The 57,671-nt window shown below is 47.1% G+C and carries 42 protein-coding genes (2 of these 42 only partly in view); 18 read left to right on the forward strand and 24 right to left on the reverse strand.

Going from position 1 to position 57,671, the window contains the following annotated elements:
* Positions 1 to 2,147: the 5' portion of a GAF domain-containing protein gene (locus tag J7623_RS01995; protein WP_291916607.1), read on the reverse strand. 184 nt of this gene lie to the left of the window's left edge; only the first 2,147 of its 2,331 coding nucleotides appear in the window; the start codon lies at positions 2,145 to 2,147; the stop codon falls past the left edge of the window.
* 240 nt (positions 2,148 to 2,387) lie between these two features.
* Between J7623_RS01995 and J7623_RS02000 the strand changes: the two genes are divergently transcribed.
* On the forward strand, positions 2,388 to 2,960 hold the full coding sequence (locus J7623_RS02000) for a DUF1579 domain-containing protein (protein WP_291916609.1): 573 nt from the start codon (positions 2,388 to 2,390) through the stop codon (positions 2,958 to 2,960).
* Positions 2,961 to 3,085: 125 nt separating this feature from the next.
* Here J7623_RS02000 and J7623_RS02005 read toward each other — a convergent pair whose 3' ends face one another.
* Positions 3,086 to 4,045: an AraC family transcriptional regulator gene (locus J7623_RS02005; RefSeq protein WP_291916611.1), complete on the reverse strand. Its 960-nt coding sequence runs from the start codon at positions 4,043 to 4,045 to the stop codon at positions 3,086 to 3,088.
* A gap of 101 nt (positions 4,046 to 4,146) precedes the next feature.
* On the opposite strand from J7623_RS02005, the gene J7623_RS02010 reads away from it, so the two are divergent.
* Positions 4,147 to 5,799, forward strand: coding sequence for an FAD-dependent monooxygenase (locus J7623_RS02010; protein ID WP_291916613.1), 1,653 nt, complete (start codon positions 4,147 to 4,149; stop codon positions 5,797 to 5,799).
* Positions 5,800 to 5,890: 91 nt separating this feature from the next.
* On the opposite strand, the gene J7623_RS02015 is transcribed toward J7623_RS02010, so the two are convergent.
* Positions 5,891 to 6,781: a carbohydrate kinase gene (locus J7623_RS02015; protein ID WP_291916615.1), complete on the reverse strand. Its 891-nt coding sequence runs from the start codon at positions 6,779 to 6,781 to the stop codon at positions 5,891 to 5,893.
* Positions 6,782 to 6,897: 116 nt separating this feature from the next.
* Between J7623_RS02015 and J7623_RS02020 the strand changes: the two genes are divergently transcribed.
* The 3 genes from J7623_RS02020 to J7623_RS02030 all read left to right on the forward strand — a co-directional run bounded on the left by J7623_RS02020 (position 6,898) and on the right by J7623_RS02030 (position 13,709).
* Positions 6,898 to 7,581, forward strand: coding sequence for a VIT1/CCC1 transporter family protein (locus J7623_RS02020; protein WP_291916617.1), 684 nt, complete (start codon positions 6,898 to 6,900; stop codon positions 7,579 to 7,581).
* 56 nt (positions 7,582 to 7,637) lie between these two features.
* Positions 7,638 to 11,420, forward strand: coding sequence for a hypothetical protein (locus tag J7623_RS02025; RefSeq protein ID WP_291916619.1), 3,783 nt, complete (start codon positions 7,638 to 7,640; stop codon positions 11,418 to 11,420).
* 168 nt (positions 11,421 to 11,588) lie between these two features.
* Positions 11,589 to 13,709, forward strand: a complete 2,121-nt coding sequence (locus tag J7623_RS02030) for a DNA topoisomerase 3 (RefSeq protein ID WP_291916620.1) — start codon at positions 11,589 to 11,591, stop codon at positions 13,707 to 13,709.
* A 39-nt stretch (positions 13,710 to 13,748) separates the two neighbouring features.
* Here J7623_RS02030 and J7623_RS02035 read toward each other — a convergent pair whose 3' ends face one another.
* The 10 genes from J7623_RS02035 to J7623_RS02080 all read right to left on the reverse strand — a co-directional run bounded on the left by J7623_RS02035 (position 13,749) and on the right by J7623_RS02080 (position 22,666).
* Entirely contained in the window at positions 13,749 to 14,588 is an 840-nt protein-coding gene (locus J7623_RS02035) for an oxidoreductase (protein WP_291916622.1), read from the reverse strand.
* Positions 14,589 to 14,675: 87 nt separating this feature from the next.
* Positions 14,676 to 15,584 (reverse strand): AraC family transcriptional regulator, encoded by a 909-nt coding sequence (locus tag J7623_RS02040; RefSeq protein ID WP_291916624.1) that lies wholly within the window; start codon positions 15,582 to 15,584, stop codon positions 14,676 to 14,678.
* Positions 15,585 to 15,676: 92 nt separating this feature from the next.
* Complete coding sequence (locus J7623_RS02045) at positions 15,677 to 16,117, reverse strand: nuclear transport factor 2 family protein (RefSeq protein WP_291916626.1); 441 nt, start codon at positions 16,115 to 16,117, stop codon at positions 15,677 to 15,679.
* Between the two features lie 85 nt (positions 16,118 to 16,202).
* Positions 16,203 to 16,745 carry a TetR/AcrR family transcriptional regulator gene (locus J7623_RS02050; RefSeq protein WP_291916628.1) on the reverse strand — a complete coding sequence of 181 codons (543 nt, stop codon included), beginning with the start codon at positions 16,743 to 16,745 and terminating at the stop codon, positions 16,203 to 16,205.
* A gap of 53 nt (positions 16,746 to 16,798) precedes the next feature.
* Positions 16,799 to 17,500, reverse strand: a complete 702-nt coding sequence (gene rpiA, locus J7623_RS02055; RefSeq protein WP_291916629.1) for a ribose-5-phosphate isomerase RpiA — start codon at positions 17,498 to 17,500, stop codon at positions 16,799 to 16,801.
* A gap of 38 nt (positions 17,501 to 17,538) precedes the next feature.
* The gene (locus J7623_RS02060; RefSeq protein WP_291916631.1) at positions 17,539 to 19,989 is read right to left on the reverse strand and encodes a glycoside hydrolase N-terminal domain-containing protein; all 2,451 of its coding nucleotides are present in this window, start codon (positions 19,987 to 19,989) and stop codon (positions 17,539 to 17,541) included.
* A gap of 148 nt (positions 19,990 to 20,137) precedes the next feature.
* On the reverse strand, positions 20,138 to 21,064 hold the full coding sequence (locus tag J7623_RS02065; protein ID WP_291916632.1) for a YihY/virulence factor BrkB family protein: 927 nt from the start codon (positions 21,062 to 21,064) through the stop codon (positions 20,138 to 20,140).
* A 119-nt stretch (positions 21,065 to 21,183) separates the two neighbouring features.
* A complete protein-coding gene (locus J7623_RS02070) occupies positions 21,184 to 21,531 on the reverse strand; it encodes a hypothetical protein (RefSeq protein ID WP_291916633.1) in 348 nt (115 codons plus the stop codon).
* A 361-nt stretch (positions 21,532 to 21,892) separates the two neighbouring features.
* Positions 21,893 to 22,276 carry a tautomerase family protein gene (locus tag J7623_RS02075; protein WP_291916634.1) on the reverse strand — a complete coding sequence of 128 codons (384 nt, stop codon included), beginning with the start codon at positions 22,274 to 22,276 and terminating at the stop codon, positions 21,893 to 21,895.
* A gap of 3 nt (positions 22,277 to 22,279) precedes the next feature.
* Complete coding sequence (locus J7623_RS02080) at positions 22,280 to 22,666, reverse strand: cupin domain-containing protein (RefSeq protein WP_291916635.1); 387 nt, start codon at positions 22,664 to 22,666, stop codon at positions 22,280 to 22,282.
* Positions 22,667 to 22,755: 89 nt separating this feature from the next.
* Between J7623_RS02080 and J7623_RS02085 the strand changes: the two genes are divergently transcribed.
* Positions 22,756 to 23,655, forward strand: coding sequence for a LysR substrate-binding domain-containing protein (locus J7623_RS02085; protein ID WP_291916636.1), 900 nt, complete (start codon positions 22,756 to 22,758; stop codon positions 23,653 to 23,655).
* Positions 23,656 to 23,705: 50 nt separating this feature from the next.
* On the opposite strand, the gene J7623_RS02090 is transcribed toward J7623_RS02085, so the two are convergent.
* The 6 genes from J7623_RS02090 to J7623_RS02115 all read right to left on the reverse strand — a co-directional run bounded on the left by J7623_RS02090 (position 23,706) and on the right by J7623_RS02115 (position 34,559).
* Complete coding sequence (locus J7623_RS02090; RefSeq protein ID WP_291916638.1) at positions 23,706 to 24,407, reverse strand: DUF3823 domain-containing protein; 702 nt, start codon at positions 24,405 to 24,407, stop codon at positions 23,706 to 23,708.
* Positions 24,408 to 24,418: 11 nt separating this feature from the next.
* The gene (locus J7623_RS02095; protein WP_291916640.1) at positions 24,419 to 26,368 is read right to left on the reverse strand and encodes a RagB/SusD family nutrient uptake outer membrane protein; all 1,950 of its coding nucleotides are present in this window, start codon (positions 26,366 to 26,368) and stop codon (positions 24,419 to 24,421) included.
* An 18-nt stretch (positions 26,369 to 26,386) separates the two neighbouring features.
* Positions 26,387 to 29,545 carry a TonB-dependent receptor gene (locus tag J7623_RS02100; RefSeq protein WP_291916641.1) on the reverse strand — a complete coding sequence of 1,053 codons (3,159 nt, stop codon included), beginning with the start codon at positions 29,543 to 29,545 and terminating at the stop codon, positions 26,387 to 26,389.
* A gap of 70 nt (positions 29,546 to 29,615) precedes the next feature.
* Positions 29,616 to 31,670: a beta-L-arabinofuranosidase domain-containing protein gene (locus J7623_RS02105; RefSeq protein WP_291916642.1), complete on the reverse strand. Its 2,055-nt coding sequence runs from the start codon at positions 31,668 to 31,670 to the stop codon at positions 29,616 to 29,618.
* A gap of 2 nt (positions 31,671 to 31,672) precedes the next feature.
* Positions 31,673 to 33,517 carry a sugar-binding domain-containing protein gene (locus J7623_RS02110; RefSeq protein ID WP_291916644.1) on the reverse strand — a complete coding sequence of 615 codons (1,845 nt, stop codon included), beginning with the start codon at positions 33,515 to 33,517 and terminating at the stop codon, positions 31,673 to 31,675.
* A 19-nt stretch (positions 33,518 to 33,536) separates the two neighbouring features.
* Complete coding sequence (locus J7623_RS02115; RefSeq protein ID WP_291916646.1) at positions 33,537 to 34,559, reverse strand: glycoside hydrolase family 43 protein; 1,023 nt, start codon at positions 34,557 to 34,559, stop codon at positions 33,537 to 33,539.
* 410 nt (positions 34,560 to 34,969) lie between these two features.
* On the opposite strand from J7623_RS02115, the gene J7623_RS02120 reads away from it, so the two are divergent.
* The 5 genes from J7623_RS02120 (at position 34,970) to J7623_RS02140 (ending at position 42,436) form a co-directional block, all read left to right on the forward strand.
* Positions 34,970 to 38,143 (forward strand): two-component regulator propeller domain-containing protein, encoded by a 3,174-nt coding sequence (locus J7623_RS02120; RefSeq protein ID WP_291916649.1) that lies wholly within the window; start codon positions 34,970 to 34,972, stop codon positions 38,141 to 38,143.
* On the forward strand, positions 38,125 to 38,904 hold the full coding sequence (locus tag J7623_RS02125) for a response regulator (RefSeq protein ID WP_291916651.1): 780 nt from the start codon (positions 38,125 to 38,127) through the stop codon (positions 38,902 to 38,904). The genes J7623_RS02120 and J7623_RS02125 overlap by 19 nt, the downstream gene beginning before the upstream one ends.
* A gap of 141 nt (positions 38,905 to 39,045) precedes the next feature.
* Positions 39,046 to 39,594: a hypothetical protein gene (locus J7623_RS02130; protein WP_291916652.1), complete on the forward strand. Its 549-nt coding sequence runs from the start codon at positions 39,046 to 39,048 to the stop codon at positions 39,592 to 39,594.
* The gene (locus tag J7623_RS02135) at positions 39,591 to 39,986 is read left to right on the forward strand and encodes a hypothetical protein (protein WP_291916654.1); all 396 of its coding nucleotides are present in this window, start codon (positions 39,591 to 39,593) and stop codon (positions 39,984 to 39,986) included. Before J7623_RS02130 ends, J7623_RS02135 begins: the two co-directional genes overlap by 4 nt.
* A 206-nt stretch (positions 39,987 to 40,192) precedes the next feature.
* Positions 40,193 to 42,436: a cation:proton antiporter gene (locus J7623_RS02140; RefSeq protein ID WP_291916656.1), complete on the forward strand. Its 2,244-nt coding sequence runs from the start codon at positions 40,193 to 40,195 to the stop codon at positions 42,434 to 42,436.
* Positions 42,437 to 42,575: 139 nt separating this feature from the next.
* Here the strand turns inward: J7623_RS02140 and acnA are convergent, their stop codons facing one another.
* Positions 42,576 to 45,302 carry an aconitate hydratase AcnA gene (gene acnA, locus J7623_RS02145; RefSeq protein WP_291916658.1) on the reverse strand — a complete coding sequence of 909 codons (2,727 nt, stop codon included), beginning with the start codon at positions 45,300 to 45,302 and terminating at the stop codon, positions 42,576 to 42,578.
* 159 nt (positions 45,303 to 45,461) lie between these two features.
* Here acnA and J7623_RS02150 point away from each other — a divergent pair, with 159 nt between their 5' ends.
* On the forward strand, positions 45,462 to 46,298 hold the full coding sequence (locus J7623_RS02150) for a class I SAM-dependent methyltransferase (protein ID WP_291916660.1): 837 nt from the start codon (positions 45,462 to 45,464) through the stop codon (positions 46,296 to 46,298).
* Between the two features lie 22 nt (positions 46,299 to 46,320).
* Here the strand turns inward: J7623_RS02150 and J7623_RS02155 are convergent, their stop codons facing one another.
* Together J7623_RS02155 and J7623_RS02160 are read right to left on the reverse strand one after the other, a co-directional pair.
* Entirely contained in the window at positions 46,321 to 47,337 is a 1,017-nt protein-coding gene (locus tag J7623_RS02155) for an MBL fold metallo-hydrolase (protein ID WP_291916662.1), read from the reverse strand.
* A 137-nt stretch (positions 47,338 to 47,474) separates the two neighbouring features.
* Positions 47,475 to 49,277, reverse strand: a complete 1,803-nt coding sequence (locus J7623_RS02160; protein WP_291916664.1) for a chloride channel protein — start codon at positions 49,275 to 49,277, stop codon at positions 47,475 to 47,477.
* A 110-nt stretch (positions 49,278 to 49,387) separates the two neighbouring features.
* Here J7623_RS02160 and J7623_RS02165 point away from each other — a divergent pair, with 110 nt between their 5' ends.
* On the forward strand, positions 49,388 to 50,056 hold the full coding sequence (locus tag J7623_RS02165; protein WP_291916666.1) for a Crp/Fnr family transcriptional regulator: 669 nt from the start codon (positions 49,388 to 49,390) through the stop codon (positions 50,054 to 50,056).
* 12 nt (positions 50,057 to 50,068) lie between these two features.
* On the opposite strand, the gene J7623_RS02170 is transcribed toward J7623_RS02165, so the two are convergent.
* Positions 50,069 to 50,761: a Crp/Fnr family transcriptional regulator gene (locus tag J7623_RS02170; protein ID WP_291916667.1), complete on the reverse strand. Its 693-nt coding sequence runs from the start codon at positions 50,759 to 50,761 to the stop codon at positions 50,069 to 50,071.
* Positions 50,748 to 51,530 (reverse strand): uroporphyrinogen-III C-methyltransferase, encoded by a 783-nt coding sequence (gene cobA, locus J7623_RS02175; RefSeq protein WP_291916669.1) that lies wholly within the window; start codon positions 51,528 to 51,530, stop codon positions 50,748 to 50,750. Before cobA ends, J7623_RS02170 begins: the two co-directional genes overlap by 14 nt.
* Before the next feature lie 185 nt (positions 51,531 to 51,715).
* On the opposite strand from cobA, the gene nirB reads away from it, so the two are divergent.
* From nirB to J7623_RS02200, 5 genes are all read left to right on the forward strand, one after another.
* Complete coding sequence (gene nirB / locus J7623_RS02180; protein ID WP_291916671.1) at positions 51,716 to 54,214, forward strand: nitrite reductase large subunit NirB; 2,499 nt, start codon at positions 51,716 to 51,718, stop codon at positions 54,212 to 54,214.
* A 24-nt stretch (positions 54,215 to 54,238) separates the two neighbouring features.
* On the forward strand, positions 54,239 to 54,610 hold the full coding sequence (nirD, locus tag J7623_RS02185; protein ID WP_291916673.1) for a nitrite reductase small subunit NirD: 372 nt from the start codon (positions 54,239 to 54,241) through the stop codon (positions 54,608 to 54,610).
* Positions 54,611 to 54,683: 73 nt separating this feature from the next.
* Positions 54,684 to 56,012: an alginate export family protein gene (locus J7623_RS02190; RefSeq protein WP_291916675.1), complete on the forward strand. Its 1,329-nt coding sequence runs from the start codon at positions 54,684 to 54,686 to the stop codon at positions 56,010 to 56,012.
* 17 nt (positions 56,013 to 56,029) lie between these two features.
* Complete coding sequence (locus J7623_RS02195) at positions 56,030 to 57,322, forward strand: MFS transporter (protein ID WP_291916677.1); 1,293 nt, start codon at positions 56,030 to 56,032, stop codon at positions 57,320 to 57,322.
* A gap of 24 nt (positions 57,323 to 57,346) precedes the next feature.
* Positions 57,347 to 57,671, forward strand: the start of a protein-coding gene (locus J7623_RS02200; protein WP_291916679.1) for a nitrate reductase. The gene runs 3,173 nt beyond the window's last position; 325 of the gene's 3,498 nt are visible here — the first part of the coding sequence; it begins with the start codon at positions 57,347 to 57,349; the stop codon falls past the right edge of the window.

Consider the following 57,671-nt stretch of genomic DNA (forward strand, 5'->3'; position numbering starts at 1 on the left):
GTTAACCGTTCTTCTGTATCCCGGATATGCACTTTATCAATCCGCTTTTTGATCATCTGGTAGCGGATATTATAAGCACCCTCCACATCAAACTTGCGCTCATCGGCCCGGAAACTGATATCTATCGGATGATTATGCACAAAAATCAATTGCGTAGTGTGCAACTTCGTCGCCATCTTCGATAATAATCCGTGTGTAAGGCCGGCAATTGTCACCATAGACGACAACTGCCATAGCCGGAGGTTTTTCAGATGGAAATGATCAAAAGGTTTATCCGGCGCAATAGACTGTCCAATGTAAATATCATACTCTACCCCATCTGTTCTGAACTTCTCAAAATAGCAGGGATAAGAGTCCTGTAACTTGTTTTTCTCAGATTCAAAAAAATCATTGATCGTTAAATTGATCAACTGCATGGCGCTTTCCAGCGCCGCTTTGTTAGCATCACCGGAGAGGCTTTGCAGGCACGCTTCAATAGTTGCTTTTGTTTTTGGAAACTGCAGCGCAATATGTCGTAAATACTGCACGGCTTCTTCGTTCAGGAAACGGTTCAATTCATTTTCCTGGGAAGGGCTCAGCCGTTCTTCTACCAACTCTTGCTGCCATTGCTGGCAATGATAAATCATTTGTTTTAGCAGGTCATTTTCCTGCACGGCGCGCAGGCTGTCCAGCGTAGCAGCCAGTACACCCAACTGCGTTACGAGGTCGGCCACAATCGCTTTATTTCTTTCTACGGTAGAATTGCGGATGTCAATAGCACCGTATAAAGGATATACCTGTTCAAAAAGAATGTTTTGAATAGTAGCCGGCAGATTTTTTTTGGTATGATACAGGTACTGCCATGCAGCTTCATTAAACTTCCATTGTACAGCAGGTTGTATAGAAGTGAACTTCTCTTTGATCACCGATTCTATCTCCAGGTTAAATTCCTCTATATAAATCCGGAACAACTGGGCAATAGCGCCCCTGGCAGGTTCCAGTAGTGCCAGGCTTTTATCGTCAAAAGTATCTTCACCCCAGGTATGTACTGCCACAATGCCTACCAGCTCCTGTAAATGAAACACTGGCATCAGTCCCAGCGACTTCACCCCCTGCTTGCGGAAATATTCCAGGAACGCATATTCCTTGCGGGTTTCGCGAAAAATGTCAGCAGAGAAAAAGTAGATGGGTCTATATGCAAACGCCTGGGCCTGGCGCGCAAATTCTTCCGGCGAAAGCCGGTCTTCTCCCCATACCTCAAACAAAATACCGGTACCTCCTTTCTCCAGGCTGTATACCGGTACCCCATTTACCCGCATGAAAGGAAACAGGTCGAATTCAATCTTACTGTTACGCACCAACGATTTAAGCGCCTGTATCACCTCGTGAAAATTCTTTTCCGCTACCAGCGAGGTACGGGAAAGTCTTACTTTCTCTATATTTTCTATCGCCTGCTGTGCAGTAACATCCGTGACAGTAATCACACAAAATCCGCGGCAACGGAACAGGTTCAGTGGCAGCAGTTCTTCCAGTATTTCAAAACCTCCGCCTTCGCTTAAATGGGCATATAACTGCACCACATCCAGCTCCGGTAAAGGCCCGGTGGCAGTAACGTCTATAAAGTCTGTATTGATATTAACCGCGTAGTGCTGCAACAGCCCCGTGGCTTTGTTGATGCCCGAATGATGTTGCTCCCGGGTAACCGGTACAAAAAAATTATACAACCGTTGCAGTATAAAAGAATAAAACAGCTCCAGCCAGTCGCGCCGGTAATCCGCTGCCGTGCGGGTTACTTCGTACTTGCTGTATTCCAGCCGTACTTCCAGTAATTCATATAGAGGTTCCGTTCCATAAAACGTACCCGGGGAAAAAGGGAAGCTGAGGCCCCAGGCTACTTCATCTTCTGCTTTCATGGAAGGCGACAGGCAGGCATACACGTATTCCAGTAGTTCTGTATACTGTTGCGTATCTGCCAGGCTCATATCACATCGACAGATATTAGATGCTTCGAAACGACTCAGCGTTTCTGAATAAATACGACCTTTTACAGTATGTTCCTCACTGATCCGCTTCTTCAGCCACGATATAAAGGGTTCAAAGGAAATGGCGGCATCAATAGCCGGCGGCGGTCCTTTTTCTGCCGACGCATCCAATATGGTTGCTCGCATAACGACTGGGATTATTCTTTCGTTATCAAAGGTATGGAATTTGGAAGGTGTAACACGCATACCATGGCTCGTTTATAGAAATAACTTACCTTGTTGAGCGGAAAGCATAAAGCAGAAAGCAAAAAGCTATTGTAGCGAATGACTAAAGCGTATGCTATCCGCTACAATAGCTTTTTGCTTTCTGCTTTATGCTTTCTGCTTCACACCCCTGTAATAACAACGTTTAAACAATCTCGCATCATGAAAACGATCTACTTATTAACGGCTGCTTTATGCCTGTTAATCACCTCCAACACTTATGCACAGCAGGATTCTGCTGCTATGATGAAGGCCTGGATGGACTATATGACCCCGGGGCCCATACATCAGAAAATGGCTATCGGCGATGGCGAGTGGACAGCCGACATGACCATGTGGGATAAGCCGGATGGTCCTCCTACCAAAACCACCGGCGCCTGCGTGAACAAAATGATCCTGGGCGGCCGCTATTGCGAAAGCCGCTATACCGCCAATATGATGGGAATGCCGTTTGAAGGCATTGGCACCATGGCGTATGATAACCAGCGTAAAGTATTTATTGATACCTGGATCGATAATATGGGTACAGGTATCACCATCATGGAAGGCAACTGGAATGATGCCACTCACTCCCTGGAATTAAAAGGCAAAGTAGTAGATCCTCTTACGGGAAAAGACTGCTGGCTGCGACAGGTAACCACGTGGAAAGACAAAGACCACCAGGTGATGGAAATGTTCCGTAGCCAGGATGGGAACGAGCGCAAAGAAATGGAAATAGCGCTGACGAGGAAATAGCTTAGGAGCAGAAAGCGGAAAGCAAAAAGCAAAAAGCTATTGTAGTGGATGATTAAAGCGAATGTTATATTCACATTAGTTCATTCGCTACAATAGCTTTTTGCTTTCCGCTTTCCGCTTTCTGCTTACTGCAATAAACTTCCCGGTGTAATCCCGAACTGCTTTTTAAAGGCCCGTTGAAAATGTTGCGGATGGCTATACCCCAGTTGATACGCTATCTCAGAGATATTGCCCTGCCGGTCGCGGATCATTTGCTCCGCGCGGGTAAGCCGGCTGGTTTGTATGAAGCCATGCACGGTGGTATGAAATAACTCCCGGAATCCACTCTTCAGGCGAAACTCATTGAGCTGGCATAATTTTGCCAATTCCGTCAGCGTAGGTGGTTGTTCCAGTCGCTGTTCCAGTAATAATCTCGCGGCGTATAATTTATCAATATCTCCGCCTGACAAGGTGGCTTTTTTAGGAGGTGCTTCCAACAGTGCTTCACATTGCAGGGCAAACAGGTCCAGTACTTTTGACTCGAGATATAATTGCTTTAATCCATCTGGCTGAGGTCCCTGCCAGATGGTATCAAAAATATACTTCATTTTTGCGGTGACCCGTTGGCCAGGTGCAGCCAGCAGGAAGGGCTTACCCATATATAATTTCTCTGCAAACGGTTCCAGGGCGGGAACATAGGCTACGAATAACTCCGACATTTTCTCCGGCTTCATGTGCACGCCAAAAGAGCGATAGTGGCCTTGTCCGAGTACCTCGTTTGTTTCTACGCCAAGGGGATTATACAGGATATTATGCGATCCCCTGGTACATAGCTGCCTGCTGGTAAAACCATCCTGCGTTTGATAAAAGTCGCCCTCCAGGATGAATCCCATCTCCACAAATGTGTTGTTAACATGTTTCCATGCAGCAGTAGGCTGGCTGGTATGAAAGCGGCTGTCTACCAGTCCCATATCCTTCAGCAGGGCCACGGTGAGCCTACCTGGTTTATCTTCAAAAGGCAATGCACGTTCCTGCACGATGCCCTTGCCCGGAGAAAAGATTTTATGATAGTCGGCCGCCGTGGAGGGTAACGCAAATATATCCATGCCGGTATATTTAAATTTTCAGAGATGGTACAAATTTATCCGTTTTATGCCATCGGCCCCGCGGGCAAAAAGTCAATTTTATGCCCATAAAATCAATGGCTATGTCCAACAAAATTAAAGAGAATAACAAACAAATACCGGTACTCATTGCAGGCGGCGGATTAACCGGATTATCGGCAGCGCTGTTCCTGCTGCAGCAAGGCATACACCCCGTATTGATTGAACGCCGCAGCGGCACTTCCATACATCCCCGCGCCCGTGGCTTTGATGTGCGTACCATGGAGCTGTTCCGGGAGCTACAACTGGACCACGCCATCCGGGAAGCCGGCCAGTCGCTGTCCGCCGCCTGGGGCATTTATGCCGGCGCTGATCTCCCAGCTATTGTGGACCAGGTGCCCACTGACCGGGCCAAAATAAAGCATCCCATCGAAATACCCGGCCTGGAAAAAATAGCGGCTCTCAGCCCGGTAAGCGGCGCCCGCTGTACGCAGGACCTGGGCGAACCTATTCTGTTGCAGGCAGCCATCGACCGGGGAGCGGATATCCGCTTCGATACCGAGCTGGTTTCTTTCACACAAGACACGGAAGGCATCACCGCGTATATCCGTGATCGTAATACCAACGAAACCACCATCGTTCACTGCCAGTATTTAATTGCAGCAGACGGTGGCAACAGCCCCATTCGCCGGCATCTCGGCGCTGAAACCACCGGCAACGGCGCACTGGGCAACCTGCTCAATATTTACTTCGAAGCACCGCTGGGAGATTATGTAAAAGGCCGGGAATTCAGCATAGGACTGATTAACCGCCCTGGTATCACAGGGATGTTTACCGCTATCAACAACAGCGACAGGTGGGTGCTTCACCTGCATTACGACCCAAAGACGGAACGACCGGAAGACTTTACCACCGCACGCCTGGAAAGCATTCTTCACGACATCATCCGGTTGCCAGAGGTACCGGTACGTATCATCAGCATGCTACCCTGGCAACCGACCGTAAAAGTGGTGAACAACATGCAATACGGCCGCCTCTTCCTGGCTGGCGATGCTGCCCACCAAATGACACCCTACGGCGGGAAAGGCGCTGCCTCCGGCGTACAGGACGTGCATAACCTGGCCTGGAAACTGGCACTGGTATTGAAACAACAGGCACATCCAACGTTACTGGATACCTACTCTCCCGAAAGGCAGCCCGTAGGATTAAAAAACGCGCTCACTTCCGGCGAAATGGCCGATGAAAAAGGATTACTCAAAGCCGACGCCCTGACAGCTTTCAAGAATAACCCCGACAAAGAAAAAGCCTTTGCCTGGTTACTAAGTATGCTGGGCATCCCCGACTATCGCTACACCTCCAATGCCATAGCCGGCGCCACACACATTGCTGACACCGGCCTGGTAAAAGCAGGCGGGCACCCGGGCACACGTGTACCACATCACTGGCTACACGAAAACGATACCCAAATCTCCACACTCGACCTTGCAGTAACGCACTTCACCCTGGTAACAGATGAAGCCGGCGCCCACTGGCACTCCGCTGTTACTGCTATGGCAGATAATTTTCGTATGCCCATTTCTGTTAAAGTAATTACAGCTCCCGAATGGAAAACAGCCGCTAACCTGGCAACAGGAGACGCATTGCTGATCCGCCCGGATGGATTTGTAGCATGGCACTCGGCAGATGGCACGTATACGCTGGAGCAAGCGCTCTCTAAAATACTCGGGGTAGCTATACACGAAGAGCAGAAAGCATAAAGCAGAAAGCAAAAAGCTATTGAGTAGGATAATCAGTGCGAGTAATTAATCCGCTCTAATCAATCGCTTCAATAGCTTTTTGCTTTCTGCTTTATGCTTTCTGCTCCCCTATAGATATTTGTTCCGGGTTATAATCCGGGCACCCGCCCGCATAAGATGCCACCAGCGCTCCCAGCGCATTGGCGAAGCGCAAACACTCCCTTGCCGGCTGTTCGTGGATATAACTATGCAGGAATCCTGCTAAAAAAGCATCCCCGCTACCAATGGTATCCACCACTTTTACGGGAATACCGGGTTCCACATAGCAGGTGTCGTTCATAAATAACAACGCTCCTTCTGCCCCCATGGTAACTACTATCACGGGAATGTTGAAACGGGCAGACAATGCCCGCACCGCCCACTCTTTATCTTCATAAGGATGATACCAGCTGCTGATCAGCTCTAACTCTGCTATGTTCAGTTTCAGCAGATCACATTGCTGCAACAGCCATTCCACGTGATCGCGCGTATAATGTGGTTCTCGCAGGTTGATGTCCAGCACCTTTACCAGGTTTTCCAGCAACGCCTGTTGCAGGGTATGGCGGCTCACCACATCGCGGGAACAAAGGCTGCCAAACACCAGGTAACGGGTACCCGCGCTTTTCAGTAATTGCGCCAGGGCCGGCTCCCACTGGATGAAATCCCACGCTGCCGGATATACGATATCATAATGCACATCCGTAGGATTGGTCATGTCTGCATATACCTTACCTGTTTCCTGTTTTTCATCTACCTGGACAAAAGCCGTATTCAGATGAAAACCCTGTAGCATATCCAATAACCCCTGGCCTCGTGCATCGCGTCCAATGCGGGATACCAGCGATACCTTTTCTCCCAGTTGCTGCAGATGATAGGCTACATTCATCACGGCGCCACCGGGCAGTTCCTTATCCGGCAGGATATCCCATAACATTTCTCCAAAACATACGACTTCGTTTCCCATATTTTTTCCGGCTTTGATTAGCAAATGATTCCCTGCAGCACTTACCTTTACTTGTGTACAAAGTACGATAAAGCCATTATATTTATGTCATTATTATCCCGCACAAACCCGTAAAAATGCACCAGGAACAACATTTAAAAAGCTCTGATTTTATTACTGACATGGTCATCGGCATGAGCGATGGCCTCACGGTACCTTTTGCGCTGGCAGCCGGTTTGAGCGGTGCTGTGAGCAGCAACAACATTATCCTGACCGCCGGTATTGCCGAAATAGTAGCCGGCTGCATTGCCATGGGACTGGGTGGCTACCTGGCCGGGAAAACAGAACTGGAACACTATGAAAGCGAATTAAAAAGAGAATATGCAGAAGTAGATACCGTGCCGGAAAAAGAAATGGAAGAAGTAAAAGAAGTGTTTGCGGAATACGGACTAAGCCAGGCCGCGCAAGACCTCATCGCCAGTGAGCTCTCGAAAGATAAAGACAAATGGGTACACTTCATGATGAAGTTTGAACTGGGCCTGGAAGCACCGAACCCTAACAGGGCTAAAAACAGTGCGCTGACCATCGGCGCTTCCTACTTCGTGGGCGGCCTGCTTCCGCTGTCGGCCTACCTCTTAACGGATACGCCTCAACGTGGCCTCATCGGTTCCACTATTCTCACCGTCATCTGCCTGTTTGTATTTGGATACTTCAAAAGTAAAGTAACCGGCCAGCCTCCCATACAAGGTGCATTGAAGGTTACTATGATCGGCGTATTGGCTGCCGCCGCCGCTTTCGGCATCGCTAAATTAGTAGCCTGATTTTAAACATAAACGCCATAGGAATGTTAGCAACATAAAATATCGTTTATCAATATATGAAAATAGCACCCCGGTATAAAAAGTGGATCAACATACTATTCATTCTCCTCGCCGCGAGGATCGTGTTCAGTATGTTGCTTTACTTCCTGGTGCAACATAAGTTTGTACGCATTGTACAATATATTGTGCAAAAAGAATCCGGCGGCAACTACCAGTTTGATGCACATAAAATAGACTTCTCCCTGTGGAACAGGAATATTGTGCTACACGACGCACGGCTGGTGGGTAAAGATACCGTGAACGTCAACGCTCACTACGACGTAAACATCCCCCGGATTTATCTCTCCATACAATCCTGGCGCGCGCTTATCTTCGAAAAGAAATTACTGGTGGATAGTCTTTCAGTGATCAGCCCTTCCCTGTACATTCATGAACATATCCCACATGGCCCACGTACAGACACTTTCCAGCTTTCCTCCATTGTAGACCACCTGGAACAGGCCTTACAATACGTGAATGCCCGCATTGTACATCTGCAGAACGGCTCGCTGGTATATAGCAAGGTAAATGGACCACCGCCACTGCGCATGGACCATTTCAATTTCTCCATTCTTAATTTCTCTAAAGTCACCACTTCCGATAACCATATCCTGGGCTCCGATGATGTGGACTTTTCTTTCGATAACCAACACTGGATACTACCCGACGGCCGCAATACCATCAGTTTCAAAAGACTTCACTTCTCCGGTAAAAAACAGGTATTTGAACTGGACTCCTGTATCCTGACCAGCGTGCACAATGCCGGCAAAGGAACCATGTTCCTGCAGGCCGATAAATTCTATTTCAATGCCCGCCACCTGCCCGCAATATATATGCGACAGGAACTACTGATAGACACCCTCGTATGTATACGCCCTGTACTGCATTTTCCCGGTCATACAGCAGCAGAGAAAGAAAAGCGGCAGGCGTTGGACAGCCTCCCTAATACCCTCTTCAGGAAAATCAACTTCAAATATATTGCGGTGCAAGACGGCGCACTGGCACTCAAAGGACAGGTGTCTACCGGCACTACACAAAAAACCAATCTGCGTATCTATAACCTCACCATTGCGCACGATACCACACCTGGTATTACCACCGACAGCATTGCCCTCAACCTCAATAAAATAAAGTTCTATTCACTGGATAGTATGTTCCAGTTGAGTGTAGACGAATTTATATTGCAACGCAACGATGTTATATTCAACAACGTGGAATATGCTCCTACCCCGCAAAATCACTCCGGGAAAGGACTCACCTTTACAGCACCATCGCTGCGGCTGAATAACGTAAGCCTGGAAGACCTGCTGAGAAAGCACCTGAAAGCCACCAGCGCCGAACTGTTTTCACCCCGCATTTCCCTGCTCACCAAAGCAAAGAAAAAAGCCGACCACAAGCCGGCGATAGATAGTATCGCTATTAAAATGCCGGCTTTCTATCAAACACTGCATGGACTCAGTGAACTGATTATGGTGAACAAATTCCGTATCACAGACGGAAATGTGAATTTGATATCTACCGGGAAAACACCGGTAACACTACAGCTTAAAAGCGTCAATACGGATATTCTTTTACACAACTTCTTTTTAAGTGATTCTTTGGTAGATATAAAGCACTCCATGCCCAACCTGCATATACGGGAAATGAGTGTGGCCGCTGCACCCGCCAATATCACGGTGAGCAATTATGCTTTTGATGGCATCCACCGGCATAACAAAGCAGATAAGTTGCTGGTGTCGCTTGCCAATGGTACCCGTATTACCGGCACCGCTTTATATTGGGAAGTATTTGACTGGGATGTATTTCAGCAGTCAAAGGATATACAGGTAGATGTGATCCGCCTGGGTACTCTCCAGGTACAGCTACAAAATACGGCAACAACCAAACACGAAGCCCCCAAAGCATTCCCGGTGATCCGTATCGCCAAACTGGACGTAGGCCCTACGCAGTTCAGCAGCCAGGGTGTATCACAGCAAAGTAGTTTCCATGCAGATAAGATCTCTATCCGCAACCTGCGTACACAGCAACAATTTTTTACCTGGAGCACTGCGTCCGCGCAACTGCGGGAACTACATCACCACAGCCCGCAAATGGAGGTGGATATTGACGCCGTTTCACTGAACCCCGACGGCATAACAACGCTTACCAGGGCAAAAGCTTCGGTATCTAACGGCAACGGTTATACTAAGATATCATTACCGGCACTACAACTGCAAACCGGTATCCATAACACAGATTTTAGTCACCTCAGCATCCCTTCCCTCACAGCAGATCAGGCGGATATTGAGATACTCAGCATTGGCAAAACGGCAGAGAAAACGAAGCAGGGGAAACCTTTACAGGCTAACATCGGGCAGCTCAATATCAACAATGCCCACCTGCAGTATACAAAGGTGAATGGACAAGACAGCAGTCAACTACACACCCGTGTACAACTCTCCGCCAATAAACTGGCTGTGCATACCGGCAGTGAACAACCGCTGAAATATGACCATATACGGGCAACAGCCACCCCGTTGGAGTATCACCATCGTAACATGAATCTTTCTATTCCGCAGTTAACACTCCAGCTTCAACACGGAAAGCTGCATAAAGGGCAACTGCATTCCGGCGTGGCTGTGCAATGGGAGGAGGCACAGCTTGGGCTGCATCGTGGTGATACGATGGAGCTTGTGGTGAATAAGTTATCCGGTATATTTAAAGATGCCCGATTCAGTTTCCACCAGGGCCAAAAGCTACCTTGGGAATCATTCCTGGCCCATACACATATTAGCCAGGGCGGCTTATTTTACAGGAATCAACAACTGCATGCCAGCATCGGTCAACTGCAACTGGATACCGCTACCCAAACATTGCAGGCAAATGATTTCAGTATGGCGCCCAATCTCAGCGCGGAAGAAACCTTTCGCACCGCGCGCTGGCAGCGGGATTACATCACGGTTAAGGGTAACTCCCTGCAACTGGCCGGCATTGCCAGTCGCCAGCTCCCGGGAGATACTACGTTGTATATACGGAAGATAACGGCCTCCAATACCGCGCTTACAACGGCCAGGGATAAACGAATTCCTTTTGAACATGGCATTGAAAAATTTATGCCCACCAAACTCATCAACACCCTGCCAATAGAATTGCAGGTGGATTCCATTGTATTGCAGCATAGTGCTGTTACCGTGAATGAATCTTCCAAATCTACCAATAAATGGTCAGCGGTGCCTATTACCAATATCAATGCGTTGATCACCGGCTTTGGCAATGTACATCCGCACAGCGATAGCCTGCGGGTGCAGGCCAGTGGCCACTTGCTGGGTAGTCCCATCCGGTACTTTTCGTATAATGAATCGTATGAGGATTCCTTATCAGGATTCACCGCCCAAAGCTACCTCGCCCCTATGGATCTGAAACGATTCAACGAAATAGCCATCCCTATGGCAGCCGTGAAAGTAAGGCGCGGCTATGCAGATACGATTTTCTCCCAATGGGCCGGCAATAAATACGCTACGCTGGGTGACATGAACTTTTACTACCGGCAACTGAACATACAGGTTCTCAATAAAAAAGATAGTACCCGGCAAGGTTTCATGGCCAACCTGAAAACCTGGCTGGCCAATCTCATCCTGAGAAATAACAACCAGCGGCCTACCAAAATGTTTTTTATCCGCGACAGGGAAAAATTTATTTTCAACTACTGGGTAAAAGCCGAAGCCTCCGGTATGGTAACGGCAGTAGGCGTTAAGAAAGATCGCAAGTACCTGAAACGGTATCGGAAGGTAGCAAAAAAATATTCCCTGCCTCCACGATAATCGGGCCACCAGCTGCAGCAACGGCAGCTGCACGGCGGTATCCATCTCCGGAAAATATACCCGCTATAAACGGGGAAACACTTGTGTAACCGCGGCTAAAATGCTATCTTCCTACCTTCATTCTTTTAAACTATTTATCCGACATTTGTTACCCAATTTTAATCGATTATGAAAGTTTGCATTGCTGAAAAACCAAGTGTGGCAAGGGATATTGCAGAAGTGATCGGCGCGAAACAACGCAAAGATGGCTACTATGAGGGCAATGGCTACCAGGTAACCTGGACTTTCGGACATTTCTGTACCCTGAAAGAGCCACATGATTACTACGAGGGATGGAAGTTCTGGCGACTGGAAGATCTGCCCATGATACCACAAAGCTTCGGTATTAAGCTGATTGAAAACTCCGGCGTACAGAAGCAGTTTAAGATTATTGAAACCCTGGTACAACAATGTGAAGAAGTGATTAACTGCGGGGATGCCGGCCAGGAAGGCGAACTGATACAACGCTGGGTACTGCTGAAAGCAAAATGTACAGCACCCATTAAAAGATTATGGATTTCTTCCCTGACTACAGAAGCCATCCGCGATGGTTTCCTGCACCTGAAAGCATCCGAACAATATAATAACCTGTATGCCGCCGGAAGCGCCCGTGCCATCGGCGACTGGCTCCTGGGCATGAATGCCACCCGCCTGTTCACCAAAAAATTTGCACAGGGAAAAGTGGTATTGTCGATTGGTCGCGTACAAACGCCCACCCTGGCCATGCTGGTGCAACGACAAAAAGAAATCAACGCCTTTGTGTCGGAAGATTACTGGGAGCTGAAAACCGTGTACCGCGATACCGAATTCACCGCCAGCATCGACCGGCTCAAAAGCATGGACAAGGCTGCAAAAGGACTGGCCTACCTGAAAGAGCATCCGTTTGAAATCACTTCCTTCGAAAAAAAGGATGGCAAAGAGGGCAATCCACGCCTGTTTGACCTCACTGCCTTACAAGTGGAAGCGAACAAAAAATTTGGCTTCTCTGCCGACGACACCCTCAAATACATTCAGAACCTGTACGAGAAAAAACTGACTACCTATCCCAGGGTAGATACCACGTACCTCTCGGAAGACCTGCATCCGAAAATTGCAGGCATCTTAACGGATATGACGCCCTATGCAGCGCTGATTGCACCCATACTGGCCAATCCTATCCCTAAGCTGAAAACGGTGTTCGATGATAAAAAGGTAACCGATCACCATGCCATCATTCCTACCGGTATGCATCCCGGTGGCCTGCCATTGGAAGAAAAACGGATCTACGACCTCGTAGCCCGCCGCTTTATTGCTGCCTTCTACCCGGAATGTAAAATCTCAAATACCACCGTGCTGGGGAAAGTAGGACAGGTACCGTTTAAAGTAACCGGTAAACAAATACTCGAACCCGGCTGGAAAGAAGTGTATGCAAATGATGTAAAAGAGAAAAAAGAAGGGGAAGAAGAAGAAGAAAAAATTCTGCCACACTTTGAACCTGGCGAAAGCGGACCACATACTCCCCGTATTCACCAGGGAAGAACTACTCCGCCCAAAGCCTTTACAGAAGCGAGCTTGCTGAGAGCCATGGAAACCGCCGGCAAACAGGTAGATGATGAGGAAATGCGGGAGCTGCTGAAAGACAACGGCATCGGCCGCCCTTCCACCCGCGCCAACATCATCGAAACCCTGTTTCGCAGAAAATATATCGAAAAGAAAAAGAAGAATATTTATGCCACCCAAACCGGCATAGATCTCATTGATACCATACAAACAGAACTCCTCAAAAGCCCTGAGTTAACAGGACAATGGGAACGTAAACTACGTCTCATTGAAAAAGGGGAATATGCCATGGATACCTTCAAGGATGAACTTATCCAAATGGTGGTAGACCTGACCAAAGAAGTAAAAACTTCCAGCTATAAATTTATCACTGTAGCACCTGATCCGCCACCAGCACCGCCGGAAAAGGAAAAGAAAGCCAAAGAGCCGAAGCCTAAAAAAGCAGTAGTCATAGAAGAAATGTCATGTCCAAAATGTAAAACGCATTTACTTAAAAAAGGCAATACCGCCTATGGCTGTGCTAACTTTAAAGAATGTGGATTCAAACTTCCTTTTGAATTGCTGGGCAAGAAACTAAATGATAAACAAGTAGCCGACCTCGTTACCAAAGGTAAAACCGGCAAAATAAAAGGATTGAAAGTACCTGGCAGCACCGAAGAAAAAGAAGGGAAGCTGGTGTTGGGGCCGGATTTCAATGTAGAAATCGGGTAAAATTGTATCGTCCCGCTTTGAAGCGGGACGATACAATTATTACGCTTCAATAGCGGTACTCAAAGTCACTTCTTTCCAAGTTTCCAGTTGCTCTTTCATGAAACCCATTTTTTGATAAGCCATACCATAAGCGTCTTCGCCCAGGAATAAATGCAGTGGTACATTTTCTTCTCCTGCTACGTTAATCAACGCTGCAATTGCTTTTTCAGGATCTCCGGCCTGGTTGCCATTGATCTCGTGCTGGTGTGCATTTTGTACGTCGCGAACATTCTGGTAGGCATCAATAGGCTGTGCTGGTACCACCAGGGAGCCGGCTGATAAAAATTCTGTTCTGAAATAACCGGGAGATACGATGGTTACTTTAATACCGAATGGTTTTACTTCTTCCGCCAGGGCTTCAGATAATCCATCTACTGCAAATTTGGTAGCGCAATAGATACCGAAACCCGGGAACATCCCGGTAAAGCCGGCAATAGAGGAAATATTGAAGATGTGTCCGGACTGTTGCTTCCGCATCTGTGGGAGTACTGCACGGGTCACGTTGAGCAGGCCAAATACATTCACATCGAAGTTGGCGCGTACTTCTGCATCGGAAGTTTCTTCCACGCCACCCGCCTGGCCGTAGCCGGCGTTATTTACCAGTACATCGATGCCCCCAAACTGGCTGATAGTAGCGGCTACCGCTGCTTTTACACTGCTTTCACTTTTAAGGTCTACTGACAGTGGCAGGAAATTGGCGTCATTGGCCACTTTGCGGAGATCTTCTATGCTGCGGGAAGTAGCAGCTACTTTATGTCCCTGTTGTAATAACTGTAAAACGAGTGAGCGTCCTAATCCTTTCGAAGCGCCGGTTACAAACCATATTTTGTTACTTTCCATGATCTTTTGTGTTTTAATTTGTTGACACAAAAGTATAACAGGACTGTATGCGGATTATTACGCCAATCAAACCAATGATTGCAAAATTCAAACAATCCGGAAAGCACCGGGGGTAATGCTGGTTTGTTTTTTGAAAAAGTTATTGAAATGCGCCGGTTCTTCAAATCCCAGGGCGTAACTGATCTCTGAAATGTTCCAGTTGGTATGTTTCAGCAGGGCTTTGGCTTCGCTGGTGATCCGCTCTGAAATATGGGCGGTAGTGGTTTTACCGGTAGTATCGCGGATAGCACGGTTCAGGTGGTTCACGTGTACCGACAGGTGCCTGGCAAAGTCGCTGGCAGATCTGAAGGTAAAACGCTGCGAAGGCGATTCAATGGGGAATTGCCGTTCCAGCAAATCCGTAAACACGGCGGTAATACGGGATTTGGCATCCGCATGCTGGTAAAGCACTTCCGAAGGCTGCATTTTTAATGCATAGTGAATGATTTCTGTCAGGTAATTCCGCAGCAGATCATATTTATATACATAGTCGGAGTTAATCTCCGTCAGCATTTTCTCATAGAGCAATGATATTTCGTTGTCCTGTGTTTCCGTTAGCGGGTACGACGGAACTCCACCGGGCATCATCATGGGCAGGTCGTGAATATGCGCCCTGCCGGCATGAGTAAAAAAGGATTCGCGGAAAATACAGAAGTAGCCGGGAGTGGGCCCTGATATTGGTTCCCAGGCATATGGCACTAACGGATTGGAGAAAAACAAGGTAGTACCTTTCAACTCCAGTGTTTTATCGGCATAGTGAAAAAGATTATGCCCTCTCACCAGGCTTACCTTATAAAAATCACGACGGCTGTATTTCACCACCAGCTTTCCGCTGGCATCCATAATACAATCGCCCATGCGAAACACATTAAAATGCCCGAGGTCCTGGTCCAGTTTTTCGGGAACCGCATTGAACTTTTGCTGATAAAACGCCTGTAATGTTTCTGTCTTTAACATTGACCGAAGTTACAAAATTCAATGCGGTTTCCGCTTCGTTTTCCCACGTAACACAATAGCTTTTTTGCTTTGTGCTTTATGCTTCCTGCTCATCAGCACGCCAGCACCAGTTCTTCGGGATCACGGAACTTACGTTCACTGCTTTTAATAGGCACATCGTTAATGGCAGCCAGGCGGCGTTGCATGAGTCCATCGGCGTTAAACTCCCATAATTCGTTGCCATAAGAGCGGAACCAGTTACCCGCCTGGTCATGCCACTCATATTCAAAACACACCGCGATATGATTATCTGTGAAGCTCCAAAGCTCTTTTTTCAGGCGGTAGTCCAGTTCTTTTTCCCATTTTTTGGTGAGAAAGGCTACTACTTCTTCCCGGCCGTTAATAAACTGATCGCGGTTGCGCCAGGTAGTGTCTTTGGTATATACCAGCGATACTTTCTGCGGATCTTTGCTGTTCCAGGCATCTTCAGCCAGTTGTACTTTCTGAAGAGCAGTTTCGCGTGTGAACGGAGGGAGGGGAAATTTCTGTTCCATGATTATTGATTTTAATTTCGAAAATAAATATTTAGATAGATCGATCTGTCTATTTAAGAGGATAAAAAAAAGATGCCACGGCATCTTACAATAAAGCTACTGCCATGGCTTTCGCTTCCTGCACCGGCCATTGATGGCGGTACAACTGGCTTTCCACGATGGCAGATTCAAACAACAGGTACACATGATCCCGCACGGCTTGTTTTTCCTTATGGAGGATATCACCAAGAAATGCCCGCAGGTCTTTCTTATGGTCCTGGATCACGGTCAGCACGGCTGTATCTTTATCCGTGGTTTCCGACAATACATTCAGGAAGGCACAGCCCCGGAAATGTTCTTTTTCATTGTTGCTGGCCAGGAAATCAAAGGCGGCCTGGATTTTCTCCTTAGGCTTGCTGCCCTTGTCGGTGAATGCTTTTAAGCCTGCCATCCAGTCGATGTGACGCTGGTGCAAAAACGCCAGCAACAACGACTCCTTCGATTCATAGTGCATATACAGGCTGGCCCTCGCTACCCCAGCTTCTGCCAGCACCTGGTTGATGCCCGTAGCATGGTAGCCCTGCTGGTAAAACAGTTGAGTGGCCGTATCCAATAAACGTTGCTTCGGATCGCTTATCTTCTTTTTCATGAAACAAAGATATATAAAAATAGACAGATCGATCTATCTTTTTTATTTTTTTGTCAAATCGGGTAAGCCGGATCTTTCCGGATAATTTCTACCCCCTTCTTTCCGGCAATAATAGCAGCATGCGCCATGTTATAGAAAAGAGAGGTTTCCAGGATACCGGGGATTTCTTTTAAACGGTGATTCAGGCTATCTAAAGGCGGGAAAGAGCGGAACCAGGTATCAATGAGTAAGTTGCCGTTTTCCGTAATAACAGCGCCATCTTTTTTGCTGCCCATACGGATCACCGGATTAGCCAGTGAGAATATTTTCTTCAGTTGCTGTAATACAAAGGGAACGGCATCAGGGATAACTTCAATCACCACCGGGAACGTGCTATATAGCTGTGCTACGTATTTGGAGCCATCACCCAGCAGGATAAACTTATCTGCCATAGCTGCCAGCAACTTTTCCCGGGTATGGATACCACCACCACTTTTCAATGCATTCAGCTGGTGATCGAACTGATCACAGCCATCGAAATAAATATCCAGTCGAGATACAGCACTGATCTCTTTTACCTGAAAATCGTGTTCCAGCAGGAGTTGCCGGGTACTAAAAGAAGAGGTAACCAGCGTAATACTTTTCGCTAAGGTTACCTCTTCTTTTAAAAAATTTACCAGGTGCGCAATGGTACTACCTGCACCTATGCCTATTAACTGACCGGGTTTTATAAAGTCTAATGCCGCCTTTGCAGCCACTTGTTTCAGATCTTCCATATCAGGATATTATATGGCAAAGATCAGCATAAACTTTATTAAACGGTTATCTTATAACGCATCCCTTTTTTAGTATTAAAACGCAGTACGCCATTTTTATATTGATGTGGCACTACTACTCCTGCAGCATCCTTTACGATAGCCGTTTCCGGCAGCACCAGTTTGCAGGGTTGTCCGCTACCGGATAAAATACTTACTTCGGCCACGGTTTTATTCTTCCAGCTAAAGTCTACCGCGAAATCATTCACTGCACGCAGGCCTTTGATATGACCGGCGGCAAACTGTTCTCCATCAGGCAACGCGGGCAGTAAACGGATAATATTTTCCTTGCCGTGGCTCTGCAGCAGCATTTCGGCGATACCAGCAGTAGCACCGAGGTTACCATCTATCTGAAAGGGTGGATGTGCACAGAAGAGGTTTGCATAGGTACCGGCACCGGAACTCATCCGGATCTCGCTGCCTGCAGCAGCAGGCACCCATAATTCTTTCAGCATTTTATAGGCATGGTTGCCATCTCCCAGGCGGGCCCAGAAAGCCACTTTCCAGGCGCGTGACCAACCCGTACCACCATCCCCCCGCCTCGTCAGGGTTGTTTGTGCTGCAGCAGCCATTTCCGGGGTATCCCAGGGCGTAATTTCATCATAAGGATATAAGCCATATAACGGGGATACATGGCGGTGATGCGGATCCGCTTCTTTATAATCCACCAGCCATTCCTGCACCCCACCGGTAGATGGGCTGATTTGATTAGGTGCCAGCTTCGACAATACCACTTTCAGGCTATCTGCCCAGCTTTTATCCGTTTGCAGGATACGCGCTGCTTCCAGGTTAGCTCCCAGCAAGTCGCGGCAAATTTGCATATCCATAGTAGGTCCCATACAGGTGGATCCTACCTTTCCATCGGGCAATACGTAAGAGTTTTCCGGGGAGTTGGAAGGCGCTGTTACCAGCCATTGATGAGAAGGCTCTGTAATCAGGATCTCTTTGAAGAACGTGGCAGCTCCTTTTAATACCGGGTATACTTCTTTCAAAAACTGTTTATCGTTGGTATACTGGTAGTGTTTCCAGAGATGGGAAGCTACCCAGGCACCACCTGTTAATGCAGATCCCCAGTCGGCTCCTTCGCCTGGTGACGTGAAGCCCCATGGATTATAGATCACGTGGGCCATCCAGCCATCTGCGTTGTAATAGGTACGCGCGGTATGCTTACCAAACTTCGACATCTGTTTAGCCAATGCAAACATAGGCTGATGGCAGTCGGATAAATTCGTCACTTCTGCCGGCCAGTAATTCATTTCCACGTTGATATCGAGATGGTAATCGCCGTTCCATGGTGTTTGGTATTCTTCTGCCCAAAGTCCCTGTAGATTAGCCGGCATGCCGCCTTTACGGGAAGAACTAATCAGCAGGTAGCGGCCAAAGTTGAAGTACAGCGATACCAGTGAAGCATCTTTTTCCCCCGTTTGTAAACGTTGTAAGCGATCAATGGTAGCCAGGTCTTTCACAGCATCGTTGCTGTTGTCCGTAAACGAAAGCTGGCAACGGTTGAAAAACGAACTATAATCTTTTACATGTGCTTTCACCATTGCGGGCCATGCCACAGTAGCTGCTTTCGTGATATCTGATATTGTTGCAGGCAACGGCTCCGCACCTCTTTTCTCTACATCCGGCCAGTTCAAATCTGTATGCGCACCTATCATCAACAGGCATTCATCTGCACCATTCACAGTAACCTGGTTGTTACGCGTGGTTTTAGTTCCGCCTTTAGGTAATACCTTCAGTACAGCGGCATACTTCACGCCCTCGTCGTTGTTGCCTCCATTCAAGGTGCCACGCATTATTACATCACCATTGGAGGTGCTCATGGCAGCTCTTTCACGGCGATACAGGCCGGTGGTAAACGACAGGCTACCCGGCTTGCTGGCCACCAAACGCACTACCGTTACCTGCTGTGGCGCAGATACCAGTACCTCCTCTTTATAGGTAACGCCATTTTTCTCCCAGCTAACAGTGCTGATGGCACTATCCAGTTTTAGCTGACGCTGATAATTACGTGTAGCCGATACCGTGTCTTTCCACTGGATAAACAAATCACCCAGCGTTTGGTAGCAGCCAAATTTTACGTTGGCGCCATTACCGCTGCCGGAGCCCGGACCCTGGCAAATAAAATATTGCTGCAGCATTTGCTGCGCCTCAATATTCTTACCTTGTAACAGTAATTGCTGGATTTTAGGGAGATAGGGCGCCGCCGCTTTGCTGTCTGCATCCTGGACACCGCCACTCCACATAGAAATCTCATTTAATACAATCCGCTCCCGGTTCGTATTTCCAAATACCATGGCGCCTAAGCGGCCATTGCCCAGCGGAGCAGACGCCGTAAAATGGGTGGCAGGTTCGCTGAAACGAACCGTAACATCTGATTGCGCCGACAACGTCAGGGCGCCTAATAAACATACAGTTTGTAATGTGGAATATAGCTTGCAGTTCATGTGCATCAAGATATATAAAATCCTGCTGCAGTGAAAGCCCAAAGCGGCAATTGCGAATTAGCCATTAACAAATGTGAATTTTGTATTTGAGCGGGTGGCAGCTACCCGGGTTGTAATCCTTATTTATCTATTCCGGCTGCTTTGCTGATCAGGCTTCCGCCACGGTAATTTCATAGCGACTGGCATTATGCAACAAGTGCACAGGACGTTGGGTACGCGTTCCCCATGCGTCTGTAAAACAGGCGCCAAAATAAAAGATCAGCGAAGAGTAAAACATAAAAAGCAATAATAACACCATTGATGCGGACGCCCCATAAATGCTGTTAATACTGCTATAGGTGAGCATTACCTTTAAAATAGCTTTCCCTATATTAAACAGGATACTGGTCACCAAAGCGCCGGTGAGTCCTACTTTCCAGCGCGGGCGACCATCGGGCAGGAAATGAAAAACCAGGAAAAACCAGATGGTTACAATAATCACAGAGATCACGTAGTTAAGTGCACTATCATAGTAGTTTCCTACCGCCGGCATATACTGGTTGATATACTTGCCCAGGAAGGTACGGGCAGCATCAGCCACCAGGTCGATAATAAATAAGATGCCTGCAAAAATAATTACCAGCACACCTTTCAACCGGGATAACATGATTTGTCCGAAGTTCGCTTTATGCGTAGCGCGTATTTTCCACAGCTCGTTCAGAGAACCTTTGATAATTTTGAATAACGTAGTGGCTACAAACAATAAAAAAATGAACCCAACAATAGCGATGATCCAATTCTGAGCAATGCTCCGAAAGGCCCGGAGGGTTTGCAAAATAGCTTCCGTGGTTTCCGTTCCGAACATCCCTTCCAGTTGTACCATTAAGCGTTTGCCGGCATGTTGTATCCGGAAAATAATACGCAGTAACTGGATGAGGATAATGAGAATCGCCGGCAGGGCAAAGGTGGTAAAAAAGGCAGTAGCCCCTGCCATACGCAACGGATCACTTGCCTGCAATACCTTATATGCATCTTTAAACGAAAGCAGAAATAACTGCCAACGGGGTAATGTTTTTGCTGTTGTAATGGTTTCCATGCCTGCCCTATTCGGGGTCAATTTACTGATTAATTTTCTTTGGCAATAAAAAAGCCCTACTATTCAATAGTAAGGCTATTAATCACTTGGGGGAGTAACAGTATGGTAGAATAGTTGTTTTAGTATCCGCTGCCGAAAGGTGGTGTTCTGAAGGGTACCCACTCGGCAATTTTGTCGATGCTTACTTCAATGGAGGCTACCCGCAGCTCCAGTACATCGAAGCGGTGATCCATCTTTTCTTCTAATACATCGATTCGTTCGTCAACGGCATCGAAGCGTTTGTCAATGGCATCCATTCTAAGATCCATGGCATCGAAACGCTGATCCATGGCATCGAAACGTTGATCCATCGCATCAAAGCGTTTGTCCACAGCATCGAAGCGTTCATCGACTGCATTGAAGCGTTCATCAACTGCATTGAAGCGTCCGTCTACTGCATCAAATCCAGCGATAATCGCATGTTCCAATCGTCCAAAAAGTTTTAAAACGTCTTGTGTATCCATAATGTTTAGCTATTTTGATCCATCAAATTTACCGTGAAAAAAATATGCAAAAACATATCTTGTCAGATATTTTTTATTGCACTATCATCTCACCAAACTATTTATCATACTGACTTTCAACCGATCAAAACAAGCGAAAATTTTGTACAATTTCCCCATTCGTTTATGCTTCAACCTTGCATAAAAAGAAACATGCGAAAACTGAATATCTATACAGCAGCATTACCATAGCTTCTAGCTGTTAGCTGTTTAGCAAAATGCAGCGAAGAACATGTGTTTATCTCCGCTGCATTTTGCTAAACAGCTAAAACCTAATGTCTAAAAGCTATTTCACATACTGTGCCACGCCCTTGCCAAATGACCAGCCGGCAAGGTCGTTTTCTACCAGGATGATTACCACATCATCAATGCTGACCGGTGTGGTGGCAGCGATGCGGGTAGCGATGCTTTTATAAAGTCCCTGTTTTTGTTCCACTGTTCTGCCGCCTCTGGCAGTAATGCGGATATAAAGCAGGTTATCTGTATGCGGTACATCGAGGAAGCTGGAGGGATAAAGTATATCACCGGGTTGCATGGTATGAATCACCTGGAAATAATCATCCGCGGGTACATGGAAGTGCTCTTCCAGGCTATGATGTACGGCAAGAGAAATATCCTTTTTATGAGCAGCGGTAAGATGAGTACCGAGGTAGATTTGTACAAAAGGCATAACTTATTTTTTTATGATGATAGGTGGCTGATCTTTTTTCAACAGGTATACTGCTACAAAGGTGGCGGGTTTATCTGTTTGTGCATTTTTAAAAACGGTAATTTCCTTACCTGCCATTTCGCGGAAAGCATCCCCGGGATGCAACGTTACAGCCGGCTCTCCGGCAGGCTGATAAATCACTTCGCCGGACACAATATACCCGTATACTTCTCCGGGATGATGATGTACCGGGGCGCCTTCTCCGGGGCCCAGCGTAATTTGATCCATCCTTACCTGCTCTATAGTTGTTGCCGGTAAGGGCTGCTGCAACAGTGTTTTGCGTGCCAGCGGTGTTTGAGCGCCGGCGCTTCCCGTTAATAATACCGACATAATAACCAGTAATTTTTTCATTGGAAGAAAGATTTCATCACAAACTTACTACCTTTCCATATATTTATAATATTGAAACATTTAATACAATACTTTAATAAAACTAAACTATGAATATCGACTTGCTGGAGCTTGATTTGCTACGCACCTTTGTGCTGGCCGCAGACCTGGATAGCTTTGCCAAAGCGGCAGACCAGGTAGCGCGTTCACAATCGGCCGTAAGCCTGCAGATGCAGCGACTCGAAGAAATAACAGGACAACAACTGTTTCTTAAACAAGGCCGTGGCTGGCGTTTAACCGCCAGCGGAGAAATACTGCTGGGCTATGCACGGCAAATGCTGGATATTAATCAACAGGCCATCACCGCACTCACCGCCACGCAGTTAGCAGGAAAAGTAAAACTGGGCCTGCCGGCAGATTTTGCGGAAAGCGGGCTTCCCATTGCCCTGGCCCGCTTTGCCGCCATACATCCGCAAATGGAGATAGAAGTCACCCTGGACCGGCAATTTGTACTCGCTCAACAACTACAAAGCGGTAAACTCGATATCGTGGTTTCTTTTGGAGAAACTACTCCCAAAAACGCCCTCTCCATTGGCACACTGCCTGTCAGGTGGATCGGTGGAAAAGATAATACCGCCGCCTTACTACATCCACTGCCCCTGCTGCTTTTTGAAGCACCCTGCCTGTTCCGCAGCAACGGCCTGGCGGCACTTGAAAAAGTAAAACGTAAATGGCGGCCGGCATTAACCAGCGGTAGTGTAGCGGGGATGTGGGCAGCCGCACAGGCAGGACTCGGGGTCACCATCCGCACAGAAATAGGCATGCCACCCACCTGCCAGGTACTGCCCACTTCCACTGGCCTACCACCCTTACCGGAGGTGGCAGTATATATGCTGACCCGTCAAAAAACGCCCTCACCGGCTATTACACGGCTGATCGACATCTTGCATGAAACAATCACTGCACAGTTAAATGACATCCGTAAAAAGTCTAAAAGGGGCATTAAATAAAAAGCCCCCCGCGGATGCGGGGGGCGTCTGTCTTTATTCATCACTCCCTTTTACAAGGAAATTTCCTGGACCGGTGAATAAATCATATCCTCGATGCCAGCTACTTTTATGCCCACACGGGCAAAAACTGTTTTCTGCGCAGGTACCAACGCAGGTACATCTGCCTGTAAACTAATAGCGGCAGGATCCGCAATATTACCTCCGGCAAGGTCTTTCGTGGCCACGCTATTCCGACCATCCACAAACTGTGTTTTACACACATACAACGATACCCGTTCAATATCCCGCGCATTCACATCTTTAATAATCTTTTCCGCAGCAAAGGTTGCCGTCACGGTATTCCCTGCCGTTACAAACTTCGGTGAACGGATCATATAATACGGCAGCACTTCAATATCCCGGGTGAGATTACCTGAAATCGTCAACGGAATAGTATCTGAATTGGTGGTTTTATCTGGTATAGAACGGAAAGGCCCCTGCGCCGCAGGAATCACCAGCTTATACGACGCATTAAACAACAAGGCAGAAAATTTACCGTCCTGGCTGATACTCACGTTAATGGGTATACTCTTTCCCCAACCGGGCTCCCATAACTCAAAATATACATCGTTATAACTAACATTAATGGTTTCACCCTGGTATACCAGCCGGCCGCTGAACTGGCTGGAAGGCGCTTTATAGTTATCTTTCTTACAGGAGGCAGCTAATATCCCTGCCACCATGATGATCACATATTGCAACTTAGTTCTCATAATACATCGCTTTACTGGTTAGGATTTTTCACAATTTTCGGATTGTTGTTGCGGATATCATCCCCGATAAACCCATAGTAATTGCCCATCCGGAACAGGTGCGCGGAAGTAACAGCTCCCGGTAATACCTGTTTAAAGATGTACTTGCCATTATTCGGACTGCCCGGATCATATACCTTGTAAGGCCACAACGCAAACACCCGGGTACTGGACTCATCACTTTTCCCGGGCTGCGTGGTCAGCGGCGTTTTCACGCCATTCCATACTTTATGCGCCAAACGCCAGCGCTTCATATCCCAGAACTCATGGCCTTCAAATGCCAGCTCTACTTTCCTTTCATGTACTATACGATCGAACGTAATGTCGGCAGCGGTCAACGGAATTTTAAAGCCCGCTCTTTCTCTCACCTGGTTCATATACCCCGCGGCTACGTCCCGCTGTCCCAGCTCAAAGGCTGCTTCCGCGGCATTCAGCAATACTTCTGCATAGCGATACCGGATCCACCACACCTCACTCTGCGTACCAATACGGCCGGAGCCTACTGTTGGATCCATATACTTCCGGACGATAAACCCAGACTGGGCACTGAATTCCAGGTTATTCACCGGTCCGTCAAAGCCTACCACCTGTACATCGGGGCCATTGGGTTCCAGCTTACCTTTGGCACCGAAGTTATCACCGGTAACGATCCTGCCATCTTTGAGAATGTATCCTGCCCAGATATCTACTTTCTTATCCTTAAACTCGGACCCTGGCAGTATAACAGTAGCGGCTAAACGGGGATCCCTGTTGGCGAACAGGTCCTGCGGGTCGCTGTAGTATACATACCCTCCTCCTGCTGCGTTGATATTCAACGGCGCAAAGGTGTTGTCCAATAACTCAAACGACTGTACGAGATTTAAAGAAGGATTTAACCGTCCGCCCTGTTGTTCTTCCGCATTGGAACGGGGTTGACTCCATAACGTCCACGGCTGTACTCTGCCGCTTTGCAGTTTAAAATCCTTCGCAAAAATCACTTCGGGGTTAGCGCCTTTATCGATAAACAGGCTGATAAAATTCTGTGTCAGGTTATCGCTGTTCTTTTTATACAATGCATAGTTACCGCTGGTGATCAACTCCTGCGCGGCCTGCAGCGCGGTAGTATAATAGCCGTTGGCCTTAGCCACCGGGATACCTACTTCTCCACCGGGTAATGATACCTGTGGCGTAGTGGCGCCATACTTTGCAATAGAGCCGGCGTATAGTGCTGCACGTGCTTTGGTGGCCAGCGCCAACCCAACGGTAGCACGGGTTTTGCTGATAGGGTTGGAAGGCAGGTACTTCTTCACCGTATCCATTTCACTGATTACGAAGTCGTAGATCTCCGACTCTTTCGCCCGCGGATGCTGCAGATACGCAGGGTCACCCTGGTAGTTATATTCCAGCGGTGTTAATATCAGGGGTACCCCGCCTACCCTTTTAGCTTCTTCAAAATACACCACTGCTCTCAGGTACCGCGCTTCTGCAATAAACCGGTTTTTTACATCGGGCTTTAATTTCGCAGAAGTACCACATTTATCAATGAAGATATTCAGCTCGCGGATATAAGCGTAGTCCCAATACGTTACTTCACCAACATCTTTTATCATCATACCCGGAAAAACGTAGGGATATTCCGTAAAGCTGTGTCGCCAGTACTGGCCATTTTCTGATGCAAATGCTTCATCGAAGCGTGCAAATTCTCCCCAATTATCAATGGTTTGCACCACCATAGATGGAATGTTACTGTTATTCACATCTGTTTGACGATCCGGATAACGGTCGTACAAATCGGCCAGCACAGAAAGGATGAGCCCTTCATCATTCCAGAGCTGCTCGTTTTGCAACACATTGGAAGGAGCCACGTTGAGAAAATCCTTATCGTTGCACCCTGCACTCAGTGCCAATACCGCAAGGCATATATATAACAAACTTTTTTTCATAACGAATCTGTTTTGTACTTAGAAAGTAAGGTTCAACCCAATATTCACCAGCTTATTCTGCGGATATTGCAACCCGTTCTCATCCACTATTTCCGGTTCTATCCCCAGGCTTTTCACATTATCCAATGAAAACAGGTTGTATGTGTTGATATAAACCCTGGCTTTCTTAAACCGGACGCGGTCCAGCAACTGCTGCGGAATAGAATAGCCCAGCTCCATGGTTCTCAGCCGGATATAGTGCACATTATGCAACCAGAAAGTGGAAGGTTTATTGTAGTTGCTATGATCTCCCTTATTGAAGCGTAAAGGCGGGTTTTTACCTGGTATCCACTTACTGTTCACATCAAAAGGATCTTCGCGGTGCCAGCGGTCATCGTAGAACTGTTTCAGTAAGTTGCCGCCATTCTGAAACGGCCATCTCATTTCCCAGTTTTGATTATAAGAATACATAGAGCCACCGGAGAAATCAGCGGCAAAATCAAATCCATTCCATCTTACACCCAGGTTAAAACCAAAGTTAACCGTGGGGTTGCCGGAAGTCTGGTAGCCGATCGGTCTTTCATCCTTTTCATCTATTACATTATCCCCGTTCATATCTTTATAGATAATATCCCCTGGCAACAACGTTTTATTACCTTTGCCATCTACGTTCACCGGGTACTTATTAATTTCTTCCTGCGACTGGAATTGCCCGATGGCCTCATATCCCCAATAGATACCATTCCAGCGGTTCTCAATGGAGTTGCGGTAATGATCCAGCGAGTTACCCCATACCGGTTTATACGACTCCAGGAATTTACTTCTTGAATAAGATACGTTGCCACCTACCACCAAATTCACTTTACCGATATGTGTGGTATATGCCGCTGAAAACTCGCCGCCTTTCTGCTGATCACTATTTACGTTTTCATCCGGTAAACCGTAACCAATTTCGCTGGGCACCAGCACATCGTATTTACGGCCACGAAGACCGGAACGCTTACGGTTGAAGAAATCGAGTGCACCATATACTTTACCATTCCACAACTGGTAATCCACGCCCACATCGGCAATCTTACTTACAAACCAGGAAAGGCGGTCGTTAGGTACCCCTTTGTCGCGGGACCCCTTGATAACGGTACCATCAAGGATTACAGTAGAAGTAGCATAGGTATAACCACGCAGATAATCATAAGCACCGATGCCGATATCATCATCTCCCAATTCGCCATAAGATCCGCGGATTTTTAATTCGGTGAGAATACTGTTACTACCTAACCATTTCTTAAAAAAGGGTTCTTCCGTTAAACGCCATCCGGCAGATACAGAAGGGAAAAAGCCCCACCTTTTATCCGGTGCAAATTTCCAGGAGCCATCGTAACGACCCGCTACTTCCAGGAAATATTTATCACCGAAGCTATAGTTAAACCGGCCAATATAGCCTATCCTGGCTTCCGTCCAGTCGGCATCGTTATAGGTATCCATATCGGAAAACTGGATCAATGGCAACAGGTTACTTTTAGGTACCGCATGTACCCATACATCCAGCTCACGCCGCTTAATTCTTTCGGATACAAAAGTACCGCCGATGGTATGCCTGCCGAAGGTGTTGTTATAGTTCACCTGTCCCTGCAACACATTTTCCAGCACTTTATGGGTACCGCGCTCCCGCCATGGATTGGAACTGCCGCCGGTACGTTCATAGGTATCTGTTTCCGCCCTGTAAGTATAGGTATCGTACGTATATTCGTGACCGTTCATCAGCTTATCGGCATAGTAATAAGAATACATACCTTTTAAAGTGAGTCCTTTGATGGGCGTTTCATAAGTGCCGTTAAAGTTGGTTTGCAGTACCCGCCAGTCTTCTGTCCAGTATCCGGAGATGGCTTTGGTTTGTACTGCCCAGTTCTCCGTATTGTGCCCGATGTCATTTGGATATAGCGGGTTATCGTTTGCGTAAGGTCTTTCTGTGGGGCGGTTACGGAACAGGGCGAAACGTGGCGCCCAGTAATCATCACCTCCTGGCACGCCGGGGTTATCCCTTTCTTCAATACGGCCGTTGATCTGTACACCCACTTTTAGCCGCTTTGCTATTTTAGCATCTACGTTACTCTGGATGTTGGTGCGGTTAAAATCAAACTCGCGGCCTAGTACGGACTTTTGATCCAGCCGGGTCACAGATAAATAGTAGTTGATATTTTCAGATCCACCCGTAGCGTTGACGTTGATAGAATGTTGTGGAGCATTTTTCTTAATAATGAAATCGTACCAGTCGAAGCTCTGATATCCTTTTTCAGTGCCGGCTTTCCACTTCGCCAGTTCTTCTTTGGTGATATCAGTCCGGGGATCTTCGGCATTCATTTCTGCATCTGCTTTACCCAGCATCCATTCATAGGCATTCACGGTTTTAGGAAACCTCGACCAGTTCTGCCATCCCGTATAGGCGTCTACGTTAATAGTATTACTACCTGCTTTACCACGTTTAGTGGTTACCACTACTACCCCATTGGCAGCTCTTACGCCATAAATGGCTGCAGAGGCATCTTTCAGCACGGTAATACTTTCGATATCGTTGGGAGAAATATTGTTAAACTGGCCGGCATCTTTCTGAATACCATCAATTACATACAGGGCGTTTCCGAAATTACGGATCTGTATATTAGCACCGGCACCAGGGCGTCCATCAGGCATCCGGAAAGATACACCCGGTATTTTACCCGCCAGCGTGGCGCTCACGGTAGAAGCGTGTACCCGTTCCAGTTCTTTACTGGTAACGCCGGAAATAGCGCCGGTAACGGACTCCTTCTTTTGTGTGCCATAGCCTACAACGATGACTTCACCGAGACCTTTACTATCTGTTACCAATCGTATGTTAATTTCTTTTCTATCTCCTATAGTCACTTCCTGCTTTATATAGCCTACAAAAGAAAACACCAGCACCGCATTTTGATCAGGTACTGCTATGCTATAAGTACCATTAGCATTGGTAGAAGTCCCTTTGGCAGTACCTTTCAGGCTAACGGTTACGCCGGGCAGTGCTGCGCCCTGTTCGTCTGTAACCTTACCGGTGATGTTGATATCTGTGGGTGCGGCGTGTGCAATGAGCACAGTGAAGAGCAGTAATACTGTTAAGTACAGGCATGGGCCGGCCAGTATTACATCCCGGATTTGATCCCGGATACGTAATCGTTTTTTCATAACTATTTTTTGTGTGGTCTTAAAAATGATCAGTCTTCCATAACTGTCGCTGGTTGATGGTTCTATCGATTTATTTTACTACGGGGAATGCTACTATTCTCACTTTGGTGCAGCCATAGGGCACCAGGGTAATCACTTCTTCTTTATCGTTTACCTTACCTTTATAAACGCCATTTCTATTGGTTACGGGTTGTGGCGCAACATCGTCTACCAGCTTCCATTCCGGGATCTTTTTCCCGGTGGTGGTAATGGTAACAGGCACATGGGCCAGGTTCCACACAAAGTCAGCGGCAGCGGGTTGTACAGCGCTTACTTTCAGATATTGTGCAGGCGATTGAACTACTTTCTCCGGCAGGCCATAGTTCCAGTCTTCTTTAGGATATACACTGAAATAATCTCCTTCTACTTCGTCATGTCCTGTTTCCCACTGCTCGTTTAACTTCAAGGCATATACGAGTGGACCACGCTCTACCGCACGTGAGTTACGGCCCCAGTTGGAAGTACGCACCTGCATAGGTAATTGCAGGGTGAGCTGGTCGTTGTTATTCCACGTACGCTGCAGGGTAATTATCTGACCACCTTTCTCCTTACGGAGCGGTTGACCATTCAGCAACACTACGGCTTCTGTACACCAGGCCGGGATACGCAACTGTAAAGGGAATGCCACCGGCTGTGCCATGGTCAGGTTAAACTGTACCTGTTCATCAAAAGGATAGCTGGTCACTTCTTTGATGGTCACTGCAGTATTGTTTTTCCCCAGCTTTGTGGTCACTTCATTGGGGCTATAAGTGAGCGCTGCCAATCCTTTCCCTGCGGTAGTATACCAAAGATGGCCTGCAAACTTAGTCCAGCCCTGGTGCATGTTAGCGAGGCAACACGTGTAACCGCTGCGCATACCCAGTACATTATTCATTTCCCGGTCGAATGGCAGCGAGAAATTAAATACACCTCTTTTAATATTTACCTGGTTCGCCACCTGGAAATATTGTTTAGCGTTATAATCGTCGGTTGTTTGCGCGGGTAAGGCATTAAATGTCATACGCTCCAATGCATCTGCGTAGGCGGGATCACCTGAGATGGCGATAATTTCTTCCAGTGAAAACATGGCCTCTACGATGGCGCATAACTCTGTTCCCTGCGTAGGTGCGTTACCGTGTAAATCTTCATCAGCAGAGAAGATACCCATCGGTAGTCCATGCAGGTTCATCAGATCTGTGAAACCCGTATGCAGGTATTGCAGGTATTGTTTGTTGCCGGTGCGCTGATAGTTCAGTGCCGGCGCTTTCAGACCCATACCCACATTCACACCATGACGACGCATCCAGTGCTGATCATTTTGCTGTGCTGCCGCATCTATTACCCAGCTACGGTTACCCAGCCAGGTAGTCCAGGCAAACGACTGGGATTCCAACAGTGTCGCCAGCTCCAGCAGCTTCTTATCTTTTGTAATACCATACAGCCACTGTGCCATCATAATATTTTCCGAACCGCGGGAAGTAGCCCATTCTGTCCACTTACTAAGCGGACAAGCTTTCAGTGTTTGCAACTGGTAATTAAAATACCGTGTCATAAAAGATAAAACACGGGTATCATTTGTGGCCGTATAATATTGTTGCAGTACTTTCAGCATCACCATCTTTGGCCACCAGTCTTCCCCTTCTGCCGCATTACTCACACCAATGGTGGTATTGTTTTTCCCCTCCGTGGCCGTCAATGGCCCGAAATAGCCGGACGGGCGCTGCTGTTGCAAAGTCCAGTTGATATAACGCAATACTTTTTCCTGCAATACTTTGTCATCCAACAGGTAAGCCAACGGCACAGCGCCATCCAGCCAGTAGGGTGTTTCCTCTCCGCCATCTCCTTTTCCACCCAGCCAGCCATTGTCGTTTTTCACTTTATTATATACTTCGTCGAGGTGCCCGGAAGTACCGTCCCGCATGATTTGCAACTGGTGCCGCAGCCAACCCTGTGGCTTGATAGCGCCCAATGGCAATGGCTCATATACGGGTTTTACATACACATTGGTATCAGCCCTGGTACCCGGCGGATGCATAGCATCCGCCGGAATAACACCTATGAAAAAAGCAGAAAGAATAAATAAGCCAAACGACTTTCGCTTTCTCATGGTTATGGTTTTATGGTTACCAAAGCCGGGTTATATAACTTCTGATGGATTGCTTTTAGTTTCTCCAGCGGCATCTTTTGTACTTTACGATCGTAGGTCATGAGACCATTAATTTCTACTTCCACGTCAGTGGTTTGTGTATACACCGCAGCCGACAATCCCTGCCTGATCAATGTTTCCAGCCTGTCGGTGAAGCCACTGTAGCGTTTGAACAGGTCGTCCGCATTCTTGAAGCTCTGGTAACCCCAGTTATCTTTTTGCTGCCATACGTGATCATTTACCGGCAGTCCGAGACCACCGAATTCACCCAGCACAATGGCGCGTTTATCACCATATACGGCCGGATCGGGCATAGCTGGCTCCGGATAGTTGTGCAGGTCGATGATAGGACCTATCGGGTAGAAGTTACCACCACTGGCGGTATTCACGAGGCGCGACGGATCTTTCTCCATGGTCCATTTGGCAATGTCCATGGTTTTAAATTGTCCCCATGCTTCGTTGAATGGTGTCCATACTACAATAGAAGGATAGTTGTATAAATGATCGATGATGGCATTCCATTCTTTTCTGTAGTAGCCTTCTGATTCAGGAGAACGTTGCTGATCAGTAGCGCGGTCTATTATACCAGGACGGGGTTCCCAGCCATTACCCAGGTCGCCGCTGGGCATATCCTGCCATACCATGATGCCCAGTTGATCGCAGTAGTAATACCAGCGTGCAGGTTCTACTTTGATGTGTTTGCGGATCATGTTAAAGCCCATGGCTTTGGTTTGTGCGATGTCGAACTTCAGCGCTTCATCGGTGGGCGCAGTGTATAAGCCGTCGGGCCACCAACCCTGATCCAGTGGACCGAACTGAAATACGAAGCGGTTGTTTAATAACATACGCTCTATGCCATTGGCATCTTTTCCAACAGACGATTTGCGCATAGCGAAATAGCTCTTCACTTCATCGATCACTTTTCCTTTACGTGTAACCGTTAACTTTAGGTCGTAGAGGAAAGGGGATTCGGGCGACCATAATTTTGGAGAAGGAATTTTCAGCACTGTGTTTTCTCCATTCAGCGTGCTTTCTGCTACTTTGTTGCCACCATCAAAAGCTGTTACAGTGATAACATCTCCTGCTTTCGCATTTTGTACGTTGGCCGATATGGTGAGGTTTTGGTTGTCAATATCCGGTGTTTGTTTGGTGCCTGCGATATAAGTATCTGCTACTGCTTCTACCCATACTGTTTGCCAGATACCAGTTACCGGCGTATACCAGATGCCTTCCGGTCTTTTTACCTGCTTGCCTCTTGGTTGTACGCCTTCGTCGGTAGGGTCCCATACTTTTACTACGATATCCTGTTTACCTTTTTTCACGAGTGCCGTAATGTCGAGCGTAAAGGGATCAAAGCCGCCTTCATGATTGCCGGCTTCCTGGCCATTCACGTATACGGTAGTACGCCAGTCAACGGCGCCAAAATGTAACAGGATCTTCTTTCCCTGCATAGCAGACGGCAAGGTTAACGAGGTATTATACCAGAGTACATTATCTTTTCCTACATTCTTTCCTACACCGGAAAGAGCTGATTCTACTGCAAACGGTACCAGGATCTGCCCATCCCAGCTAGTGGGCTTATCTTCATTCTTTGGTTTAATGGCATAGTTCCACAGGCCATTCAGATTTTTCCAGTTGCCACGAACCAGCTGAGGGCGGGGATATTCAGGTAACACAGCGTTGGGCGTTACCTTTTCACTCCAGGTGGTAGCTATTTTTCCGGTTACCATTTTCCACTGCTGTTGTGCTTCCACGGTATTCCATCCGAGTCCGAGCGCCAGTGCAATAATTAAGTGCGTCTTTTTCATATGTCTGCTTAAAATGATTTTATTCTCCCGAAGGTTTTTTAATGGGGGTATTTATTTTCACCGGCTCACCGAAGTATGGGCTGCCGTCAGCTTTCCAGTTAACTTGCTGGATGCGTGGATTTCTGCGCTGGCCACAACCCTCGCCAGCGTTGGAGTTGGCGTGGTAAATGATCCAGTCTTCCCGGCCATCCGGCGATTTAAAGAAGCCATTGTGTCCCGGTGCATAGGCGCCATTTTCAGGTTTGCGTTGCAACACCGGCTCCGGAAACTTGGTCCAGCTTTGCGGCAGCAGCGGATCTGCTCCATGTTTCAATTGCATCATCCCCAGGGCATAGTTTTCTGTCCAACAACCACTGGCAGAAAAAATAAGGAACACTTCTCCATTGGCATTCTTCAATATCTCTGGTCCTTCATTCACTCCATTCTGTTCCCATTTATACTGTGGCGCCGCTATTTCTACCCGCGGTGATACCAGCGTCCATGGATTGGCCATACGGGTAATATAGAGCCGTTGTATGCCATCTTTCCCATTGTGGCCACTCCAGATAAAATAGGAAAGACCTTTATGTGTGAATACGGTACCGTCGATGGCAAAATAATCGGCAGCGGTATCTTTAATTTGTCCTTTGTCTGTCCAGCTACCAGTAGTAGGATCTTTCGCACTATTCTCCAGTACAAACGTATGTTGTGGATGTATGCTATCGGATGATCCCGCGGTGTAATACAGGTACCATTTATTATTCAGGCGATGTAGTTCCGGTGCCCAGATATCCCTGGCATTAGGCCCTTTGGCAGGTGGTGTCCAAACTATGATTTCCTTTGTTTTGCCCAGCTCCGACATAGCTGCAGTTTTACGCATCACCAGGTTATGTCCGGTGGTGTTTAAATAATAGTACATGCCGTTATCCCGGATCACCCAGGGATCAGGACCACTACCCAATAAAGGGTTGGTGAAAACGCCCGTTGTATCCGGTGCAGCGGCCTGACAAATAACGCTCATCAGTAGCAGGCATAGCAGGGAAAGTAGTGGACTACTTTTCATAACATGGATTTAGCTTTTGGCCCTAGTTAAGCGTATAAATCACGCTTGAAACAGTTCTTCAAAGAAAAGAATTCCTTTGCTTCACTGTGTATCCTTTTATCTCAATTTTTCACTTTTTTGTATCAAATTTTATTAAAAAAGGAAAAAGCGGAAAGCATAAAGCAAAAAGCTATTTTAGCGGATGATATTAGCGTATTTTGTCTGTGAGTAGGATTAGACTGATTATACTGATTTTTATTTTTTGATTTAGGAAGATGAAGGACGATATAAGCTATTAGATTCGCATAAATCTTACAAAATCAAAACCAATCAGTATAATCAGTCTAATCCTACTCACAGACAAAATACGCTAATATCATCCGCTAAAATAGCTTTTTGCTTTATGCTTTTTGCTTTATGCTTTTTGCTTTATGCTCATGATAAAGGCCAGATATTATATTTCCATTTTACTGTTGCTGCTGAGCAAAATAACGTATAGCCAGGAAGCCAACTTCATTCACTACCAGGTAGAGAATGGGTTGTCACATAGTGCAGTGATATGCACCCTGCAAGATCAGCAAGGCTTTATGTGGTTTGGAACTATCTACGGCTTAAACCGCTTCGATGGCAAAACCTTTCGTGTGTTCCGGCGCAGCAACGAGCCGGGCAGTTTAGGTGGCAACTTTATATTAAGTCTTTTCCAGGATGACAATGGATTAATCTATGTAGGCACCGATAAAGGCGCATATGTATATGATCCGCACAATGAAAAATTCCGTTTCCTGGATAAACGCATGAATGGTGATATAAGGGCTATCACAAAAGATACAAAGGGGAACATCTGGTTTGTGTCCGGTGGTAGTTTGTTCCGTTATCATACGGCCAGCGACAGCTTATATAATGTCCGGCACGCATTTGAAGCTACGTCCGCTTGTATGGGAAGTGATGGCCACTTATGGGCCTCTTCTACCGATGGAAAAATAGCAGTATATGATCCGCTAAAAAATGTCTTTACCAGCTACGACCTTTATGATCACTCTCCTGCCAGCAGCACGCAATGGATACAAAAAATTGTTTGCCTCGGTAAGGATTCCATCTGGATATGTACCAACACACAAGGCATTAAATTATTCGACCTCCGCACCCATACTTATAAGGATTTCCTTTCTACCGCTCCGGATCACACAGAGATATATGCAAGGGATATCATTCAGCGTAACCCGGATGAATACTGGGTAGCATCGGAATCAGGTATTTATATTTATCACCTGCAAAGCGGTGATATCATCAACCTGAGAAAAAAATATAACGACCCCTACTCTCTTTCCGACAATGCAGTATATAGTTTTTGTGAGGATAAAGAAGGTGGAATATGGGCGGGTACTTACTTTGGCGGCATCAACTATTTCCCGCAACCATATACGGCTTTCGAAAAATTTTTTCCGCAAACCGGTATTCCTTCTCTGAGCGGAAACGCGGTGAGAGAAATTCATCCCGATCGTTACGGCCATTTATGGATAGGTACGGAAGATGGCGGTCTCAATAAATTTACGATTGCCAACGGCGCTTTCAGTAATATCAAACCATTGCCCCCACCGCAAACGGGATTGTCGCATACCAATATCCATGGCCTGATGGTCACCGGCGACTCTCTATGGATCGGCACTTTCGAACATGGATTGGATATACTGGATATTCCCAGCGGCAGATTTATCCGGCATTATAAAGCCGGACCTGCCGCGCATCAACTACGTAGCAACTTCATTTATGCTATGCTGCGTACCCGCAACGGGGATATCCTGATTTGCACTACCCGGGGATTATATCAATATAACCGTGGGCGGGATGATTTTGAAGAAGTAACGGAAGTACCGTCGTATATGTTTTACACGGCTGTATTTGAAGACAGCGACGGCACCATCTGGCTGGGTACTGTCAGAGACGGATTGTATTATTATAATCGCCGTACCGGCAAAAAGGGCTACTACCTGCATAATCCGGCTAATCCCAATAGCGTTAGCGACAACCGCACCAACAGCATCTTTGAAGACAGTCATCATCGTTTATGGCTGGCGACCGATAATGGCCTTTGCCTGTTTCACCGGGAACAAAATAATTTCACTACCTACGATATCCGTCACGGATTTCTGAGTAACATGATTTTCAGCATCCTGGAAGATAAACGTGGCCTGCTTTGGATCTCTACCTCCAAGGGACTGGGTTGCTTTTCTCCGGCTATGGAAAAAGCCGTTGTTTACACAAAAGCTAATGGATTACTAAATGATCAGTTCAATTATAATTCAGGCTACCAGGACAGCAGCGGCAATATGTACTTCGGCAGTGTAAAAGGCATGATTCGTTTTAACCCGGATCATTTCCTGCGCAATCATTTCCTCCCACCTGTTTACATCACCGGCTTCCAGGTGTTTAACAAAGAGGCACAGGTAGGCGATATCCTGAAAAAGTCCATTTCTTATACGGATACCATTGTTTTGTCGCACGACCAATCCTCTTTCAGCATCGACTTTGCCGCGCTAAGTTACACATCGCCGGAAATGACAGCTTATGCGTACAAGATGGAGGGACTGGAAAAAGACTGGACTTACCTGGAAACCAATCGTAAAGTTTACTTCACGAAATTATCGCCCGGCACTTATCGCTTTATGGTGAAAGCCGCCAACAGCGGCGGTAGCTGGGGAGAAACGCCGCGGGTACTTTTCATTAAAATACTGCCGCCGTTCTGGGCCAGCTATCCTGCCTATGCAATTTATGCGTTGCTGCTGTGCAGTATCGCGTATGCTATTATCCGTTGGTATCATCAGCGGGCATTACAAAAACAAAAGCGGCAAATGGAGTTGCTGGCACATGAAAAAGAGAAAGAAGTATACCAGGCAAAAATAGAGTTCTTCACGCACCTGGCGCATGAAATCCGGACGCCACTAACCCTCATCAAAGGTCCGATGGAAAAGGTGATCAGGCATGCAGCAGAAGTGCCACAGGTACAAAAGAACCTGCGGATTATGGAACGCAATACCGACCGGTTGCTGGATCTTACCAGCCAGTTGCTCGACTTCCGTAAAACGGAGATCCATGGTTTCAGTCTTAATTTTGTACGCACCGATATCCCTGAATTGCTGAAAGAAAACCACCTGCGTTTCACACCGGCAGCAGAACAGAAAAATATCAAATTTAAAATAGAATTATCAAGTTTACATTTCTTTGCTTATGTAGACGCAGAAGCATTGTACAAAATACTCGGCAACCTGTTGAACAATGCTATCAAATATGCTGCTACTAAAGCATCTATACACCTGTTGCCCGTATCGGAGGGAGATATTACCTTTACGATACTGGTAAAAAATGATGGATATATTATTCCTCCGGAGATGAAGGACAAAATATTCGAACCTTTTTTCCGGGCGAAGGCAACGGCGGCGCAATCTGGTACAGGCATCGGTTTATCGCTGTCGAGGTCACTGACCATATTACATAAAGGAACGCTGGAGTTGCTGCCGCCGGAAGCAGGAGTCAACGTATTTTCATTAACCTTACCTGTTCACCAGGAAATAGAATTCAATTTGAGCAAATGGAAAATAAGCCACTGATACTGTTAGTAGATGATAATGAAGAAATACTTTCTTTCATTGCTGATGACCTGGAAGATAAATATAAGATCGTCACGGCCCTTCATGGCGCTGCTGCCCTGCAAATCCTGCAGGAGCAACCTGTACAACTGGTGATCAGTGATGTGATGATGCCGGTAATGGATGGTTTTGAATTATGCCGCATCATTAAGTCTGGTGTGGAGTCCAGTCATATCCCCGTGATATTGCTTACCGCGCGGGACACGCTGCAATCCAAAATAGAAGGCCTGGAGCTGGGTGCAGATGCGTATATCGAAAAACCTTTTTCCCCTGAATTTCTGCAGGCACAAATTGCGAGCTTACTGAGCAACCGTCATAAAATAAAATCCTACTACGCCAGTACGCCGCTGGTGCATATGCGGAGCATGGCTAACACCAATGCCGATGCGCAGTTCCTGGAAAAATTGCACGACCTCATTAATCAACACCTCACCAACATCGACCTGGATGTAGAGCAGCTGGCAGACTTCATGAATATGAGCCGGCCTACTTTTTACAGGAAGATAAAAGCCATATCAGATTTAACCCCGCATGAACTGATTAATATTGCGAGACTTAAAAAAGCAGCGGCCTTATTATCCACTGGTGCGTATAAAATTAATGAAGTAGCAGAGCTGAGTGGATTTGCTTCGCTGACAAATTTTGGAAAGAATTTCCAGAAACAGTTTGGGATACTACCTTCCAGGTATGTAGCGCAAATACAGTCGGACAAAGAATCTTAGCGATTTTATTTTTTTATTTCAAAAACATTTTCTACATTTAATTATCAGCAACCGATACTGCTGTATCTCACACTCCCTTCCCAAATCAACTGAACCCGTAGGTAAATTTTCATTTTAAAAAACAACCTATAAGTTGATTTTATGGAGGTAAAACTTATCTTTGTTTCTGGCAACAAATCGAACCAGGATGGATTATATTCTATGAAATATAGCCATACCAACATGACAGAGTACGCACGCATCCAGGATTACTGGCACAATTATTCCGTACTGGAAACTTTTTTCAGCAACAATGTGGAGGACCTTAAAACTGATTATTGGGGAGCCATTAAAATTACGGAAGCTATTTCCAGCACTATGGAGGAAGCAGACAGGTTTGATTACACACTGCACACTTGCTGTAATGACAGCGGTTGTGATTTACAGTTTATCTTTCAACCCCTGTACAATAGCGAGTATCAACTCACTCCCCTTCAAAAAAGCAAAGGAAAAATAAGACGAAGTTGGTTAAGGTTATATGCCTTGCGGCTGGACAATGATTGTTTTATCGTTACCGGTGGAAGCATTAAACTAACACCCGATATGCGACCAATACATTTACAGGAAGAATTACGAAAGCTTGAACGAGCTAAGGTCTTTCTTCAATCAAAGGATGTTTATGATACGGAAGATTTAAACTCAATATTATGAAGACTATCAATGTAAAAGCCAGGAAAATACTGGCTGAAATGACAAAAGGGCAAACGCCGTTAATTGAAGAAATCAGTGCACGGGTAGCTTATCGTGCAGCAAACAAAGCGTGGTTAGATAAATCCGGCGCTATCATTTGCGCGATCCTCACTGTGCTGCGTACAACCGGGATGACCAAACCAGAACTGGCTGAAAAGGCAGGTTTAACGCTGGAAGAGCTTACTCAGATATTGAAGGGTGGCGTGTATGGTGTGAACTTCACCCTGCAAACCATCACTAAATTTGAAGCGGCATTGGGTATTAATTTAATCTTCATACCAGATGAACCAGAGGTGATAAATGTTGTCCTGAAAAGCCAGGAACAACCTGCACCGGAACCAGAAGTTGTTTAATAACACCTGTACTTTCTACTATCACCCCCTTTGTGTTTTCCTACTATTGTTACCCACTCTCCTCAAACTTAATCTTGCTCCTACGCAGGAAAATTGATATATTAGCGATATTCAAAGATCCGGAAACTGGCATCTGACACATATGTGCGCTGATTTCTCATCGCCATAAATGTACAACACGCGAACCTTAAATCGATTTTTACTGTATGCATCTACCATCATTGATCATTGACCTGGCATTAATTCTAGGAGCGGCAGGCGTTATTACTTTATTATTCAGACGGCTGAAACAGCCAATGGTGCTAGGGTACATCATCGCGGGCTTTTTAGTAGGCCCGAACTTTCATTTATTTCCTACCATCGGAGATGCAGCGGGCATAAAAACATGGTCCGAAATCGGCGTAATATTTCTTTTGTTTTCGTTAGGACTGGAATTTAGTTTCAAAAAACTAATGCGTGTGGGAGGCACCGCTACCATCACCGCATTTGTGGAAATTGCCTGTATTACCGTAGCCGGTTATTTTACCGGTCAACTGATGGGCTGGAGCTTTATGGACAGCCTGTTCCTCGGCGGTTTGCTCGCCAGTTCCTCTACTACCATTATCATACGTGCCTTTGAAGAACTGGGCATCAAGAAAAAACCCTTTACCAAAATTGTATTCGGCGTACTGGTGATAGAAGACATTGTAGTCATCCTCATGATGGTGCTCTTGTCTACCATGGCGGTGAGCCGGCAGTTTGAAGGCACCGAAATGTTATTTACCATTGCCAAACTGATGTTCTTCCTGGCGATCTGGTTTCTCGCAGGCATCTTCCTGCTTCCTACTTTTCTCCGCAAAATGGAAAAGCATATGAATGGAGAAACCCTGCTGATATTAAGTATCGCCCTTTGTTTAGGTATGGTAATCCTGGCCACCAAAGTAGGTTTCTCTGCGGAACTGGGTGCGTTCATCATGGGCTCTATCATCGCAGAAACTACTTCTTCCGAAAAAGTAGAACACCTGATACAACCCGTAAAAGACCTGTTTGGCGCCATCTTCTTTGTGTCCGTTGGTATGCTCATTAACCCGGAAATGATTATAGAATACAGATGGCCGGTACTGTGGATCACCTTATTAACCTTAAGCGGTAAATTTCTCAGCACCACTATTGGCGCCCTGTTATCCGGTCAGCCGCTGAAACAGGCCGTACAAGTGGGTATGAGCATGGCGCAGGTGGGCGAGTTTGCTTTCATCATTGCCACATTGGGGGTTACCCTTGGTGTTACGAGTGAATTCCTGTTCCCTGTAGCGGTAGGTGTATCTGCCATTACCACGTTTACAACACCCTATATGATCAAATTTTCCGTGCCCTTATACAACTGGCTGGAAAAAATTATTCCCAACCGCTGGCTGAATACGCTGAACCGGTATAGTGCGAGTTCACAAACCCTGCAGGCGGAAAGCGACTGGCGTATTGTATTACGCAGCTATGTAAAAGTAATTATACTCAACACGGTAATCATCCTGGCTATTATCCTGCTGAACACCTATTATATTGGTCCTTTTGTGGTCAAATATCTTGGCTATTCCTTTGGTGTGCGATTGCTCTGCGTGGCCATTGGCATTGCCATGATGTCGCCTTTTATCTGGGCGCTGATGATACAAAAAATATCCAGCAATTCTTACAAAGCGTTGTGGCTCGATTCCAAGTACAACCACGGTCCGCTGGTAGTGGTGGAAGTGGTACGTAACATTGTTGCCGTACTGCTGGTAGGATTCCTGGTAAATCAATATTTCCCCTTCTGGCAGGCATTGGCAGGTACTGCCATCGTATTGGCTTGCGTATTAATCGTGCTTCGTTCACAATTACAGAAATACTACAACCGTATTGAACGCCGCTTCCTGGCCAACCTGAATGCCCGCGAAGCCGCAGATGCTGCTGCTCATAAAACAGCTGCGGCCGACCTGCTTCCATGGGATGCACAGGTTTCTGAAATAGAAATAGATCCGTGGTCAAGCCTGGTGGATACCCCCCTGGTGGATTTACAGCTACGCGAGAAATATGGTATTAACATCGGCGCTATCAAAAGAGGAAATGTTACCATTTACGCTCCTACCCGTGATGAAAAATTATTTCCACACGATATCCTGACCGCCATTGGTACAGAAGCTCAACTGGAGGAATTTAACCGGGTAATCAATACCCTGAATATTGAAAGGAGTGATGATGTGGCAGATGAAAACATTGGCTTAACCAGCCTGGTGGTGGATGAACACAATGGTCTCAAAGGTCAGTCCATACGCGATTCCGGCATCCGTGAAAAAACAAAAGCACTTGTAGTAGGTATTGCCCGTGGCGGGGAGAAAATCCTGAACCCCGCTTCAGAAACAGTGTTTGAATGGGAAGATGTAGTGTGGTTGGTAGGTAACCGGAAAAAAATCCTGGAATTTTCAAGAAGTAAATCATAGAAGCGGAAAGCATAAAGCAGAAAGCAAAAAGCCATTGAAGCGATTGATCAGAGCGGATATTATGGTATTCATTCACTCGCGTTTGTCAATCGCTTCAATGGCTTTTTGCTTTCTGCTTTATGCTTTCTGCTCCCAGGATTTATGCTTTCTCCAAAAACGCTCTCAGCACATACTGCAGAATACCGCCATGCCGGTAATATTCAATTTCTATCGCTGAATTCAATTTACATTTTACGCTGAACGTAACGGGATCACCGGAAGCCCGCACCGCTGTTACGCTTAATATTTTGCCCGGAACCAGCGCGGTAGACACGCCCGTAATGGTAAATGACTCTGTACCGGACAACTGCAGTGTCTCCGCATTTTCACCATCCATGTACTGCAACGGCAGCACGCCCATACCTACCAGGTTGCTACGGTGTATACGTTCATAACTCTCCGCAATTACCGCTTTCACGCCCAGCAAATTGGTCCCCTTGGCTGCCCAGTCGCGGGATGATCCACTGCCATACTCTTTGCCCGCCAATATGATTAACGGCACCTTATTGGTCGCATATTGCATGGCGGCATCATAAACAGGCATTACCATGCCGGAAGGGATGACGGTAGTAAATCCACCCTCTTTGGGCGATAATTCATTTTTAATGCGCACATTGGCGAATGTACCCCGTATCATCACTTCATGATTTCCCCGGCGGGAACCATAAGAATTAAATAAGCGGGGATCGATACCGTGATCCAGCAGGTATTTACCGGCAGGCGTATCCGCCTTGAAAGATCCCGCCGGCGAAATATGATCCGTGGTAACGGAGTCGCCCAGCTTCAGCAATACACGGGCATCTTTAATATCTTCCAGCGCCGCCGGCTGCTCCGGTAGTCCATTAAAAAACGGCGCTTCCCGGATATAGGTAGAGTCATTGCTCCAGTGATAATCTTTTCCCGAAGGTGCCAGCAGTCCACGCCATTGGTCATCGCCATCAAATATCACTTTATACACACGTTCAAAATCTTCCTGCTTCACTGCTGCCGCTACCGCTTCATTAATTTCTTCCTGGGAAGGCCAGATATCGCGCAGGTATACCGGTTCACCATTGGGATCGTATCCCAGCGGATCAGTGAGCATATCCACATCAATACGACCGGCAATCGCATAAGCTACTACCAGGAGTGGAGAAGCCAGGAAGTTCATTTTTACCTGCGGATGCACCCGGGCTTCAAAGTTACGGTTGCCCGACAGCACAGACGCCACCACCAGGTTGCCTTTATCTACTGCTTCTGCAATCGCCGGCGGCAACGGACCACTGTTACCAATACACGAAGTACAGCCGTAACCTACGGTGTGAAAGCGGAGTGCCTCCAATTCTGTTAACAGGCCCGCCCGTTGCAGGTATTCTGTTACTACCCTGGACCCCGGCGCCAGGCTTGTTTTCACCCAGGGCTTTACATATAAACCCCGACTAATCGCTTTCTTCGCCACCAGCCCCGCACCTATCATGACGCTGGGATTAGAGGTATTGGTGCAACTGGTGATTGCAGCAATGGTAATTGCACCATCACTCAACACATATTCTTCGTTTTTTAACTTAATACGCACCGATTTCAGGTAATCTACTTCTACGGCGACTTCCTCCACCGGCTTTTGTATTTCATACGTAAATGCAGTGCCGGAACCGCCCTCGGAAAGCCACGCTGTATCACGACGCTTGCCTTCCGGCGTATACATCCGCTTAAACTCCTTGCTCAGCAATGTTTCAAACTCATTATGCAAATCCCTGACGAGGATACGATCCTGTGGCCGCTTCGGACCCGCCACAGCTGATTGAATAGTGGTCAGATCCAATTCCAGTATATCCGTATACGTGATATCTTCATTTCCATTCCGCCACAACATGTTTTCCCGGCAATACGCCTCCACCCGCGCAATGTCTTCCGCCGAACGGTTGGTGCGGTGCATGTACTGCAATGTTTGCTGATCAATCGGGAAATAGGTAACGGTACACCCAAATTCTGGCGACATATTGGAAATGGTAGCACGATCGGGCACTGATAAGTGATCCAGTCCGTCACCGAATACTTCTACAAATTTGTCGACCACGCCATATTTGCGCAGCAACTGTGTAATGGCCAGCACCATATCCGTTGCGGTAACCCCTTCGGTAAGGCGACCGGTTAACTTCAACCCTATCACCTGCGGACAGCTAAAATAGATCGGCTGCCCGAGGATAGCTGCTTCTGCTTCAATGCCACCTACGCCCCAGCCTAATACACCGATGCCATTTACCATGGGTGTGTGGGAGTCTGTTCCTACCAGCGTGTCCGGAAACAGCCAGCCATCGCGGCTAATAACGCCTTTTGCGAGGTATTCCAGGTTCACCTGGTGACAGATTCCCATCCCGGGAGGAACTACCGTAAAATTATCAAAAGCCTGTTGCGCCCATTTGAGCAGCTGATACCGCTCTTTGTTACGCTCATATTCGTAGGCAACATTTTTTCTATAGGAGTAATCGGTGCCGAAAAAGTCGACCTGCACGGAGTGATCCACCACCAGGTCTACCGGTATAGCCGGATTAATTTTGGCGCCATCGCGGCCTTTCCGGATAACTTCCGCGCGGATAGAAGCAATATCTACCACGGCCGCTACGCCGGTAAAATCCTGCATCAGCACCCGTGCCGGCTTAAACGGTATTTCCTTGTCGGTGCCCGCCGGATCCCAATTCACCAACGTTTCCAGGTGTTCATCGGTGATCGCGAAGTTATCGTGGTTCCGTAATACATTTTCTAATAAGATCCTGATGGAAAAAGGAAGACGGGAAATTCGGCGGCCTTCCTGTTCCAACTTGCTGAGTGATGCGATACGTGGCTCCATAATAAATGATTAGTTAACGACAATCAGGAAACAATGACCCTAAGGTTTTGTTGTATAAATATACCTTATTATGAGCCTTTTACGTTGCTTTAATATTAAAATAACCCTGCAATGGCCATGCACCCCTGCTTCCTAGCTTTAACATAAATACCCCTCAAAATGACCCAGCAATTAAAAGTCCCCTCGACTTCCCGCCTCGTGCTGGAAGCAGCCATGCAACTCTATACCTCGCCCCTGCAACAGCGTTACATTGAAGCCATCGACTTCAGCGAAACCAGTCGCCTTTTCTATGAACTGAAACGGCATTATCCACTCGTGATTGACCTGGTTTGCCTGCGCAAACAGTGCATCCGGAGCATGCTCCATGAAAGGATTACCCACTGGCCAGGGCAACAGGTGATCCTGCTGGGCGCCGGTTTGGACCCGCTTTCTTTATATCTCCTGGAAAAATATCCTAAAGAGATTACCACTATCATAGAAGTAGACAACGGCTACATTGCTGAAAAGCAACAGCTTTATGCCGGCATTATTCCCGGTGAACCGTTGATCCGTTTTTCAAAATGTGACGTCACGGATGCAGCACTGCTGTGGAGTAAGCTACAGGAAAATGGCTACCGGGAAGAATTACCGGCTACCATTGTTTTTGAAGGGCTGCTTCATTACATCAGCAACGAAGCCTTTATCAAGACCATGAAATTATTTAAAACGCCTACCCGGAGAAACCTGGCAATGCTGGATTATTCATTATCTGAAGAAGATGTACCCGCCGCATTTTTACCTACGCACCAGGGTGTTATCCGGATACTGGAATCCTATGTAAATACCCATTTAAATGTGAACAGTCACGCTGATATGGCCGGTATTATTTTCCAACTGGATGCAACCCTGGAAAACCTGGAGCCATTGTGTGAAACAGAAAGAAAAATTACCGGGCGCAATCGGATGTTTCATGCTCCCGGTGAAGGCGTAGTGGAGATGTTGAGTTTTAGTTTATAACAGTCAACATAATCCCCGACTGCTATACATTTTCCCACCAATGTTCCTGTGGTAAATGTTCGCCCAATACCACCGGCTCTCCTATTTTCGGTGTAGTAACAGGCAGACCGCACTGTGTGGCGCTGGCAGTAACCCTTTTGGCTGAATCATTCCAGGCATGGTTTGCCAGGGCAAACTTTGCCCAGTGTACCGGTAATAATAAGCTGGCTTGCAGATCAATGGCTGCCTGCACGGTTTCTTCCGGCTTCATGTGGATAAATGGCCAGTTATCGTTGTACTGCCCACACTCCAGTATCGCCAGTTCAAAAGGACCGTATTTATCGCCGATAGCTTTGAAATGCGTATCATAACCGGAATCTCCCCCTATAAAAATCCGGTGCCCGAAAATATCGAGCACGAAAGAAGACCAGAGGCTTCCGCCTCTTTTCAATCCGCGACCGGAGAAATGTCGTGCAGGCGTAGCCGTTAGTTCCACTCCCGGAGCAACGGGTGTGGTTTCCCACCAGTCCAGTTCCGTGATATTATTGTCTGTAGCCAGGCAGGATTGCAGGTCCCGGCCTACCCCTAAAGAGGTAAAAATCCTTTTGGTATGTGGCTTTAAGCGGGTGAGTGTTTTTTTATCGAGATGATCATAATGGTTATGGGTGATAATCATCGCATCTATCTCGGGCATATCTGCCGGCGTATAGGCATCTGCTCCCGGGAAAGCCTTGATCATGAAAGACATCGGGGAAGCGCTACCACTAAACACAGGATCTACGAGGATGTTGAAACCTTTTACATGAAGCAGGTAGGAAGAATGCCCAAACCATACCACCACCGGTTTTTCTGAATACAAATGCTTCAGGTCTGTTTTCTCAGATGGCAGTGGTGCCGGAGGTCTTACATCTGCCGGACGCTGAAAGGTTTCTTTCAACATCTGGTAGTAAGTAACATCATCCGGCTTCATGGGAGTGAAGGATAAATTCTGGAATACGCCATCCCGGAAGTTCTGCGATTGCTGTATTCTTTCCTTTATAGAAGGTGATTTGCGCTGCATGTACTAAAGTTAAGAAGTGTTTTATAAAAAACGTGCTGATAAGGTAGACGAATAGCAGGGTGATATATTGTATCATCAAAAAAGGGACCGCTTAGCAGCGGCCCCCTTGCATTCAACCTATCTAAAAAAGACATGTCCTAACGTACCAGGATCCTTTTGCCCCGGGCCATGAGCCGCAGCAAACGGGTATTTCCATAAAAAGCAGAATGGTACCTGGCGTCAGCTCTGCGACGTTCGCCGTAAGCCTTTAACACCGCATCAGCGGTAACGATGCCGGTTACTTTTTTATCTGCATCCAGCACTGCCAGTACATCTGGTGGGTAACTGTTCAATAACTCAGTGACCACGCTAATATCATCTGAGGTATAGAGATAGGGCGCTGCTGATTCCAGGGTGTCTGAAATAATAGCGGTGCCTTGCGGAGATAAATGTGCGCGGTGGATATAGCCTTTGAAATCGCCGTTATCATCTGTCACCAGCAGGTATTGATGATAATAGGTAGCAGCGTGTTGTTGCAGCAGATGATGTGCCTGGGCAAGCGTCATGTTACTGCGGAGGGTCACCAAAGGCTTCAGCGTTACGGCGGCTACGTTGATCAGTTGCAGGATGTCCGGTGTATATTCATCCGGCGCAGATACGCCTCTGCGGCGGATTTTCTCTGTCATAATACTACCCTTCATCAGGAAGAACGATACAAAATAGGCTGTAGTACAAGCACCAATCAATGGCAGCAGTCCATGTGGCTGTCCGGTTGTTTCCAGTGAAAACACAATAGCCGTCAGCAATGCACGGGAGGCGCCGGCAAACATAGCCGCCATACCTATAAGTGCAGCAGTAGCAATATTAATATCGCTGCCTGGGAAAAACTGCAGCACCAGCATACCTATAAGCGCCCCAAAGGCGCCGCCGATAGTAAATAACGGCGCCAGCGTACCACCGGAGGTACCACTGCCAAGGGAAATTACCCAGGAAATATACTTGAGTACACACAGCGATACTACCAATGCCAGCGGTGTGTTGCCGGTTAAGAGATTTTTGATATTATCATATCCAACTCCCATGGTATGCGGCGCGAAATAACCCACTACGCCGACCACTACCGCTCCTAACGCCGGCCACCACATCCAGTGAATGGGCAGCTTTTCGAACATATCTTCCACAAAATAGACGGATTTTGATACGTAGGCAGCTACGACACCGATGGCGGCACCCATTAATACATAAGTGACCAGTGCACGGTCTGATACAGCCGGAATATCTGGCATAGCAAAAACGGGTTGGCTGTTGAATAACGCGATGTGCATACCAGCACCTGCAATACAACCAATGGCAACGGGAATCACAGAGCGGGGAGAAAACTCAAACAACAGCAATTCTATCGCCAGCAAAATGGCGGCCAGCGGACTACCGAAAATGGCGGCCATACCGGCACAGGCGCCGGCTGCAAGTAATACTTTTCTTTCGGCAGAAGAGATATGGATCACCTGCCCGGTAAAAGAGCCGATGGCGCCCCCCGTAGCGATGATAGGACCTTCTGCACCAAACGGCCCCCCCGTACCAATAGAGATGGCTGCAGACAGGGGTTTGAGTAAGGTGATGACAGGTGGAATTTTACTTTCATTTAAGATTATATTTTCCATGGCTTCCGGGATACCATGACCGCGAATGGCCTTGCTGCCGAAACGCGCCATGACGCCTACAATGAGGCTACCTATAATAGGTACTGATATGACCATCAGCCCCAGGTTGTTACCTGCCGGGCCGGTTTCTTCAAAAGAAAACTTACCGTGAAAGGAAATGTTGGTGATCAGGGCGATCAGCATTACTAATCCTTTGGCGACAAAACCGATGGCGATAGCGTTGACAGCCGCCTGCATACTGAGGTAAAATACTCTCCGGGACATATTCCCGGCAAACTTCTGCACTTTTTTATGATTCATACAATATTTACTAACAATCAAAAACTAAAAACAACACAAAAATATGATCTAAATCATGTTAAAACCTATTTTTTCTTTCAAAAACACAAAAAAACATTACTATTGCAATCATGAAAAAAGCCGGGGCCTGCGATTTAAAAACCTGTTTTCTTTGCCAGTTCAGCATTCCGGAGTGGATAGCGGCGGTATCAGATCATAAACAGCACCTTTCTTATAAAAAGAATGAAATCATTTTCCAGGAGGGACAGCCTGTAAAGGGTATTTTTTTCCTGTATGATGGCAAAGTAAAAGTGCATAAACAATGGGGAACTGATAAAGACCTGATCGTGCGCTTTGCGCAACAGGGAGATATACTCGGGCATCGTGGCCTGGGCAGCGGGGAACGCCTTTACACGGTATCTGCTACGGCCCTGGAAGACACCACTGTATGCTATACTGATCTCACCTTTTTTGAAGCCTCCCTGAAAGTAAATCCCTCGCTTGCATTAAAACTGATGCAGTTCTATGCAGATGAGTTACAGGAAGCAGAGAGAAAGATGCGCAACCTCGTGCACATGGATGTAAAAAGCCGGCTGGCAGATGCTTTGCTGGAAATAGGCCGCCTGCATAACGATACACAGTTCACCATCAGCCGCCAGGACTTGGCATCTTTTGCCGGCACTACTTATGAAACCATTTACCGAAACCTGCAGGAGTTTATACAAGAGAAATTAATTGCGGTAGACGGCAAAACCATTCATATTTTAAATGAGAAAAAGTTGAAGAAATATTCCGGGTGAGATAACGGATACTCAGTTAATTTCTATCAGGTCCAATAGTTTTTCTTCATTCAGTATAAGATAATTCTTCCCCGAAACTGCTACCAGCCGAGCTTCTATCAGTTCATTCAACACCCGGAAAGTAGTTTCATACGTGGCGCCAATGTAAGAAGCCAGGTCTTGTTTGCTAAGGGAAAGATCAATAAATCCATCTTTATTAAATCCGAATTTCTGTTGCAGTAACAGGAACGCATTTGCCATCCGGCCTTTCACACTCATATGAGCGAGGTTGCGCATTTGCTTTTCGGAGGATTGTAATTCCTGTGCATAAAACAGCATCAACTCATACAACAGGGTATGATTAATTTTGAGAGATGATTGAAAAAAATCCATCTCTATAAAACACACTTTTACCGGCTCCAGCGCTGTGGCCGACACCGGGTATACCTCTTCAGGCCCGCCCATGCCGCGATGCCCCACGATATCGCCTTTTTGTGCAAAACGAACGATCAGTTCTTTTTCCGGTCCCCAGTGTTTATGTACTTTCATACGGCCTTCATAAATAAAGTAGATACCGTTTACTTTATCACCTTCCCGGAAAAGTGTTGCTCCTTTATCCAGTATAAAGTTTTTCCGGTGCAAGGCTACTGCCGGCGCCCATTCTTTCATAGACAACCTGCAAAGCAAACACGTATTGCCGTCACATCCTGTTTTATCTTTTTTCATGTATGGTATCGTTGATCTGTAATTGTTCCATAGAAGCATTTAATACAGCAGATAATGCCACTACTTCTCCCACCACAATAATGGCGGGATTTCCGATCCCTGCCGCCTGCGCTCTCCATACAATATCTTTTACGGTCCCGGTAACCATTTGTTGCTGCGGAGTAGTGCCATTTTGTATAATGGCTACCGGCGTGTCACTTTTCCCACATTGTACAAATTGCTGCATGATACCTTCCAGCTGGCTCATAGCCATCAGAATGACTACCGTAGCGGTAGAACGTGCAGCCAGTGCAATATCTCCCGAAATATTACCAGCAGCAGTAGTGCCGGTAATTACCCAGAAGCTTTCGGCGGTACCGCGACAGGTAAGTGGCATCATTTGCGACGCGGGTACAGCAATGGCACTGGAGATGCCCGGCACCACGTTCACCCGGATCCCATGTTGCTTCGCGATTTGTATTTCTTCCACCGCTCTGCCAAATACAAAAGGATCCCCTCCTTTCAATCGCACTACATGCCCATGTGTCAATGCCATTTCAACAATAAGCTGGTTGATCTCCTGTTGGGAAAGCGTGTGACAACCATAGCGCTTTCCAACAAACCGGATAATGGCATTGGGTGCTGCATAGGTGAGCAGTGACTCATTTACCAAAGCATCATATAATATGACGTTGGCCTGCCGGATGGTATTGATCGCTTTCAGCGTAATCATTTCAGGATCTCCGGGTCCTGCGCCAACTAAAGATAGGGAGGGAACTGACACATGCATACATATTACAATTAAATTTATATAATACTTTTAGGTCTATTTGTGCATAAATTTAAAACAAAAACACTTAATTTTATAATCAACATCATACACCTACCCAATAAATCATCTCCAAAACCCGAAATAATATTATATTAATTTATTTATAATATAATTAGCTTTTTCTGATCCATAAATATAATTCAATGAGAATAGTAGTTATTGGAAACGGTATGGTGGGCTATAAATTTTGCGAAAAAATGATCACCAAATCAGCCGGCACCGTTACGGAACTGATTGTATTTGGAGAAGAACCGCGCCCCGCCTACGATCGCGTACACCTCACTTCCTGGTTTGATGGTAAAACAGCAGACGACCTCTTACTTGCATCCGCTGAATGGTACGCCCAGAAAGGCATACAACTGCACCTGGGTGATCCCGTAGTACAAATAGACCGGGAAAACAAAACGGTATTGTCGCACAAAGGCATCACCACCACCTACGATTTCCTCGTGATAGCCACCGGGTCTGCTGCCTTTGTACCTCCCGTTCCAGGCATTGATAAAAAAGGGGTATTCATTTACCGCACCATCGAAGACCTGGAAATGATGAAAGCCTATGCCCCCAAAGCTACCCGCGGCGCGGTAATAGGTGGAGGACTCTTAGGATTGGAAGCTGCCAAAGCCCTGCTGGACCTCGGCATCCGCCATACGCATGTGATTGAATTCTCCTCCCGCCTCATGCCCCGCCAGATTGACGAACAGGGATCTGCCATCCTGCAAACCAAACTCGCCAACCTGGGCCTGAAGGTGCTTACAGGCAAAAACACCCGTGAAATATTGGGCGATGACGCCATCACCGGCTTACAGTTTGCTGATGATACTATTTTAGAGACAGACATCCTGATAGTATCTGCCGGCATCAAACCACGCGACGAGATCGCTAAAACTGCCGGTCTCCTTACCGGTCCACGCGGCGGCATCCTCGTCAACGAACAAATGCAAACCAACGATCCCGCTATCTACGCCATCGGCGAATGTGCGCTCTATAATAACATGATCTATGGCCTGGTAGCTCCCGGCTATGAAATGGCCGAAGTGGCCGCCTCGCATATCAGCGGCGACATCAAAGCCTTTACAGGGTTTGATATGAGCACCAAACTCAAACTCATCGGCGTAGATGTGGCCAGCTTCGGCGACCCGTTTACCGACCCGGAAAGCTGCCACAGTATTGTTTTTGAAGACAAATACAAAGGCACGTATAAACGCATCAATATTACTACAGATGGCCAGTTCCTCTTAGGTGGTATCCTTATTGGCGATGCAAGCGCCTATAACCTGCTGCTCCAGACAACTAAAAACAAACTGGTATTACCCGCTAACCCGGAAGACCTGCTGCTGGGCAGCTCCCGTGGAAATACTGATACCGGCGCCGGCGTTACCGCCCTCCCCGATGAAGCCATCATCTGCAGTTGTGAAAGCGTGAGTAAAGGGAGCATCTGCCAGGCGGTTAGCGATGGCTACGAAACATTGGAGACGGTTAAAAAATGTACCAAAGCAGGCACCTGCTGCGGCGGCTGTACCCCCATGGTAAAGGATCTCATCACCGCTACCATGAAGGCACAAGGCAAATATATCCGCAACGTGGTATGCGAACACTTCGCCTACTCCCGCCAGGAAATGCTGGATCTCATCCGCGTAAAATCACTCCGCACCTTCGATGAAGTACTAGACCATTATGGCGAAGGAGAAGGCTGCGAAATATGCAAACCCGTAATAGCCTCTATACTGGCCAGTCTATGGAATGATATGATCCTCGACAAAGGCAACGATACCGCGCAAGACTCCAACGATCGTTACCTCGCCAACATACAGAAAGGAGGTACTTACTCCGTGGTACCCCGCATTCCCGGCGGAGAAATTACCCCGGAAAAACTGGTGGTGATTGGAGAGATAGGTGCTAAATATAACCTATATACGAAAATCACCGGCGGACAGCGGATCGACTTATTCGGCGCCCATCTGAGCGACCTCCCCGATATCTGGGCTGAATTGATTGCCGCCGGATTCGAAAGCGGACATGCCTACGGAAAAGCATTACGTACCGTTAAAAGCTGCGTAGGCTCTACCTGGTGCCGATTCGGGTTGCACGACAGTGTTAGCTTTGCTATTCGCATAGAAGAACGTTACCGCGGACTACGCGCGCCGCATAAAATTAAATCCGCCGTATCCGGTTGTATCCGCGAATGCGCCGAAGCACAATCGAAAGACTTTGGCATTATTGCCACCGAAAAAGGCTGGAACCTGTATGTATGCGGCAATGGCGGTTCCAAACCACAACATGCACAACTCCTGGCAGCCGATATAGATAGCGATACCTGCATCCGCTACATCGACCGCTTCCTGATGTTCTATATCAAAACAGCCGATCCACTCACCCGCACCGCCACCTGGCTCAATAAACTCGACGGTGGCATGGACTACCTCCGCAACGTGGTATTAAACGATAGCCTGGGAATTGCTGATCAACTGGAAACAGAAATGCAATTGCTGGTAGACAACTACAAATGCGAATGGAAGGAAGTGGTAGAAAATCCGGAATTACGCAAGCGCTTCTCCCACTTCGTGAATGCACCGGCAGATAAAGATCCTACAATAAAATTTGAAACTATGCGTGCACAAAAGAAAGCCGCTGAATGGAAATAATATTTCACACAAAAATATACTGCTATGTCTACGATTCACACCACCGCTACAAGCTGGTTCTTTGCCTGTAAAACATCGGATGTACCCACCAATGGCGGCGTATGCGTAAAGTACAAGGATGAACAAATTGCCCTCTTCTATTTTGCGCGCAGAAATGAATGGTATGCTACACAGAACCTGTGCCCGCACCGCCGGCAAATGGCGCTGAGTCGCGGTATGACCGGCACCGTTAAAGATGAGCCCAAAGTAGCCTGTCCCTTTCACAAAAAAACATTCTCTCTGAAAGACGGCCGTTGCCTGTCTGATGAAACAGAATGTGCCATCACCACCTACCCTGTAAAAATCGTAGAAGACCGGGTGTACATTGGCGTGGACATGGAAACAGCAGCAGTATAAAGCGAAACCCGGCAGCTGGCAGGCTGACCGGGCTTCTGATTCTTACATGATTGGCTCACTAAAAATCAACCAAATGTACACGAAAAAATGGTTCTACACCAGGGTATCTGTGATACTCCCGGGCCTGCTGCTTTCGCAGTACGGTAATGCGCAGTTCAATATCGGTGCACAACTCAGAACCCGCACCGAACTACGCGACGGACAAGGCGCGCCGCAAACAAAGGGTGCCAACCCAGCCTTCTTTACGTCGCAACGTACCCGCCTGATCGCCGGCTTCAATGCCTATCGCATTAAACTGGGACTAACAGTACAGGATGTACGCGTTTGGGGACAGGATGCCTCTACCCTTAACCGTACCACGACGCCTGATAATAACGGTTTTATGCTGCATGAAGCGTGGGCAGAAATATTACTTACAGACACCATCGTTAAAAACAATCGCCTGTCGCTTAAAATAGGCCGGCAGGAACTGGTATATGACGACAGCCGCCTGCTCGGCAACCTCGACTGGCTGCAACAAGGCCGCCGGCACGATGCTGCCGTATTGAAATACGACAACAATCATTGGATGCTACATGCCGGCGCAGCTTTTAACCAGAATAAAGAAAACGCCAGCGGCAGTATTTATAACCCTGCCCCACCCGGTAATTATCCTGCTAACACCAACGGCGGCAACATGTATAAAAGCCTGGAGTATGCATATCTGTCACGAAAGCTCACCAAAGGAAATCTATCTTTTCTTTTCCTGGCTGACCAGTTTTCAAAATATCATATCGACAGTATTGAACACGTGGCCACCAAAATATGGGAAGCCGGCACCTACAGCCGAATGACAACCGGCCTGTTTTATACACAGTCGCTCCGGCACGTTAGTTTTACTGCTGCCGCCTACCAGCAATTTGGTACTAACGCTAATGGACAAACGGTAGACGGTACATTATTATCCGGCGCCTTTCAATATAGCCTGAGTAAATCTTTCAGTGCCGGCGCCGGTGTTGATTATACCAGTCCTGACTTTGACCCGCTGTATGGCACACCGCATAAGTTCTGGGGAAACATGGACTACTTCTATGTGGCCAGCGGATTTGGCAATAAAGGGTTACAGGATTACTACGTCAAAACAAAGTTACAGCCAGGCCCTCGTTGGGTATTCACCGGCGATGTCCATGAATTTTACACCGCTGCCGGGATAACAGGAATGACGAAACAGTTGGGAACAGAAGCAGACATCACCGTCAATTATACGTTGACAAAAATGATTGGCCTGGAAGCTGGTTACAGTCATTTCTGGAATACCACCACACTGACCTCCTCCAGTGTAAAAAACATTAAGAACCCTGCCAGTAACAGTAACTGGGCGTACCTGTCTGTCAACATCCGCCCTGAATGGTCCATTAAATAACCTATAAACGCTTTACTATGCTTGCTCCGCTCAACAAAATAAAACTCTTTAGTCTTGATACCATACAGATGCGCACGTTCCATATCACGTGGCTCATGTTCTTCGTCTGTTTCTTTGGCTGGTTCGGACTGGCGCCGCTGATGCCTACCATCCGTACTGATCTGGGTCTCAGCAAAGCGCAGATCGGCAATATCATTATTGCCTCTGTATCAGGTACCATCATTGCCCGGTTGGTGATTGGGCGTCTCTGCGATACCTGGGGGCCCCGCAAAACTGCGGTGCGGCTGTTGTTAGCGGGCTCACTGCCCGTTTTCCTTGTGGGACTTTCGAAAGACTACACTTCGTTTTTACTGTTTCGTTTAGCCATCAGCGTAATTGGCGGTTCTTTTGTGATCACACAGTTTCACACCTCGCTGATGTTTGCACCTGCCATCAAAGGCACTGCCAACGCCATTACCGGCGGATGGGGCAACCTGGGCGGCGGTGTTACCAACATGGTGATGCCTGTTATTTTCGCGGCGATTGTAGGTTTTGGTTACACCAAAGCAGAAGCCTGGCGTTACGCCATGATTGTGCCGGGAATGATGATGTTGATAGTTGCCTGGCTTTATTACCGGTATACCAAAGACACACCCAACGGCAATTTTGATGAGTTGGGACGTCATAAAAACAACGCCAAAACGGATTGGTCTGTGCTGGGCGACTGGCGCATCTGGGCGCTGACACTGGCTTACGGCATGTGTTTCGGCATGGAAATAACGTTCGACAATGTGGCGTCCTTACATTTCGTAGATACGTTTCATTTATCGCAGGGAAGTGCCGGATTCTGGGCAGGTATATTTGGATTTATGAATCTCTTTGCCCGTGCATTGGGCGGCTATATTTCCGACCGGGTAGGTGCCAGGTCGGGGATGAAAGGCAAGGGCCGTTTGCTGGCGCTGATGCTGCTGGCAGAGGGCGTAGGACTGTTGTTATTTGCGCAGGCAGGATCATTGGTGGTGGCCATCATCGCGATGCTGAGCTTTGCCTTGTTCCTGAAAATGGCTAATGGCGCCACCTACGGCATTGTTCCGTTCCTGAATGAAAAAAATGCGGGGCTGGTGAGCGGCATTGTGGGCGCAGGCGGCAACATGGGAGGTATGTTGTTCGGCTTCCTGTTTAAATCCGACAGCATTACTTACGTACAGGCGTTCACGTATATCGGGCTTATTGTGATCGGTGTTTCGGCTATTATAGTATTTACGAGGTTCACCCGGTCGTCTGCCACCACTGCCCCTACGGCAGCAGGAACACCCATTGCTGTTTCGTAATATTCAACGACTAAAACTTCCGGCATGCAAGCATCATTTAAAACCACCTGCTGTTACTGTGGCGTAGGCTGCGGGATAGTAGTACACAAAGACCGGCAGGGAAAGCTGCATGTAGAAGGCGACAAAACACACCCTGTAAATAAAGGCATGCTTTGCTCCAAAGGCATGAACCTGCATTATACGGTGATGGATACCTCCGACCGGCTACTGTACCCCGAAATGCGTTACCATCGTAACCTGCCACGGCAGCGGGTTACCTGGGACCAGGCGCTGGAAAGAACCGCCGCCGTTTTTGCTGCCATCATCAAAAAACACGGTCCCGATGCCGTAGCCTTTTATGCATCCGGGC

The organism is Chitinophaga sp., from assembly GCF_017745275.1.
In the GTDB taxonomy this organism is placed as follows: Bacteria; Bacteroidota; Bacteroidia; order Chitinophagales; family Chitinophagaceae; genus Chitinophaga.

Coding starts and splice junctions, on each gene's coding strand:
- J7623_RS02000 (WP_291916609.1), top strand. CDS start 2,388: ATGAAAACGATCTACTTATTAACGGCTGCTTTATGCCTGTTAATCACC.
- J7623_RS02005 (WP_291916611.1), bottom strand. CDS start 4,045: ATGGATATATTTGCGTTACCCTCCACGGCGGCCGACTATCATAAAATC.
- J7623_RS02010 (WP_291916613.1), top strand. CDS start 4,147: ATGTCCAACAAAATTAAAGAGAATAACAAACAAATACCGGTACTCATT.
- J7623_RS02015 (WP_291916615.1), bottom strand. CDS start 6,781: ATGGGAAACGAAGTCGTATGTTTTGGAGAAATGTTATGGGATATCCTG.
- J7623_RS02020 (WP_291916617.1), top strand. CDS start 6,898: ATGCACCAGGAACAACATTTAAAAAGCTCTGATTTTATTACTGACATG.
- J7623_RS02025 (WP_291916619.1), top strand. CDS start 7,638: ATGAAAATAGCACCCCGGTATAAAAAGTGGATCAACATACTATTCATT.
- J7623_RS02030 (WP_291916620.1), top strand. CDS start 11,589: ATGAAAGTTTGCATTGCTGAAAAACCAAGTGTGGCAAGGGATATTGCA.
- J7623_RS02035 (WP_291916622.1), bottom strand. CDS start 14,588: ATGGAAAGTAACAAAATATGGTTTGTAACCGGCGCTTCGAAAGGATTA.
- J7623_RS02040 (WP_291916624.1), bottom strand. CDS start 15,584: ATGTTAAAGACAGAAACATTACAGGCGTTTTATCAGCAAAAGTTCAAT.
- J7623_RS02045 (WP_291916626.1), bottom strand. CDS start 16,117: ATGGAACAGAAATTTCCCCTCCCTCCGTTCACACGCGAAACTGCTCTT.
- J7623_RS02050 (WP_291916628.1), bottom strand. CDS start 16,745: ATGAAAAAGAAGATAAGCGATCCGAAGCAACGTTTATTGGATACGGCC.
- rpiA (WP_291916629.1), bottom strand. CDS start 17,500: ATGGAAGATCTGAAACAAGTGGCTGCAAAGGCGGCATTAGACTTTATA.
- J7623_RS02060 (WP_291916631.1), bottom strand. CDS start 19,989: ATGAACTGCAAGCTATATTCCACATTACAAACTGTATGTTTATTAGGC.
- J7623_RS02065 (WP_291916632.1), bottom strand. CDS start 21,064: ATGGAAACCATTACAACAGCAAAAACATTACCCCGTTGGCAGTTATTT.
- J7623_RS02075 (WP_291916634.1), bottom strand. CDS start 22,276: ATGCCTTTTGTACAAATCTACCTCGGTACTCATCTTACCGCTGCTCAT.
- J7623_RS02080 (WP_291916635.1), bottom strand. CDS start 22,666: ATGAAAAAATTACTGGTTATTATGTCGGTATTATTAACGGGAAGCGCC.
- J7623_RS02085 (WP_291916636.1), top strand. CDS start 22,756: ATGAATATCGACTTGCTGGAGCTTGATTTGCTACGCACCTTTGTGCTG.
- J7623_RS02090 (WP_291916638.1), bottom strand. CDS start 24,407: ATGAGAACTAAGTTGCAATATGTGATCATCATGGTGGCAGGGATATTA.
- J7623_RS02095 (WP_291916640.1), bottom strand. CDS start 26,368: ATGAAAAAAAGTTTGTTATATATATGCCTTGCGGTATTGGCACTGAGT.
- J7623_RS02100 (WP_291916641.1), bottom strand. CDS start 29,545: ATGAAAAAACGATTACGTATCCGGGATCAAATCCGGGATGTAATACTG.
- J7623_RS02105 (WP_291916642.1), bottom strand. CDS start 31,670: ATGAGAAAGCGAAAGTCGTTTGGCTTATTTATTCTTTCTGCTTTTTTC.
- J7623_RS02110 (WP_291916644.1), bottom strand. CDS start 33,517: ATGAAAAAGACGCACTTAATTATTGCACTGGCGCTCGGACTCGGATGG.
- J7623_RS02115 (WP_291916646.1), bottom strand. CDS start 34,559: ATGAAAAGTAGTCCACTACTTTCCCTGCTATGCCTGCTACTGATGAGC.
- J7623_RS02120 (WP_291916649.1), top strand. CDS start 34,970: ATGCTCATGATAAAGGCCAGATATTATATTTCCATTTTACTGTTGCTG.
- J7623_RS02125 (WP_291916651.1), top strand. CDS start 38,125: ATGGAAAATAAGCCACTGATACTGTTAGTAGATGATAATGAAGAAATA.
- J7623_RS02130 (WP_291916652.1), top strand. CDS start 39,046: ATGGAGGTAAAACTTATCTTTGTTTCTGGCAACAAATCGAACCAGGAT.
- J7623_RS02135 (WP_291916654.1), top strand. CDS start 39,591: ATGAAGACTATCAATGTAAAAGCCAGGAAAATACTGGCTGAAATGACA.
- J7623_RS02140 (WP_291916656.1), top strand. CDS start 40,193: ATGCATCTACCATCATTGATCATTGACCTGGCATTAATTCTAGGAGCG.
- acnA (WP_291916658.1), bottom strand. CDS start 45,302: ATGGAGCCACGTATCGCATCACTCAGCAAGTTGGAACAGGAAGGCCGC.
- J7623_RS02150 (WP_291916660.1), top strand. CDS start 45,462: ATGACCCAGCAATTAAAAGTCCCCTCGACTTCCCGCCTCGTGCTGGAA.
- J7623_RS02155 (WP_291916662.1), bottom strand. CDS start 47,337: ATGCAGCGCAAATCACCTTCTATAAAGGAAAGAATACAGCAATCGCAG.
- J7623_RS02160 (WP_291916664.1), bottom strand. CDS start 49,277: ATGAATCATAAAAAAGTGCAGAAGTTTGCCGGGAATATGTCCCGGAGA.
- J7623_RS02165 (WP_291916666.1), top strand. CDS start 49,388: ATGAAAAAAGCCGGGGCCTGCGATTTAAAAACCTGTTTTCTTTGCCAG.
- J7623_RS02170 (WP_291916667.1), bottom strand. CDS start 50,761: ATGAAAAAAGATAAAACAGGATGTGACGGCAATACGTGTTTGCTTTGC.
- cobA (WP_291916669.1), bottom strand. CDS start 51,530: ATGCATGTGTCAGTTCCCTCCCTATCTTTAGTTGGCGCAGGACCCGGA.
- nirB (WP_291916671.1), top strand. CDS start 51,716: ATGAGAATAGTAGTTATTGGAAACGGTATGGTGGGCTATAAATTTTGC.
- nirD (WP_291916673.1), top strand. CDS start 54,239: ATGTCTACGATTCACACCACCGCTACAAGCTGGTTCTTTGCCTGTAAA.
- J7623_RS02190 (WP_291916675.1), top strand. CDS start 54,684: ATGTACACGAAAAAATGGTTCTACACCAGGGTATCTGTGATACTCCCG.
- J7623_RS02195 (WP_291916677.1), top strand. CDS start 56,030: ATGCTTGCTCCGCTCAACAAAATAAAACTCTTTAGTCTTGATACCATA.